A 57671-nucleotide genomic window follows, 5' to 3' on the forward strand; every position below is an offset into this window, starting at 1 on the left:
CGATAGATGTAGTTACCCATCACACATTACCTAACTTTATTATGAACAGAGGCGGCGTTTCTCTGCGCCCGGGCGACGGCGTTATCCACTCCTGGTTAAACCGCATGTTATTGCCGGATACGGTAGGAACCGGCGGCGACTCCCATACCCGTTTTCCTATCGGTATTTCATTTCCGGCAGGCTCCGGACTGGTAGCTTTTGCCGCCGCTACCGGCGTTATGCCGCTGGATATGCCGGAGTCCGTATTGGTCCGCTTTACGGGCAATATGCAGCCGGGTATTACCTTGCGCGATTTAGTTCATGCCATTCCTTATTATGCGATTCAGCAAGGCCTATTAACCGTTGAGAAAAAAGGTAAGAAAAATATTTTCTCCGGCCGTATTTTAGAAATCGAAGGTCTGGAAAATCTGAAAATCGAACAGGCATTTGAGCTTTCCGACGCTTCAGCCGAACGTTCGGCCGCCGCGTGCAGCATAAAATTAAATAAAGAACCGATTATCGAATATCTCAATTCAAATATCGCGTTATTGAAATGGATGATTGCCGAAGGTTACGGCGACGCCCGCACTCTTGAGCGTCGCATAAAAGCAATGCAGGCATGGCTTGACGACCCGCAATTGCTGGAAGCGGATAAAGACGCGGAATATGCCGCCGTGATCGAAATCAATTTAGATGAAATCAAAGAACCTATTGTTTGCGCCCCGAATGATCCTGATGACGCCCGCCTGTTATCAGACGTGCAAGGCGATAAAATTGACGAAGTATTTATCGGTTCCTGCATGACCAATATAGGACACTTCCGCGCCGCCGGTAAATTGCTGAACAAATTCAAAGGTATGATTCCAACCCGCTTATGGGTGGCGCCGCCAACCAAAATGGATGCCGCGCAATTAACCGAAGAAGGCTATTACAGCATTTACGGCAAAAGCGGAGCAAGAATAGAAGTGCCGGGCTGCTCGCTTTGTATGGGTAATCAGGCTCGGGTAGCGGACAATGCCACCGTAGTTTCAACATCCACCCGTAATTTCCCAAACCGTTTGGGACAAGGCGCCAATGTGTATCTTGCATCGGCTGAATTGGCCGCTGTCGCCGCATTATTAGGCAAACTGCCGACACCGGAAGAATATTTATCTTATACTGCCGACTTACAACAGGATAAAGACGACACTTACCGTTATATGAATTTTGATAAAATTGAAAATTATATGAAAAAAGCGGATAAGGTGATTTTCCGGCAGGCTGTGTAAATAAAGAGGCGCCCGTTACACATACGGCATATAAGTAGGGACGGCAAACATGACGTCCCTACTTTTTTAGCTTTATCATATTAAAAAATATGAAATTTTTGACCGCACTTTTAATATTATTCTGGTTTTAACTTATTCTTTGGTAAGGTTTTAAACATTCACCGAATAAATATCAAAGCGATGATTTTTGGTTTCTCGGCTGAATTGCGGGGCTTTCTCGGCGAGAAATTCTGCGTAATCCGGGCGTTTTACCACCACTCTTTTTTTGGCCAGTTTTAATGCGGGTTCAAGTAATAGATTTGAATCCGAATCCGCACCGACTAAATATTGGAAAACTCGCATTTCCTTCTTAACCAAGGCGGATTTTTGTTTATGCGGGTACATTGGATCAAGGTAAACCACATCGGCAAAATCTTCAAAGGGGTTGAGTTCGGTAATATGATGAACGGGCAAAAGTTGCATATTTTTTTGCATCATTTCTCCAATTTCCGGATCGGCATAAGCGCGGCGTAATCCGTCTTGCAACAGCAGATAAACTACCGGGTGGCGTTCCACCAATCTTACTCGGCAACCGATAGACGCCAGCACAAAAGCATCCCGCCCTAAACCTGCGGTTGCATCGATTACGCTAGGTAATTCGTTTCCTTTCACGCCAACGGCTTTGGCTATCGCCTCGCCTCGTCCGCCGCCGAATTTACGGCGGTGCGCCATAGTACCGGCGACAAAATCAACATAAACGGCACCGAGTTTGGGCTCGTCAAGTTTGCGCAATTCAAGTCGCACTTCACCGTCCGTTTCCGTTTGCACCAAAGCAAGAACGCTTGCTGGATCATGAGTTAATCCTTTTTCTTTGCAAAGTGCGGTAAAATTTTGCGAATTTTCGGTTTCGCAGATAAGTTGAATATTCATGCTATTTACGAATCAACCATACGCCGCTTTCCATGTGATCGGTATAAGGAAATTGATCGAATAACGCCGCTTTTTCAATGCGGTGTGTTTTTGTTAATTCCGTTAAATTATCGCACAAGGTGTTAGGATTGCAGGAAATATACAAAATACGATCGTAGTTTTGCACCAGTTTTACCGTATCGGGATCAAGCCCGGCGCGCGGCGGATCAACAAAAATAGTGTTGCATTCATAGGATTTAAGATCAATTCCTTTCAAGCGATTAAACTCACGGACGCCGTTCATCGCCTGCGTGAATTCTTCCGCCGACATTCGGATTATCTGCAAGTTATCAATGCCGTTTTCCGCAATATTAAATTGTGCCGCGGCAACCGAGGGTTTAGCTATTTCGGTAGCTAATACTTTGCGGAAATTCTGCGCAAGAGCGATAGAAAAATTACCGTTTCCGCAATAAAGTTCAAGCAAATCGCCCGAACTGTTTTTAGTGCAGTCAATGGCCCATTCCAGCATTTTACAATTAACCGCCGCATTCGGTTGGGTAAAGCTGTTTTCAATCTGGCGATAAACATAATTACGCCCGTTCACCGGCAAAACTTCATCCGCATAATCCCGCTCCAGGCAGATTTTTTGCTTGGTGGCGCGGCCGACAATCTGCACATCAAAATCCAATTTTTCCAACCGCACTTTTAAAGCCTGTGCGGCAGCCTGCCATTCTTCCGTTAACGTTTTGTGATATAGAAGACTTACAATAATTTTATTGCTCAATGTGCTGAGATAATCAATTTGAAATAACTTTTTAGTAAGAATTTCCTGTTCTTTCAGTAATGGAATTAAATTTTCCATCATACGGTTAATAAGCAGGCTTGCGATAGGAAAACAGTCCACCCGATAACGCTGTTTGGTCTGCTGATTAAACATGATGTGATACAAATCGCCTTTATCGTGCCAAACGCGAAATTCCGCCCGCATACGATAATTTTGCACAGGCGATGCAAAAACCGATAATTCCGGCGCGTTAAAAGGCGCTAAAAGTGCGGTCAGTTTTTGTTGTTTTTTTGTTAATAATTCTGAATATTTTTCAATGGGTAATTGTTGCATAAAGAGAAATTGTTGTTGCCATAATCAAATTTGCAAAATTTTAACACAGTAATGCGGAATATGAGCAACGGAATGCAAAGCTGAAACGATTTTTTGCCGAAACATCAAAATAAAGAAATGATAATTGTTATTAAATATATAATTTATAAATAAATATTTGTGAATAATTTGTTGTTCTTTTGATAATTCTCAAATTTTTTTTTCTTATTAAGCGTATTATTTTCGTAATTAACCATACAAAAAATATGTGATTTGGAGCAAATTATGCAACGAACTGACGGATTACTTTCTGCTTTAACTCATTCGGTTACCGATGTTTCACGTCGTGATTTTATGAAATTATGTACCGCGCTTGCCGCAACTATGGGGTTGACTTCAAAAGCAAGCGCGGAGGAAATAACCAACGCATTAACCAACCCTCAACGCCCGCCGGTAATTTGGATTGGCGCGCAGGAATGCACCGGTTGTACGGAATCTTTGTTACGCGCCACTCACCCGAGCATTGAAAACCTTGTACTGGATATGATTTCTCTTGAATATCATGAAGTGCTTTCCGCCGCATTTGGCGATCAGGCGGAAGAAAACAAACACCGCGCATTGGAAAAATACAAAGGAAAGTATGTTTTAGTGGTGGACGGTTCTATTCCCGTTAAAGACGGCGGCGTTTACTGTATGGTGGCGGGCAAACCCATCATAGAGCATATTAAAGAAGCGGCCAAAGGGGCGGCCGCTATTATTGCCATCGGTTCCTGCTCCGCCTGGGGTGGGGTGCCTTCCAGCGGCGGCAATCCGACCGGTGCGAAAAGTTTATCCGAAGTTCTGCCCGGTATTCCCGTTATTAATATTCCGGGTTGCCCGCCGAATCCGCATAATTTCCTGGCAACCGTAGCTTATATTCTTACCTATAAAAAATTACCGGCAACGGATAAATTAAACCGACCTTTATTTGCCTATGACCGTTTAATTCATGAAAACTGTTATCGCCGTCCGCATTTTGATGCCGGCCGTTTTGCGAAAGAATACGGTGATTACGGGCATCGTCACGGTTGGTGTTTGTATCATTTAGGCTGCAAAGGCCCAGAAACCTATGGTAACTGTTCAACACTGGATTTCTGTGATGTGGGCGGTAACAACTGGCCAGTGGGTATCGGACATCCTTGTTACGGTTGTAATGAAAAAGGCGTAGGTTTTACCAAAGGCATATTCCAATTAGCCAATGTTGAAAATCCGACCCCGAGGGTTGAAAAACCGGATGTAGCCAATCAGGAAGGGGAAACCGCTTCTATGACCGCCATTGCATTACTGGGTGCCGCCACAGCCGTTCTTGCCGGAGTTGCGGTCGAAACATTGAAAGAACTTTCCGTCCAACGTAAAAATCAGTTGGAAAAAGAAAAAACAAAGCAAGAAAACAGCAACAATACAGGTAAATAAGCATGGATAGACGTAAATTTATAAAAGCTGGCATGCTTGGCGGCGTCGCATCTGCGCTACCTTTAAATGCCGCTCATGCGGAAGTCAAAAATCAAGAGCCGATTCCCGGTGCCTTAGGCATGTTGTATGACTCTACGTTATGTGTGGGCTGTCAGGCTTGTGTGGCGGAATGTCAGAAAATCAACGGAACGCCGGTTAACCCGAAAGGCGAGCAAACCTGGTCCAATAACGATAAATTATCGCCTTTTACCCGTAATGTCATTCAGGTTTGGTCTGAAGGTGAAGGTACCAATAAAGATCAGCCGCAAAATGGTTATGCTTACATAAAAAAACAATGTATGCATTGCGTTGATCCGAACTGTGTGAGCGTTTGTCCGGTTCAAGCCCTGACGAAAAACCCGAAAACAGGTATTGTGGGCTACGATCCGGATATTTGCACCGGTTGCCGTTATTGTATGGTGGCTTGTCCTTTTGACGTGCCTAAATATGATTATGATAATCCTCTGGGTCAAATCAGCAAATGCGAACTTTGTAACCAAAAAGGCGTTGAGCGCATTGATCAAGGCAAATTACCCGGCTGTTGCCATGTTTGCCCGACCGGCGCCATTATTTTTGGTTCCCGCGAAGAATTAATGGCGGAGGCTAAACGCCGTTTAAGTATGACTCAGGGAACGGATTATGAATTTCCCCGCCAACATGTAAACAGCAAAGATAAATATCAGGCGAAAATTCCCGCTTACGAACAGCATATTTACGGTGAAATTGAAGGCGGCGGTACTCAGGTATTGGTTTTAAGCGGTGTACCTTTTGAAAACCTCGGTTTGCCTCAATTAGACGAAATAGCAACCGGCGCCCGTGCCGCTCATTTACAACATACTTTATACAGAGGCATGATTCTTCCTTTAGTCGGGCTTGCGGGGTTAACCTTTATAACTTACCGCAATATGCACGGTAAAAAACCAGAACATCACCAAGAGGAGGATAATAATGAGTAATCCGCGTCCTGTCGGCGGTCGATTAATTTCCGCATCGATTTTATTCTTCGCACCTCTTGCCGTGATTTGTTTGGCTTTAATCGTTAAACGTTTATTTTTCGGCATCGGTTCCGTAACCGCATTAAACGGCGGTTATCCCTGGGGGTTATGGATTGCCTTCGATTTATTAGTGGGAACCGGCTTTGCCTGCGGCGGTTGGGCTTTAGCCTGGACGGTTTATATTTTTAACAAAGGGAAATATCACCCGTTGGTTCGCCCCGCCTTATTAGCAAGCCTGTTTGGTTATAGTCTGGGCGGCTTATCCATTACTATTGATATGGGACGATACTGGCATTTGCCTTACTTCTTTTTGCCCGGTCAGTTTAATACGAATTCCGTGTTGTTTGAAACCGCGGTTTGTATGACTATTTACATCTGCGTGGTAACGCTGGAATTTGCGCCCGTATGGTTAGGTTTTTTCGGTTTGAAAAAACTGTTTAAAAAACTAAATAAAATTATGTTCTTCATTATTGCATTGGGCGCCTTGTTACCTATGATGCACCAATCTTCAATGGGATCATTAATGATTGTTGCCGGACATAAAGTCCACCCAGCCTGGCAAAGCTATGAAATGCTGCCGGTATTTTCCTTATTAACGGCGTTTATCATGGGATTTTCTATTGTTATTTTTGAAGGTTCGGTGGTAAAGGCAAGCCTTGCCGGTCAAGCGCCGGACGAGCGCCATTTATTCAGTCAGTTAACGAAAACCGCAGCGGTACTAATCGCATTATTCTTGATGTTCCGTTTCGGCGAATTAATTTATAACAATAAGCTGCATTATGTTTTAGGTTTATTTAAATTTGAAGCCTGGATGTTCTGGGCGGAAGTATGGTTAATGACATTACCTCTATTGGCATTGTTCCTTGGAGAACGGCGTAATGACGGTCGTTGGTTGTTCGTTTCCGCTTTAAGCATGCTATTAGGCGCGGCGCTATGGCGTTTAGACTACTCAATGATTATGTATAACCCGGGTAACGGCTATAAATATTTTCCTTCCGGTCAGGAATTATTAATTTCTATCGGTTTCGTGTCTATTGAAGTATGCGCCTATATTTTAATTATTCGCTTATTCCCGGTACTACCGGTATTAAAAGAAGCAAATAAAGAAACATCAGAATATATTATCGCTGAAAAAGCGGCGTTAAGTGAAAACTTAGCACAAAAAAATAGTTAGTGGAGAAAAAGCATGACAGATAAAAAACGTATCACAATCGACCCGATCACCCGTATCGAAGGGCATTTACGTATCGATTGTGAAATTGAAAACGGTGTGGTGACTAACGCCTGGTCAACAGGAACAATGTGGCGCGGCATGGAAAATATAGTTAAAGGCGCCGACCCTCGTGATGCTTGGATGATTATGCAGCGTATTTGCGGCGTATGTACCACTGTACACGCTATTCTCAGCGTACGTGCGGTGGAAGACGCCGTCGGCGCAAAAGTGCCGTTAAATGCGCAATATATCCGCAATATGATTTTAGCCGCTCACAGTATTCACGACCATATTGTGCACTTTTATCAGCTTTCTGCAATGGACTGGGTAGATATTACCGCCGTATTAAAAGCAGATCCGGAAAAAGCGGCAAATATGCTGAAAGGCGTTTCCAGCTGGGGTTTAAACAGTGCTAATGAATTTCGTAATGTACAGACTAAAGTGAAAAAATTAGCCGACAGCGGGCAACTCGGTATTTTTGCAAACGGCTACTTCGGGCATCCTGCAATGAAATTAAGTCCGGAAGTCAATTTAATTGCCGTCGCCCATTATTTGCAAGCCCTTGAATGCCAACGCGATGCCAACCGGGTCGTAGCGTTACTGGGCGGAAAAACACCGCACATTCAAAATCTAGCCATTGGCGGTGTAGCTAACCCGATTAATTTAGATTCTCAAGCCGTACTCAATCTTGAACGATTAATGTATGTAAAATCCTGTATTGACCGTTTAAATGATTTTATCAATCAGGTTTATAAAGTTGATACCGCTATTTTTGCCGCTTATTATCCAGAATGGTTAAATTTAGGTAAAACCTCGGGTAATTATTTGGCGGTTCCCGAATATCCTGTTAATGCCGAAAATTCGGAATTTGCTTTAACCGGCGGTTATTTACAAAACTTTGATTTGAACACTTTCCGCCCGATCACTCAACAAAAAGATAATTTTGTCGTTCAGGGCATTAAAGAAAGCGGTAAACACGCCTGGTATGAAGATGACGAAGCGCTGGCTCCATGGGCAGGTTTAACCCGTCCGAAATATACCCAATGGGATGAAAACGGCAAATATTCTTGGGTAAAAGCGCCGTCATTCTATGATGATGTGGTGGAAGTAGGTCCGTTAGCTTATTTGTTAACTAACCTTGCGGCAAAAAATGAAGTAACAACCAAACACTTCAATGAATTGAAATCAATTTATGATCAATTGGCAGGTCGCAATTTGGAAATTAATGATTTGCATTCAACCTTAGGGCGTATTATCGGCCGTACGGTTCACTGCTGCGCATTAAACGAAATATTAACCCAACAATGGCAATTATTAGTGAATAATATAGGTAAAGGCGACACCATCGCCTACTTAAAAGCCAATATTCCGGAAAACGGCGAATTCCGCGGTGTTGGTTTTGGGGAAGTACCGCGCGGTATGTTATCTCACTGGGTGGTGATTAAAGACGGTAAAATCGAAAATTATCAGGCGGTTGTACCTTCAACCTGGAACTCAGGCCCACGTAACCAACATGATGCCTTAGGGCCATACGAACAATCTTTAATAGGTACACCGGTGTCGGATCCGGCTAAACCGTTGGAAGTGGTACGAACCATTCATTCCTTCGACCCTTGTATGTCCTGCGCCGTTCACGTCGTGAATACGGAAACGGGCGAAACCACGAAAGTGAAGGTCTTATAATGAAGCCGTTAATTCTGGGTGTGGGTAATATTTTACTCAGCGACGAAGGCGTAGGCGTAAGAGCCGTACAACATTTAGAAAAAAATGCGAATTTTACACCGCACTTTGATCTTGTTGACGGCGGTACTTGCGGTATGGAATTACTTGACGTGATGGCAAATCGCGATTATTTAATTATTATTGATGCGGTGATTGCCGGCAAGCGGCCCGGTGAAATAGTCGTTCTGAAAGACGAACAGGTACCGGCGCTTTTTTCGCGTAAAATATCGCCGCACCAATTAGGTATTTGTGATGTATTATCGGCCTTAAAACTAACCGACGAATATCCCAAACATCTTTGTCTTATCGGGATTCAGCCCGAATCCCTTGAGTCTCACATAGGTTTAACAAAAACCGTTGAAAATGCAATGCCGGCTGTTTTTCAGTGTTTGGCGCAACAATTAACCGACCTTGGTCTACCTTCTCCCGTAATTAATTAGGAATATCATGTATAATCATAACGAAAATAAGGAAAATTCCACCGCACTTTTAGAACTGATTGACGGATTTGAACAAAATCCGGCTGAACTATTTCAAACAGAAATGGAAAAAGTTGCGAAAAATATGAAAGACTTACCTTTTTATCGTGAGGATATTCCCTGTTTCTGTCCGAAATTCGTGCAATTCGAAAATCAATGGATTGGCATGGTGCTTACTCCCTGGATGTTAAGCGTTTTAGTGCTTCCCGGTCCGAATCAGCAATGGAAAGCGCGCACGGTAGGTGACAAAATTGCTCTTGCGTTTCCTTATAAAACCCTGAATTTTACGGTAAGCAGTCTGGATAATGTTCCGCAATATTTAAGCTGTTCGTTACATTCGCCTTTAGAAGCGAATTTGAGTAAAGAGCATGCCGTTCAGTTAACCAAAGACTGTCTGACTATGCTGCTATCCCTGCCAATAAAACAAAAGGCGCCGGCGGATCTAAACCGTCGTAATATGTTCGGCGCAATGTTAAAATAACCGCAATATAATAAAAATAAGTAGGTGTGATATGTGTTTAGGCGTTCCCGGACAAATTATTGATGTCGGCGAAGACGGCTTTCAACCCGCTGTCGTCGATGTTTGCGGTGTACAGCGCGAAGTAAATATTTCGCTGATTTGTGAAAATAATACAACGGACTTGCTGGGTAAATGGGTTTTGGTTCACGTAGGCTTTGCCATGAGCGTTATTGACGAAGAAGAGGCAAAACAAACTTTAAGTGCGTTAATGACTATGAGCCAATTAGATCATGAAGTCGGTGATTTTGCCGGTTTAAATAAAAATTAACAAAAAACAGACCGCACTTTTAATTAAATTAAGGATAAAAGTGCGGTCAAAAAATCATAAATTTCAGTAATAAATAAGGCGTTGAATTCAACGCCTTATTCGCTTTTATTAAAGATTAAACGGTTTGACGTAAGGCAGCATACCCTTATCTAACATATCGACGATACCGCTATGTTGTTCGTTACCTAAACCGCGCAATTCAAAAGTAATACCGAAACTATTATCATAAATAGTGTCTTTATTGGCGCTATAAGTATAATTCGATTTACTGACCAAATGACGTCTTGCGCCTACTCCGACAGACCAACAACAGGTGTTATATTTAATACCCGCATATTCTTCCACCAGTTTGTTTAGCGCAATATCATGATAATAACGCCCTACTAAAACCCAATTATCGGAAACTTCCCAGGCAATAGTCGTACCTATTTGTTTAATATCCTGGTTATAACGATTCGCTCCCGAAGTGAGATTTTGGTCAATATAAGCCTGACTTGCATAACGATAGTTTAATTGAATCAGATTATTTTTTTCAGGATTATATTCCAATGTCGTATTTGCCAATGAGGTTTCGTTTAAACGTGTATCATATTGATAGCTACCGCGCCAGTTCCATTGATCGCTTAATTTCCAGTTGCTTTCCAAAGCCCATGAAGAAGCACGGCCTGAAGTACTATGATCCGAATTATTGTCAATGCGGGAATCGTTCAGATAAAGAATTTGTCCTAAAGATAAATTAAAACGTTCGTTTGCCTGCTCATCATAAAAACGGGTCGTACCGCCCAAAGTGAATTGATTTGCCGAAGCAATTCTGTCTAAACCGCTATACCGGCGATCACGAAATAAGGAAAAATAATCCTGTTGTAACAAAGCGGAATCATAACCGTAACCTAAATATTCGGTGTTACGTTTTGAACCTATATTACTTTGATCACGATACGGACGATATAAATATTGCAAATGAGGCTCGAGAGTTTGGGTAAATCCGTCAACAAAGGTTTTATCGCTTGCCAACACGGTTTGTAAATCCACCTTAATTTGCGGAATCATACGATTTACCGAACGATCTATATCCTCCGCTCGAGCGCTACTGCCTTTACGTTGTTCATAATGCGTGGCGTAAAGTTTGGTCTCCACATTCAAACTTCCGTATTGATTAGACATAGGTAAATTTAAACTCGGTTCCGCATGATAACGCCATGCAGTCGGCATCAATGTACTATCATTTTCAAATCGTACCGCCTGGGCGAAAAGTTTGAAATCAAGCAATCCTTGTGCCAAATCGTTTTGGTAATAATTGAAATCTATTTGCGGTAAAGCTTTATAAGGACCGACGGAAACTTCATCAAAAACCTGATATTGTTTAGCGGAAATAGCAAAATTATAGTTTGGTTGGAAATAAGCTAAACGAGCTGTTTGTGTTGCATATCCGTCGGTACTGCTACCGTAATCGGAATCAAAATCGCTGAAATAACGTTTATCGCTTACTTTTGTATAATTAACGTTTAGGCGCCAGTTATCAAATAACTTGGCATTGTGAGCCCAATAAAATAAATGCCGGGATTTGTTGTCGCCGATATAATCCTTATAACGATCATCACCAAGATATTCCCCGGCTATTTTACCTTCGCCTATTTCATTCAAATAACGGAATTCGCCGTTCATTTGCCAACCGCGGTGAGTCATATATTTAGGAATAAAAGTAGCATCATAATTTGGTGCAATATTCCAATAAATCGGTTGCGAATACCAGTATCCGTCACGGCTGGAACTTCCCGCATCGGGAATTAACAAACCGGAACGACGGCGATCGCCGATAGGCAGTTGCAAATAAGGCGTATAAAAAACCGGTACGCCGGCAACTTTAAAACGCGCATGCCACATTTCGGCATACTCTTCCTTAATATACTGCTTCATTTCTTTCGCTTCGATTTGCCATGAATTATCATTCGGCAGACAAGAAGTAAAGGTTGCATTATTCAATAAACGATAGTCTTCCCTTACTTCCGCAGATTGTGCGCTACCGCGTCCCTGGCGACCTACAAATTGATAATCGGCATTTTTAACGTCCGTATCCTTGGTATTTAAATGCACTTTTGCATCGTCGCCGGTCAAATTGATTATATTATCTTTATAATCAAATCCGCCTTTTGCATAGGCATAACGTTGAACATTTTCATCTTGTCCGGACTGGATAACCTCGGCAGTCTCGGTAATCAAATGACGATTCCCCTGTTTTATATCCACATTGCCTTGATAAACACCTTTTGTAGGATGATTAAGTTCGGCTTTATCCGCTTCAATATAAACGGGCATTTCATTCGCATTACCCTTAACCACTTCACCGGAAAACTGCGGCACGCCGGCTAAACATTGTTGCTGTAAATCAGCAAAACCTGCCGTACTATAAAGTGCGGTAAAAATAGAGAAAGAAATTAAGCTGTAATAATTTTTCTTCATTAGTAAACCATATTTTAGCTAAAATTGTTGAGATTATACTCTAAAAAAGATCTTTTATATAGAGAATTAAATTTAACCGGCTTAGCTTATTTATGCTTACAAAAACAATCATTTATATGATCATCCACTAATCCCATGGATTGCATAAAGGCATAACAAGTGGTTTCTCCCACAAAAACAAAGCCTCGTTTTTTCAATGCTTTTGACAACGCTTTCGAACATTCGGTTTTTGCCGGAACGGCAGTTAAATCAGGGCAATCATTAATTTGAGGTTGATTATTCACGAAACTCCATACAAAATTACTGAAATTTTCACCGCACTTTTCCATCGATAAATAAGCCTTGGCATTTTTTACTATAGCCATTAACTTCGCACGGTGTCGGATTAATCCTTTATCCAGCATTAATTTATCAATATCCTGATCGGTCATCCGAACAATCTTTTCCGGACAAAATTGATGAAACGCCCGACGATAATTTTCCCGTTTTTTTAATACCGTAATCCAGGAAAGCCCCGCTTGTTGTCCTTCCAGACAAATTTTTTCGAATAACTTACGGCTGTCAAATTCCGCTTTTCCCCATTCGTTATCATGATAATCTCTATAAAGTTGAGATCCTTCCGCCCATGGACAACGTTTTTTCATTTATATCTCCGTAATGCTTACATTTGTGATCTAAATCACTGAACTAAATATCAATACGACCTATCATAATTAATTCAAGATATGATCTATTAATATTAAAGAAAAAATTCATACTTCATGCTAGAGAATATGTGATATTGTATTGAAAAAGAATTAATTCACAACGAAATAGAGGAAAATTATGACTACACAACTTGATGCATTACGCAATATGACTGTGGTGGTTGCCGATACGGGTGATATCGAAGCAATCAAAAAATATCAACCGCAAGACGCAACAACAAACCCGTCTCTTATTCTTAGTGCTTCAGCATTACCCCAATATGCCTCGTTAATTGATGACGCAATTAATTATGCGAAAGCAAAAAGTACCGACAAAGCGCAACAACTCATTGATGCGGAAGATAAATTAGCGGTTAATATCGGTCTGGAAATTTTAAAAATCGTGCCGGGACGTATTTCTACCGAAGTAGATGCACGTCTTTCCTATGACACGGCGGCAACCGTTGAAAAAGCCCGTAAGTTAATCAAACTTTATAATGAAGCCGGTATTAATAATGATCGTATTTTGATCAAAGTCGCTTCTACATGGCAAGGTATCCGTGCGGCGGAAATTTTAGAAAAAGAAGGCATTAATTGTAACTTGACCCTTTTATTCTCTCAAGCTCAAGCACGCGCCTGTGCCGAAGCCGGTGTTTATCTGATTTCACCTTTTGTGGGCCGTATTCTTGACTGGTACAAAGCAAATACGGATAAAAAAGAATATGTTCCAAACGAAGACCCGGGCGTTATTTCCGTAACAAGTATTTATAACTATTACAAACAATACGGGTATCAAACCGTTGTAATGGGTGCGAGTTTCCGCAATATCGGCGAAATTACCGAATTAGCGGGTTGCGATCGCTTAACCATTGCACCTGCTTTATTAAAAGAATTACAAGAAAGCAATGCAGACTTACCGCGTAAACTCGATTATAAAGGTGAGGTCAAACCAAAACCGGCACCATTAACAGAAAGTCAATTCTACTGGGAACATAACAACGATCCGATGGCGGTTGATAAATTAGCCGAAGGTATCCGTAAATTTGCTGCGGATATTGAAAAACTGGAAGCAATGCTTAGTACAAAACTTTAATCTAAAGTTTATAAAAATTTAATCAGGCACGATGTAAAAATCGTGCTTTTTTTATTTTAGATTGTGGATAACTTACTAAGAAAATTGTAAAAAACTTGTATTTAATCTATTAATAAGTTTAACTCTTAATTAATCTGTGGATAACCAGATGTGTTATACACAGGTTATTTTACATCTAAGATCGAGATCTTCACATCTTGTAAAATGATCTAACTTATTTATTTTATTATAAAAAAGGATCTTATAAACAGGATCTGTTCCCCCTAATAATATTAATAATAAGATCTTTATATATAAATAAAATCTTTATTTATTAGCAATGATCTTTTATCTCCGGTTTTAAAAGGATCTTTACAAATTTTCTTTAAAGCACTTGTAAATTTCAGTAGAATAGCTCGTTATTTTCAAAAAAGATCAAATTTTGCTAATCCTCATTTATTAGCATTTTAAAAGTTAAGGTTATTATGTTTTATTCTGAGAATTATGACGTTATTGTTATTGGTGGCGGACATGCGGGAACAGAAGCCGCACTTGCTCCCGCCCGTATGGGATTGAAAACCCTTTTGCTGACTCACAATATAGATACTTTAGGTCAAATGTCTTGTAATCCAGCTATAGGTGGGATTGGTAAAGGACATTTAGTAAAAGAAATTGATGCTATGGGCGGTTTAATGGCAACCGCAGCTGATCAGGCGGGAATTCAATTTAGAACCTTAAACAGCAGTAAAGGCCCAGCAGTGAGAGCAACCCGCGCGCAAGCGGATCGCGTTTTATACCGCCAAGCGGTAAAAGTAGCTCTGGAAAATCAACCTAATTTGGATATTTTCCAGCAGGAAGCCACAGATATTTTAATTGAGCAGGATCGAGTTACCGGCGTAGCTACGAGAATGGGATTAAAATTTAAAACAAAATCGGTTATTCTAACGGCAGGTACCTTCCTGGGCGGAAAGATCCACATAGGTTTGGATAATTATACCGGAGGCCGGGCGGGTGATCCCGCCTCTATCGCTCTGGCGGATCGTTTACGCGATCTTAATTTGCGTGTAGCCCGTTTAAAAACAGGAACTCCACCGCGTTTGGATGCAAGAACTATTAATTTTGATATTCTGGCAAAACAACATGGTGATGCGCAATTACCGGTATTTTCTTTTATGGGATCTGTGGATCAGCATCCCCGTCAAATACCTTGCTTTATTACTCATACCAATGAACAAACTCATGAAGTGATCCGTAATAATTTGGATCGTAGCCCGATGTACACCGGTGTGATAGAAGGTATAGGTCCTCGTTATTGTCCTTCTATCGAAGATAAAGTTATGCGATTTGCGGATCGTAATTCCCATCAGATTTATTTGGAACCGGAAGGTTTAACTTCACAGGAAATTTATCCGAACGGGATATCTACCAGCTTGCCTTTTGATGTGCAAATGAAGATTGTTAATTCAATGGTTGGTTTGGAAAAAACCCGAATTGTCAAACCGGGTTATGCCATTGAATATGATTTCTTTGATCCGCGTGATTTAAAGCCGACATTGGAAACGAAAGCCATTAAAGGTTTATTCTTTGCCGGGCAAATTAACGGAACGACAGGTTATGAAGAAGCGGCTTCCCAAGGTTTGTTAGCGGGCATTAATGCCGGTTTATTCGTACAGGAAAAAGAAAGTTGGTTCCCGCGCCGTGACCAGGCTTACATGGGCGTATTGGTGGATGACCTTTGTACCTTAGGTACTAAAGAACCCTATCGTGTGTTTACATCCCGCGCGGAATATCGTTTATTATTACGTGAAGACAATGCGGATAGCCGTTTAACGCCGATAGCTCATGAATTAGGATTAATAGACGAAAATCGCTGGGCGCGTTTTAATCAAAAAATGGAAAATATTGAACGGGAACGTCAGCGTCTACGCAATATTTGGATTCACCCTCGTTCAGAACATTTGGATGTGATAAACGAAGTGTTAAGCAGTCCGTTGGTTCGTGAGGCTAGCGGCGAAGATTTGTTGCGTCGTCCGGAAATAAATTACCAAATTTTGACCGCACTTGATTTATTCAAACCGGCAATGGATGATAAAGAAGCTGTTGAACAAGTGGAAATAGCCGTAAAATATCAAGGTTATATCGAACATCAGCAAGAAGAAATTGAAAAACAAAAACGCCATGAAAATACGGCAATTCCGGACAATTTCGATTATACATTGGTTGCAGGTTTATCTAATGAAGTGCGTGCAAAGTTAGAACAACATCGCCCTGTTTCTATCGGACAAGCTAGTCGTATTTCCGGCGTAACACCTGCCGCTATTTCTATTTTATTGGTTAATCTTAAAAAACAAGGAATGCTTAAGCGTGGTGAATAAGCTTGAACAAGAGCTTACTCAAAAGCTCGAAATTTTGCTAAAACAGACTGCACTTTCTATATCCGATCAGCAAAAAAATAAGCTTGTTCAACTGGTGTTGTTACTTAATAAATGGAATAAAGCTTATAACCTTACTTCCGTACGGGATCCGATGGAAATGCTGATTAAGCATATTTTAGATAGTGTGGTAGTAAGTCCTTATTTACAAGGTGATCTGTTTATTGATGTGGGAACAGGCCCCGGTTTGCCCGGTTTACCTTTAGCTATTATTAACCCGGATAAAAATTTTGTATTGCTCGACAGTCTCGGAAAACGCATCAGTTTTATCCGTAATGCGGTGCGCGAGTTAGAATTATCTAATGTTGTTCCGGTATTAAGTAGGGTGGAAGAATATATTCCCGATCATAAATTTGACGGTATATTGAGCCGAGCTTTTGCCAGTTTAAAGGATATGACGGATTGGTGTCATCATTTACCGAATGAAAAAGGCTTGTTTTATGCGCTGAAAGGCGTTTATCAACAAGAAGAAGTGATGGATATGGGCAATAATTTTCAGGTTATTGATGTTATAAAATTGCATGTACCTGAACTAATTGGTGAACGTCATTTAGTTAAAGTTAAAAAAATGTAAAATTTATGATTTATTTGCGTTTTTTTCACCTTGTTTGAGTTGGAATAAAACGGAAATATGCGTATAATCAATACGCTTTTATATGTAAAAAGGGTTATGTCGAGAATAATTGGGCAAGCAAAACGGAAATATAAAAAAACATTTGTTAGCGAATTCGGACTATTCATGTTTTTTTGTTTAATTCTGTTACCGTGGCAATGGCAAAGTGCGGTTAGTTTCGGTCTTGGTTTTTTATCTGCCTTTTTACCTTTTGTTGTATTTGTTTTGATAGTTTTTTTCAGAAAACAAATCTACTCAAATCAAATGACTACGTTTTATCGTGGTGAAGCGATCAAATTCGCATTGACGATAATATTCGTTATTTTATGTTTTAAATTATTTATATTAATGAATTTTATCGTTTTTTTTATAGGCTATTTTGTAGCCCTTATACTTAACAATGTTTTACCCCTTATTTGGGAAAATAAAATTAAACCGTAATCGTCAGAGGATTTATTATGTCTGGACAAACGACTTCTGAGTATATTGGTCACCATTTGCAATTTTTGAAAACAGGGGATTCCTTTTGGAATGTGCATATTGATACTCTGTTTTTTTCTGTCTTAGCGGCAATTATTTTTCTGGCGGTATTTCGTTCCGTAGCAAAAAAAGCTACTTCGGGTGTTCCGGGTAAATTGCAATGTATGGTCGAAATTTTAGTGGAATGGATTAACGGTATTGTAAAAGAAAACTTCCATGGTCCGCGTAATGTTGTAGCTCCTTTAGCGTTAACCATTTTTTGTTGGGTATTCATTATGAATGCCATTGACTTAATTCCCGTTGATTTTCTTCCACAACTAGCCGGTTTATTCGGTATTCATTATCTCAGAGCCGTGCCTACCGCCGATATAAGCGCAACATTAGGCATGTCTCTATGCGTATTTGCTTTAATCCTTTTCTATACGGTGAAATCAAAAGGCTTTGGCGGATTGGTGAAAGAATATACTCTTCATCCTTTTAATCACTGGTCTTTAATTCCTGTAAATTTCGTGCTTGAATCCGTTACTTTACTGGCTAAACCTATTTCATTGGCATTCCGTTTATTCGGTAATATGTATGCGGGGGAATTAATATTTATTCTTATCGCCGTTATGTATTCCGCCAATGCTGCTATTGCGGCATTAGGTATTCCTTTACATCTTGCCTGGGCTATTTTCCATATTTTAATTGTCACCTTGCAGGCCTTCATCTTTATGATGTTGACCGTGGTGTATTTAAGTATTGCTTATAACAAGGCGGAACATTAATTTTTAACTAACCCCGGCCTTCGGGCTAATTCCTTAACTTAATGGAGAACATTATGGAATCTGTAATTACAGCAACAATCATCGGTGCGTCAATTCTTCTTGCATTCGCTGCACTGGGTACCGCAATCGGTTTTGCTATCTTAGGCGGTAAATTTTTAGAATCTTCAGCTCGTCAACCTGAGCTTGCATCAAGCTTACAAACTAAAATGTTTATCGTTGCGGGTCTTTTGGATGCTATCGCAATGATCGCTGTAGGTATTTCATTATTATTCATTTTTGCAAACCCATTCATCGGTTTATTACAATAATTGTCGATAGGTTTTTAGCTGAATTTGCTCTTTTGAGTAACCGACAATATTAACAGAGGAGGGTGTTGTGAATTTAAATGCAACATTAATTGGTCAACTTATTGCTTTCGCATTATTTACATGGTTTTGCGTAAAATTTGTTTGGCCGCCGATTATTAAGGCTATTGAAGAACGTCAAAGTTCTATTGCTAACGCTTTGGCATCGGCTGAAAAAGCAAAACAAGATCAGGCAGATTATCAAGCCGCAGTTGAGCAGGAAATTCTGGCGGCAAAAGAAGAAGCGCAAAAAATTATTGATTTAGCAAATAAACGTCGTAATGACATTCTTGAAGAAGTAAAAACGGAAGCGGAAAATCTGAAAGCGACCATTATTGCTCAAGGTCATGCGGAAGTGGAAGCGGAACGTAAACGCGTTCAGGAAGAGTTACGCGTGAAAGTTGCGTCACTGGCTATTGCCGGGGCGGAAAAAATTGTTGGTCGTACTGTGGATGAAGCGGCAAACAACGACATTATTGATAAATTAGTTGCAGAACTATAAGAAGGTTGAGCTTATGTCAGAATTAACTACGATAGCTCGCCCTTATGCCAAGGCAGCGTTTGATTTTGCCGTGGAACAATCGGCTACTGATAAAAGTGCGGTAGAAAAATGGACGGAAATGTTGGGTTTTGCGGCACAAGTAGCCGACAATGAGCAAATCCGGGATTTTTTTGCCAATACTTTTTCAGTTCAAAAAGCCGCTGACGCGATGGTTTCAATTTGTGGCGAACAACTTGATCAATACGGGCAAAATCTGATTAGGTTAATGGCTGAAAATAAGCGTTTAACGGTGCTTCCCGCAGTATTTGACGAATTTCAACGTTATGTGGAAGAACATAATGCAACAGCGGAAGTTCAAGTCATCTCGGCGCAACCATTAAATGCAACACAAGAACAAAAAATTGCAGCCGCAATGGAAAAAAGACTTGCTCGTAAAGTTAAATTAAATTGCAGCGTAGATAATTCTCTGCTTGCAGGGGTTATTATTCGTACCGACGATTTTGTGATTGACGGCTCAAGCCGCGGACAACTCAATCGTTTGGCAAACGAGTTGCAATGATAAGAGGAATTCAAAATGCAACTAAATTCAACAGAAATTAGTGAATTGATTAAAAAACGCATTGCCCAGTTTGATGTAGTGAGCGAAGCTCGCAATACCGGGACAATCGTTTCAGTGAGTGACGGAATTATCCGTATTCACGGTTTAAGTGAAGTGATGCAGGGGGAAATGATTGCACTTCCTACCGGTCGTTTTGCGATGGCATTAAACTTAGAGCGTGATTCTGTCGGCGCGGTGGTAATGGGTCCTTATACGGATCTTGCCGAAGGTATGGAAGTACAATGTACGGGCCGTATTCTGGAAGTGCCGGTAGGTCGCGGTTTATTAGGTCGTGTGGTCAATACTCTTGGTCAACCGATTGACGGTAAAGGTGAAATTAAAAATGACGGATTTTCTCCGGTAGAAGTGATTGCGCCCGGTGTTATCGATCGTAAATCGGTAGATCAACCGGTACAAACCGGTTATAAAGCCGTTGACTCTATGGTGCCTATTGGTCGCGGACAACGCGAATTAATTATCGGTGACCGTCAAACCGGTAAAACCGCTCTTGCTATTGATGCAATTATCAACCAACGGGATTCCGGCGTTAAATGTATCTATGTGGCGGTTGGTCAAAAAGCTTCAACTATTGCTAACGTGGTACGTAAATTGGAAGAAAACGGTGCGTTAGCGAACACTATCGTGGTAGCCGCATCGGCATCCGAATCCGCCGCATTACAATATTTAGCGCCGTATGCGGGTTGTGCTATGGGTGAATATTTCCGTGATCGCGGTGAAGACGCTTTAATCGTTTATGACGATTTATCCAAACAAGCGGTTGCTTATCGCCAAATTTCATTATTATTACGTCGTCCGCCGGGTCGTGAAGCTTATCCGGGTGATGTATTCTATTTACACTCGCGTTTACTTGAACGAGCTGCACGGGTTAATGAAGAATATGTTGAAAACTTCACTAAAGGTGAAGTGAAAGGTAAAACCGGTTCTTTAACGGCGTTACCTATCATTGAAACTCAAGCGGGTGACGTTTCGGCATTCGTTCCTACTAACGTGATTTCTATTACCGACGGTCAGATTTTCTTAGAATCCAACCTGTTCAACGCCGGTGTTCGTCCTGCGGTAAACCCGGGTATTTCGGTATCTCGTGTAGGTGGTGCGGCGCAAACTAAAGCGGTGAAAAAATTAGCCGGCGGTATTCGTACTGCGCTTGCTCAATATCGTGAACTGGCTGCCTTTGCTCAATTTGCTTCGGATTTAGATGATGCGACACGCAAACAGTTATCTCACGGTGAAAAAGTGACCGAATTGTTGAAACAGAAACAATATGCGCCGTTATCGGTTGCTGAACAGGCGGTAATTTTATTTGCCGTTGAATTCGGTTATTTAGATGATGTGGAATTGAATAAAATTGCCGATTTTGAGACCGCACTTTTAGATTACGCAAATCGTACTAATACCGAGTTTATGCAAGAGTTAACGAAATCGGGCGATTATAACGATGAAATTAAAAATACGTTAAAAGGTATTTTGGATAATTTCAAAGCGAATAATACCTGGTAATAGTTCGGAGAAAGACAATGGCTAGCGGAAAAGAGATAAAAACCAAAATTGCCAGCGTACAGAGTACGCAGAAAATTACCAAGGCAATGGAAATGGTGGCTACGTCGAAAATGCGTAAAACTCAGGATCGCATGGCAGCCTCTCGGCCTTATTCTGAAACCATCAGAAATGTAATCAGCCACGTGTCTAAAGCGAGTATCGGTTATAAACACCCATTTTTAGTTGAACGCGAAGTGAAAAAAGTGGGTATGCTTGTGATTTCAACGGATCGCGGTATGTGCGGCGGTTTGAATATTAATTTATTTAAAACCGTGTTGAATGAAATCAAAAAATGGAAGGAACAAGGTATTACGGTTGAAGTCGGTGTGATCGGTTCAAAAGGTATTGCTTTCTTCCGTTCTTTAGGTTTAAAAATCAGAGCTCAACATTCGGGAATGGGTGATAATCCATCTGTGGAAGAATTACTTGGTATTGCAAATGATATGTTTGATGCCTATAAAGACGGCAAAATTGACGCCTTGTATTTAGCGCATAATCAGTTTATCAACACAATGTCGCAAAAACCAAGTTTTGCACAGCTTGTACCTTTACCCGAATTGGATACCGATAATCTAGGCGAAAGACAACAGGCTTGGGATTATATTTACGAGCCGGATCCAAAAATGCTGTTAGACAGCTTACTGACTCGTTATTTGGAATCTCAGGTGTATCAATCGGTGGTTGATAATTTAGCTTCGGAACAGGCGGCTCGAATGGTGGCAATGAAAGCGGCAACGGATAATGCGGGTAATTTAATTAATGACCTGCAGTTGGTGTATAACAAAGCCCGTCAAGCAAGTATCACAAATGAATTAAATGAAATTGTTGCGGGCGCCGCAGCAATTTAATGGAGAAAAGCGGTAATGTCAGCAGGAAAAATTGTACAGATTATCGGTGCGGTAATCGACGTTGAATTCCCAGAAAATGCAGTACCAAAAGTTTACGACGCATTAAAAGTTGCGGAAGGCGGTTTAACCCTTGAAGTGCAACAACAATTAGGTGGCGGTATCGTTCGTTGTATCGCAATGGGTTCTTCCGACGGTTTAAAACGCGGTTTAAGTGTCAGTAATACGGGGAAACCTATTTCCGTACCCGTAGGAACTAAAACTTTGGGCCGTATTATGAATGTACTTGGAGAACCGGTAGACGAACAAGGTCCAATCGGCGCAGAAGAAGAATGGGCTATCCATCGTGAAGCGCCAAGTTACGAAGAACAATCAAACAGTACTGAACTTTTGGAAACGGGTATTAAAGTTATCGACTTGATCTGTCCGTTCGCTAAGGGTGGTAAAGTAGGTCTGTTCGGTGGTGCGGGTGTTGGTAAAACAGTTAACATGATGGAATTAATTCGTAACATCGCAATCGAACACTCGGGTTTCTCCGTATTTGCTGGTGTAGGCGAACGTACTCGTGAAGGTAACGACTTCTACCATGAAATGACGGATTCTAACGTATTGGATAAAGTATCACTGGTGTACGGTCAGATGAATGAGCCGCCGGGTAACCGTTTACGCGTGGCTTTAACAGGTTTAACTATGGCGGAAAAATTTCGTGATGAAGGCCGTGACGTATTGTTCTTTGTGGATAATATTTATCGTTATACTCTTGCCGGTACAGAAGTATCCGCATTGTTGGGCCGTATGCCTTCTGCGGTAGGTTATCAGCCGACGTTAGCGGAAGAAATGGGGGTATTACAAGAACGTATTACATCCACCAAAACCGGTTCCATTACTTCTGTGCAGGCGGTTTACGTGCCGGCGGACGACTTAACTGACCCGTCTCCTGCAACAACTTTTGCTCACTTGGACTCAACCGTAGTATTAAGCCGTAATATCGCATCTTTAGGTATTTATCCGGCTGTTGACCCGTTAGATTCCACTTCACGTCAGCTTGATCCGCAAGTAGTTGGTCAAGAACATTACGATGTGGCGCGCGGTGTACAGGGTATTCTACAGCGTTACAAAGAATTGAAAGATATTATTGCGATTCTTGGTATGGACGAGCTTTCGGAAGACGATAAATTAGTGGTAGCGCGTGCGCGTAAAATTGAACGTTTCTTATCACAACCGTTCTTCGTTGCTGAAGTATTTACCGGTTCACCGGGTAAATACGTATCATTGAAAGATACCATTCGCGGTTTTAAAGGTATTCTTGAAGGCGAATACGACCATATTCCGGAACAGGCGTTCTATATGGTAGGTTCAATCGAAGAAGTTGTTGAAAAAGCGAAAAATATGTAATCACTTCAACTGATTACCAGATTGAAGGAGAACACATATGACGACATTTAATTTAACTATCGTAAGTGCGGAGAATAAAATCTTCGAAGGTGCTGTCAAAAGTGTACAGGCAACGGGGATCGAAGGCGAACTAGGTATTTTAGCCGGGCATACTCCATTGCTTACGGCAATCAAACCGGGTATCGTTAAATTTACTTATAACGACGGTATTGAAGAAGTTATTTACGTTTCCGGCGGGTTTTTAGAAATACAGCCGAACGTAGTAACCGTACTTGCCGATGTGGCGATCCGTGGTTCCGATCTCGATCAAGATCGTATTCTTGCAGCGAAGAAAAAAGCGGAAGACAATATCGTGGCGAAATCAGGCGATCTCAACCACGAAATGCTCACTGCAAAACTTTCGAAAGAACTTGCGAAACTGCGTGCTTACGAACTGACCGAAAAATTAGTGAAAAACAAACGCTAATTTTAACCGCACTTAAAGCCGTTCCCAAAAATAGGAACGGCTTTATTTTTAGGCGTTTGTTTTCTATTTTTAACAGGAAATTAATATGCAATACAAAGCCATTTTCAGCGATATAGACGGGACTTTACTGAACAGCCGGCATCAGATTAGTTCAAAAACCGAATCCGCCATTAAATTAGCCGTTAGCAAAGGTATTCCCTTTATCCCTGTTTCCGCTCGTCCGCCTTATGCTATAACCCCTTATACCGAACAGTTACAAACTAACCAAGGAATTATTTGTTACAGCGGCGCGTTGATTTTAGATAAAAATCTGCGGGAACTCTATAGCGTTCAAATAGATCAGGCTGATTTAGCGGTGCTTAATCAAATTCTTGCGGATTATCCGCATCTATCTATAAACCATTACGCCGCTTTAGACTGGTTCTCTAATGATTTGGATAATTATTGGACAAAGCAGGAGGCTGATATTACGGGTTTATTTCCAAAACAAACACCTTCCAACCTCACCAAAGTACATAAAATTTTAGTAATGGGCGAGGCGGATAAAATTAAACCCCTTGAGCAAAAACTTAAACAAAAATTACCGCACTTGAGCATTCATCTTTCTAAACCCGAATATATTGAAATCATGAACAAAGCGGCAACCAAAGCGAAGGCTATCGGTTTTATGGAACGGCATTTACATGTTAGTGCCGATGAAGTAATTGCTTTCGGCGATAACTTCAACGATTTGGATATGCTTGAATACGCGGGTTTAAGTGTTGCTATGGGCAATGCGCCAGACGAAATCAAACAAGTTGCCAAAAAAGTGACGGCAAGTAATGATGAAGACGGAATCGCATTAGTACTAAATGAAATATTTAACCTTTAACTTCTTTTTAAAAAAGAATCTTTATATGTTTTCGAAAATTATCAATACTTTTATTATTTGTTTCACGCTATGCAGTTGTTCTTTGATTAATAATGCGCTGGAAGAAATGCAGAAAAATATTGATAGCAATCAGCAACAAATAAACAGCATGAAAAAAGTGGCGATTATTTATAATGCAAAAGAAATTGAAGCTATTGTTGTAACGCCAGCAAAATATGCGAATAAATCTCCTTTGATCGAATCAATAAAGAAAAATTATGAAATAAAAACGCAAAACTATACGTTACAATTTAATGAAAAAGTAAAAGCCGAACAGGAAAAATCTTCTATCAATCAATATTTTGCTCATGAATTGTCAAAAAAAATAGAACAAGCTGGCTATCAGGTGACTTTAGTTGATAAGGCGGATATGACTAATTTGAATGCATATTTAGCCAAAACGCCAAAAATTGACGGTGTAATTAAGTTAAATATCATGCTTGGTTATACAAGTCCGGATAATTCATTTTTATTTGAACCTTCCACACTTATTAATTATGAAGTCTATAACAAAACCGCTCAACGCTTGAGTCATGGTAAAGTCGGCGCTATCGGCGGCTGGATTAGTGATAAATACATGACTTTTAACGGATTATATGAAGATGCGGACAATGCGCGGGCTAAATTGAAAAAATATTTAATGGACAATTTAGATTCAACCGCTCAAGAAATACTAAAAGTGACAGTATCTAATCTTAATTGATAGTTGATTATGTGATAGTAAAATCACTAAAAGTGCGGTAAATTTTACCGCACTTTTTTATGGTAAGAAATTTATTATGAATCTTAATAACCCAATAAAATCAGGATTTAAATCCGATTTAAAAAAATCTACAGGTAAATCCGCCTTTTATAACAAAAAAAGAAAAAGTGCGGTGAGTTTTAATCAAAATTCTGTAACCAAAAGACAGAAATCTAAACAGCTCGCTTTTTCCGAAACGCAGGTCATTCTGTTTAATAAACCTTTTGATGTATTAACGCAATTTACCGATGAAAACGGGCGAGCCACCTTAAAAGACTTTATTCATATTCCTGATGTTTATGCGGCGGGACGGCTGGATCGCGATAGCGAGGGGTTACTTATTTTAACGAATAACGGTGAAATCCAGCACCGTTTGGCGGATCCTAAATTTAAAATGGAGAAGACTTATTTTGTTCAGGTTGAAGGCGAACCGACGGAAACGGATTTGGCAAAATTACGTCAAGGCGTTGAGCTTAAAGACGGTATGACCCGTCCGGCAAAAGTGCGGTTGATTGCACAACCCGATTTTATTTGGCAACGCACACCGCCTATTCGAGAAAGAAAATCCATTCCTACCAGTTGGCTTGAAATAAAAATTAGTGAGGGCAAAAACCGCCAGGTTCGTCGTATGACTGCCAATATCGGCTTTCCTACACTGCGTTTGATTCGCTATGCCGTAAGTTCATTCACATTGGATAATTTAGCAAACGGAAGTTATCGGCTACTGACCGACAATGAGTTAGAAGGTTTATATAAAACATTAAAATTAACTAAGGAATAATTATGCTGAAACCTCATGTAACAATGGCTTGTATTGTGCATTGCAAAGGTAAGTTTTTGTTTGTGGAAGAAATTGAATATGGCAAACGCACCTTAAATCAACCGGCCGGGCATCTGGAAGAAAACGAAACCATTCTTGAAGGTGCAAGCCGGGAGCTTTATGAAGAAACGGGTATTCGGGCAAAAATGCAGCATTTAGTGAAAATTTATCAATGGCACGCACCGCGCAGCCAAAAGGATTATTTACGTTTTGTTTTTGCGCTAGAATTGGATGATTGGGCTGAAATTACTCCGCATGATTCCGATATTACACAGGGGTTTTGGCTGACTTTAGAAGAATTTAATTATTATATTCGGCAAGAAAACCAATGTGCCCGCAACCCGTTGGTGACAGAGGCCCTTGAAGATTATTTAGCCGGTTCCCGTTATCCTTTGGATATACTGACTTTATTTAATAATTAATAATAAAAAAATAAAAACCCGGCATAAACCGGGTTTTTATTGAATGTTAAATCAGCTTTGTTTCTAATTAACGATAAGGTTGATCTAAAGGCACTTCCGCATCAGGTTCGTGCGTGATACGGTTACGTAAATCGCGACGAATAACCTCAATTGACCAGAACCAGAATACGTGACCGACGATTTCCGACACGTGTTCGAACCATGGCCATTCGGCTACCGGCGGAGTTAAGCCCATTGCCGGGAACACAATGTAGTGAACAACAACACAAGCGATTAAACCTGCACCGATACCTTGCCAGAATTTAATTTTAGGAAATACTTCGGCAACTAAGCAATAACCGATAGCAAATACTAAAGAGAAAGTGATGTGAGTTACGCCAATCCAGTTAAACGCTTGGTCTGCAAACATAAATGCAGGTGCGGTAGGATCGATACCGAAAACATCGCGTAAGAAAACGTGCGGTGGGTTTAAGAATGCACGGGAACATTGTTGTAACGCTTGATCCATTACGATTGCACCGGAATTTAGCGCATCTAAAACAGGTTGCGGACAAGCTGCCGTAAATAAATCAATTGGACTACGTGGTGGGAATGGGTGTTCTGCACCCCATTTTACGAATGCCGAAATTAAACCGCCGATAATACCGGCAAAAATAGCTACGCCATAACGACGACGACCGGGTTGAGTGAATAAGCCTGCCATATTAAGCTCCGAGATTAAGAATTAAATTATTTTCAGCATTGAACTGAAAAATAGGTTTTTATTTATTATACCCGCACAAAAACTGAGTTAATAAATTGTTGTTAATTTTAAGAGTTGACACGTTTTAGTCAAGTTATTTTAGCAGTATTTTAACCTTAAAGTAGTATTTATAAGTCAAAAGCTTCAGTATCTCGCAAAATGTGTATATTACCTTTACGGCGCAAATATCCGCTACGATCAAAATATTCCATCAATTGTACGGCTAATTTGCGTCCTATCTGTAATTCGTCACGTAATTGATTAACGGATACGGCTCCATTTTGTTCGATCATTTGTTTTATTAAACGGGCATAACCGTAAATATGTTCCGTTAAGAAAAAACGATCTTTTACTACCGCCGTTAAAAAACCTAACTTTCCTGCTTTATAAAGGAAATTACGAATAAGAGTTTCATCAAATCCAAGATTTTGAGCAAGGTCACGTACCCAAAGCGGTTGACCTTTTTGTTTTTCAAACTCATCCAGTACTAGTTGCCATAATCCGCGTTCTTCCGTTGAAAATTGGATTTTATGTTCCGCCAAATGCAGCCAACCGCGGGTTTGTTGTAATTTTCCCTGTTCAAGTAATTCATCAATAAAATGATAAATTAATTTTTCCGGTTGGTTCAGAGCCGCAATGCGGTATAACCGGGCTTTTCCCAAACCTAACTGATCTTCGTGTTGATCATGATAAAACGAAAGTGCGGTCAAAATTTTATGATTTTGCCGGTGTTGATAATTTTGATTAAAACACCAATGCTGGAATCTAATATCATTATTTTTATTAATAATTTCATTAAGTTGTAATTCAGTAAGTTGTTCTATCCAGGTAATTGCCCGGGCTTCTACCGCTTTATCCTGCAAATACAGACCAATGCGCTCATCAGCCGAATGAGCCTGGTGTAATTGTGCCAGCCACTGCAGACGTTGTTCCGAACGTTTATGCCGCTTAGGCGAATTAATTTCCAATACTTTACCGCCGCCCACAAGCTGTTTGGCATCTCCGCTACGTAATATTATTCGATCTCCATAAGCTAAAAATAAGGGGTTATCTAAAATTAATTCGGCGAAAGTTTGTTGTCCCGGATAAAGTGCTTTTTCTGTTAATAGGGCTAGTTTGCCTGTTGTACGAGACGCGGCGTGATAAACGTGTACCGGCTGATTTTCCGTTAAGTATGTTTCAGCAGTAAGTTGAATTGTAAAGCGTTCCATCGGCTCAAAGGGGGCTTGCGAAAAAAACCAATCACCCCGTTCAATCTGGGTTCGGTCTAAATCCGCATTAATATTCAATGCTAAACGCTGGCCGGCAAGTCCTTCGGTATTTTGCCGGTTTTGCGCATGAATATTTTTCACCCGTACTTTCCCGCCGTTAGACAGATAAAGCTCGTCATCAATTTTCACTTTACCGCTAAATGCCGTGCCCGTGACCACAGTTCCCGCTCCTTTCACGGTGAAAATACGGTCAATGGCATAACGAAAGGGTTTATCTTTATCCGCAGGATTTGGAAGTGCGGTTAAAAATTCCCGTAATTCCGCTATGCCCCGCCCGTTGACGGCGGAGGTGACAAAAAAGGGGCTTTCTGCTAAAAAAGGGTAATCTGTCAGAATTTTAGCTTTAAGTTCGTCAATTTTAGCTGAACTTGCACGATCGGCTTTGCTGATTACCACTATTATTTTATCAATTTGTAACAAGCGCAAAATGGCTAAATGTTCTTTCGTTTGCGCCTGAATGCCTTCATCCGCCGCCACAATCAACATGGCATAATGGATACCGCCTAACCCAGCCAGCATATTTGCTAAAAACTTTTCATGGCCGGGCACATCAATAAATCCGAGGATTTTATCTCCCACCGGCAAATAGGCATAACCTAAATCGATGGTCATCCCACGTTTTTTTTCCTCGGGCAAATGAGCTGTGTTCGTACCGGTTAAGGCTTGTAAAAGAGCGGTTTTTCCGTGGTCAACATGACCGGATGTGACAATAATCATCTTATTGGTCCTGATTTAGTTCTTCTAGGGTTATAAGCAAGGTTTCAATAGCCGTAACAGAACGCAAATCCAGCCGGATTTTGTTGTTTTCTACCCGTGCTATAATCGGGGTTGAAAGTTTTTTGAAACGGGCTAAAAGTGCGGTCAATTTTTCCGAATTTTTTTCGGCAATAGTCACTGCAATAGAGGGAATTTTTGCCATAGGTTGCGAACCGCTACCTATTTGCGCCGAACTTGATTCGATTTGCAGTAAAAAATCATCTTTCAGTAAATTTTCCAGTTTTGCTTTTAATTGTTCCGCTTGCTGCCTTAATTGTTCGAGCGGTTGCGTAAGTAAACGCAAACTTGTGAGTTTTTCCGTTAATTTTTCCGGTTGCAGATATAAACGCAAAGTGGCTTCCAGAGCAGCCAGAATCACTTTATCGCAACGTAAAACCCGTTTTAACGGATGAGATTGTAACTGTTGAATCAGTTCTTTTTTTCCAACAATAATTCCCGCCTGCGGGCCGCCCAGCAGTTTATCGCCGGAAAAGGAGATTAAATCCGCTCCTTGTACTAATTTTTCCTGCACCGTAGGTTCTTTTGGCAAATCGTAGCGGGATAAATCCGTCAGTGCGCCGCTGCCAAGATCGGTAACCACGGGAATATTGAATTCTTTACCTAATTCCACTAATTCCTGTTCGCTTACTTCGCAGGTAAAACCGCAAATCTGATAGTTACTGCTGTGAACTTTCATTAACAATGCGGTATTTTCATTGATTGCCCGGCGATAATCGTTTAAATGAGTACGGTTTGTAGTGCCGACTTCCACCAGTTTGCAACCCGCCTGCGCCATAATATCGGGAATGCGGAAAGCCCCGCCGATTTCAATTAATTCTCCGCGGGAAATAATCACTTCCTTGCCTTGGGCAAAAGTTGCCAGCATTAACAGCACCGCCGCGGCATTATTATTCACCACACAGGCTGCCTGTGCGCCGGTGAGTTCATGTAATAATTCGCTGACATAATTATCTCGATGGCTGCGTTTGCCCGCCTCTAAATCGTATTCTAACGCCACATTTTGGCGCATAGCGGTCAGCGCCGCCTGTTGTGCGGATTGCGCCCACAAGGCGCGCCCTAAATTAGTATGCAGCACCGTACCCGTCAGGTTATGAACGGATTTTATTTTAACTTGCTGTTGGTTGGCTAAATAGCGGTTAACTTCGGCGATTGTATGGTTAAAGTCCGTGAAAAAGTGCGGTAATTTTTTTTCAATTTTTATTTTTTCACGGGCTTGAGCGAGTAGATGACGGCAACAATTCACTACCGCGCTATGTCCAAATTCAGTTACAAGCTGTTCGCCTTGAGGAGTTTTGAGAATTTTATCCACAGAGGGCAACTGTTGAAAAAGTGCGGTCATTTTTTTTCCTTTTTTGTTTCAGAAACGAATGTTTGTATTTTAAGTTGTATTTTACAATTAAGCTATCCCGGATTTTATTCCTTGAATAATAGAATAATTTAAGCTAAAGTTTTCAACGCAATCCGGAAGGTCGTCGTGTCCGGTGATGCGGCAGGACTTCAAATCCTGTTAGGGCTGCCAGCAGTCCTGGGTGGGTTCGACTCCCATGACCTTCCGCCAATTCTTATTTCTTGTCATTAAATTTTTTTCAAAAAATCAGAATAATTATCATTTTAAATAACTTGTTGATTTTACAGGGTTTCTATATTTTGATATGTATCAAAGCACCGATACTTATTAGGGATTAGACTAAAAAAGATTCTAGTCTGTGTGGGGTGTTATATGGGAAATTCTAATCCTGATTTAAATCGTCGTCGTTTTTTAAAAAACACATCGGCAGTAAGCGTAGGTGTTGCCGCCTCAAGTCTGTCACTTCCTTTTTCTTCAAAAGCCGATACGATTCCTGTTAAAAATATGCAGGATGATAAAGTGGTTTGGTCTTTGTGTTCGGTAAACTGCGGTAGCCGTTGCGCTTTACGTTTGCATATAAGAAATGATGAGGTGTATTGGGTTGAAACGGATAATACGGGGAATGACGAATACGGCGATCATCAGGTGCGGGCTTGTTTGCGGGGGCGTTCAATACGTCATCGCATGAATCATCCTGATCGTTTGAAATATCCGATGAAACGCGTAGGTAAACGTGGGGAAGGAAAATTCCAACGGATTAGTTGGGAAGAAGCGCTGGATACTATCGCCGATAATCTTAAACGAATAGTAAAAGATTACGGTAATGAAGCGGTTTATAACAATTACGCTACAGGTATTGTGGGCGGTAATATGACTCGTTCTTCACCCGTTGCTTCATTATTTACCCGTCTGATGAATTGTTATGGCGGTTCTTTAAGTTTTTACGGTTCATACAGTACAGCTCAAATTTCACGTGCGATGCCCTTTACTTACGGTTCAAATGCGGGCAATAGTACATCGGATATTGCTAATTCCAAGTTAGTTGTGTTTTTTGGTAATAACCCGATGGAAACCCGTATGAGCGGTGCCGGGATTACTTATCATCTGGAACAGGCGCGCGAGCGTTCTAATGCGAAACTGATTGTAATAGATCCTCGTTATACGGATACCGCAGCAGGTCGCGAAGATGAATGGGTACCGATTCGCCCCGGCACGGATGCGGCGTTAGTGGCGGGTATGGCGCATGTGATGATTACGGAAAATCTGGTTGATCAGGCATTTTTAGATAAATATTGCGTAGGTTACGATGAAAAAACTTTACCGGCTTCCGCGCCCGCTAACGGTCATTACAAAGCCTATATTTTAGGGCAAGGCGATGACGGCGTTGAGAAAACACCGGAATGGGCGGCCAAAGTCACAGGTATTCCGGCGGCTAAAATTATTCGTTTAGCCCGGGAAATCGGCACAACCAAACCTTGTTATATTGCTCAAGGTTGGGGTGTTCAGCGTCAATCTAATGGCGAACTGGCTTGCCGCGCAGTGGCAATGTTAGCGATTTTAACCGGCAATGTTGGAATTAGCGGCGGTAATTCCGGTGCCCGTGAAGGTTCTTTCTATCCGCCGATTCAACGTTTGCCGGTATTGGAAAATCCGGTAAAAGCAAAAATTTCCGTTTTTTCCTGGACGGATGCTATTGATCACGGCGCAGAGATGACGGCCTTAAAAGACGGCGTGCAAGGAAAAGATAAGCTGGATGTACCGATTAAATTTATGTGGAATTATGCGGGTAACTGTATCACTAATCAACATAGCGATATTAATCGTACCCATGAAATTCTGCAAGATGACAAAAAATGCGAAATGATCGTAGTGGTTGAAAATTTCATGACGGATTCAGCCAAATATGCGGATATTTTGTTGCCCGATTTAATGACTACGGAGCAGGAAGATATTGTGCCGAATGACTATGCCGGAAATATGGGCTATTTGATTTTTGGTCAGCCGGCCACTTCCGCTAAATTTGAACGTCGCGGTATTTATGACATTTGCTGTGAAATCGCTAAACGTTTAGGGCAAGAGGTTTACGATAAATTCACGGAAGGCGGCAGAACGCAGGAACAATGGTTACAGTTCTTGTATAGCCAAATGCAGGCAAAAGACGCTGACCTGCCAAGCTATGATCAGCTTAAACAAATGGGCGTGTATAAACGTAAAGATCCCGACGGCCATTTTGTAGCTTATAAAGAATTCCGTGAAAATCCGGAAGCTAACCCACTAAAAACACCTTCGGGTAAAATTGAAATTTATTCCGAACGACTTGCGAAAATTGCCTCAACTTGGGAATTAAAAGAAGATGAGGTGATTCATCCGTTACCCATTTATCACAGCGGTTTCAATGGATGGGATGATCCGAAACGGGAAAAATATCCATTCCAATTGGTGAGTTTCCACTATAAGTCCCGTACTCATTCCACTTACGGCAATATTGATATTTTGGAAGCCTCCTGCCCGCAGGAAATGTGGATAAATCCTGTTGATGCACAACGGTTAATGTTAACGGACGGGGAAACGGTTCGTGTATTTAATGAATTAGGCGAAACCCGCATTCCGGTAAAAATCACCCCTCGCATTATGCCGGGCGTATTGGGAATGGGACAGGGCGCATGGCATAAAGCCAATATGCTTGGCGATAAAGTGGATCATAACGGTTGCGTTAATGTTCTCACGACTTTACGCCCGTCCCCGCTGGCAAAAGGGAACCCGCAACATTCTAACCTGGTTCAAGTGGAAAAATTATAGGAGTGAGCTATGAAACAATATGGTTTTTATTTTGATTCGGAACGCTGCACCGGTTGTAAAACTTGCGAATTAGCCTGTAAGGATTATAAAGATTTGGGTACGGAGGTGAATTTCCGCCGTATTTACGAATATGCGGGCGGTAATTGGGTACAAGATAACGAAGGCTGTTTCCGGCAGGATGTGTTTGCTTATTATATGTCTATCTCCTGTAATCATTGTGAGGATCCCGCCTGTACCAAGGTTTGTCCGACAGGCGCTATGCATAAAAACGCTGACGGTTTTGTGGTAGTAAATGAAGAAACCTGTATCGGTTGCCGTTATTGCCACATGGCCTGTCCTTATGACGCACCGCAATATGATGCGCAAAAAGGGCATATGACCAAATGCGACGGCTGTTATTCCCGGGTCAAAGAAGGACAAAAACCGATTTGCGTAGAGGCCTGTCCGCTGCGGGCGTTGGATTTTGCCCCTATCGAAGAATTACGGGCGAAATACGGCGAACAGGCTTCCATTGCGCCATTACCGCCGGCAGAGTTCACTAAACCGAATTTGGTGGTAAAACCGAATAAACATGCCCGCCCAAGCGGCGATACAACGGGTTTCTTAGCAAATCCAAGAGAGGTGTAAAATGAACGGATTACATGAATGGCCTTTAGTGATTTTTACGGTATTGGCGCAAAGTGCGGTGGGGGCATGGCTGATTTTTACCGTTATCTTATGCCGTCAAGGTGATGAACCCCGTGCTTATTGGAATAAAGTTCTGTTTGTACCATTGTTGTTGCTCGGCGCAGGTTTTATTGCTTCCGCTTTACACTTAGGTACTCCGCTGCGAGCATTAAATTCTTTGAATCGCGTGGGTTCCTCCATGCTGAGTAATGAAATTGCCACCGGCGCATTATTCTTTGGCTTGGCCGGTGTTTACTGGTTGTGGGGCTTATTCGGCAAAATGTCTCGCGGTTTAGGAAAAATCTGGTTAATTTTGACCGCACTTGTGGGGTTGGCGTTTATGTATATGATGAATCAGGTTTACCATATCGCTACCGTGCCTACCTGGAATACCCCACTCATCTCCTGGCAGTTTTATTTAACCGTTGTGATTGGCGGCAGTGCCTTGGCTTGTGGGCTATTAGCGAATTTCGGCGATTACCAACCCCGTTATACAGCGGTTCTTTATGTACTTGGTACTTTTTTGGCGGCAATTATTGTGATTTACCAAGGTTTCGGATTAAGTCAAATTCATAGCTCGGCACAACAGGCGGTCGCCCTTGTACCGGATTTTGCCGTAAACCAGGTGATTCGTCTTTGTCTTTTAGCGGCTGCCGGTATGGTACTGCTCAAAAGCAAACAGCCTTTATTGTTAAGCATTGCGGTTATTCTGGCGTTATTTGCGGAAATGATTGGGCGTGAATTATTTTATTCGTTACATATGACGGTAGGCATGGCATAGCAAGTTAAAAACGTGGTAAAAAACACCGCACTTTTATCTTTAAAACAGCAGAAAAGTGCGATGAATTTTAAGGAAATTTTGATGGATAACGCATTACTTCAATGGATATCAACCGGCGGTCGTTTACTTGGCGCGGTTTTTTATTATGAGCCTAAGGATAAGCGGGTTCAGCCCGTTTTAGACTTTTTCCGACAGCCGGATTGGACAAAAGATTGGGCAACATTAGCCAATCCCGCGTTAATTAACGCCTTAATAGAAAAAAGTGCGCAGCAGGATTTATCTCAGGCGTACCAATATTTATTTATCGGCCCGAACGAATTGCCGGCACCGCCTTGGGGATCGGTTTATTTGGATAAAGAATCGGTGATTTTCGGCGACTCTTTATTGGCATTACGTGATTTTTTAACCGTCCATCAAATTGAATTTATCCAGACCCAAAAAGAACCTGAAGATCATCTTGGTTTAATGTTAATGCTCGCCGCTTATTTGGCGGAAAACAAACCCGAATTGTTAGAAGAATTTTTGACCAAGCATCTATTTAGCTGGGTTTATCGTTGCCTGGATTTGATTTTTGCACAAACCGATTATCCTTTTTATCAGGCAATGGCGTTGCTTGCCCGGCAAACCCTAAAAGGTTGGCAACAACAGCTTGATCTTCGGGTTGATCAACCGCAACTTTATCGGTGACCGCCATGCAAGGAAAAAATGAGCAATATTATAAGGCTTATTTAACTTACAACCGTATTTCCCGTCGGGCATTATTGCGGGGCGTTTTTCATCCTGCAAAACAGGCGACACAAATTCGTGAATTCCGTTTAGCACCGCGTCCGCCTTTTGCCGCCGCGGAAGATTTATTCCTTGCCGCCTGTAACGGTTGCGGTGCTTGTGTGGCGGCCTGCCCTTATAATTTAATTCGGATTTCAGGGCAAAAAGCGATGCTGGAACTTGAATATGCCGCTTGCGATTTATGCGGGAAATGTGCGGAAAGTTGTTCGACGCACGCCCTGCATCCCGCCTTTAAAAAAGATACGCAACTCCGACCTCACTTTTCGGAACATTGCTTGCTGAAGCAAAATCAATTTTGCGCTGTGTGTCAGGAAATTTGCCCGCAACAAGCCATTTCCGCCGACTTACAACTGAATCATGAGGTCTGTAACGGCTGCGGAGAATGCAAGTTGGCTTGCTTTGTTTCCGCCATTCAATTAATCTAGCGCCACTGACAGAATTCCGGCGGAGTCTTTTTGTCATATATAGGGCACAGAGAAAATCCTAAAATTTTCACCGCACTTTTATTTAATATTTTCAGAATTTAACGTTTTTTAGAGGAAAACATGGCTGCAGAAGAACAAGCGAAAGAAGTCGCACAGCAGGTTGACGTTGTGGCGGAAACAAGCAAAGTTATTGATAAAGTAAGCAATATGGATTTGAATGCCGTATTGCATGATTGGGTTATTCCTTACGGTACAAAAATTTTATTAGCCATTGTTATTTTCGTTATCGGTAAAATGCTTGCGCGCGGTATCAGTAAGTTATTAGGCAAAGCGGCACTGGCTTCCACCAAAGATGAAATGTTGCAAAGTTTTGTTACCTCAATCAGTTATTTCTTATTCCTATTGATCGTGGTGATTGCTTCCCTTTCTCAATTAGGCATTAATACTAGCTCTTTGGTTGCGTTAATAGGTGCGGCCGGTTTAGCCATCGGTTTGTCATTACAAAATTCATTGCAAAATTTCGCCTCCGGCGTGATGTTATTAATTTTCAAACCGTTCCGCAAAGGCGATTTAATTGAAACCGGCGGTATGACCGGCGTAGTGGAAGAAATGGGCTTATTGGTATTGGAACTTCGCACCGGCGACAATAAAACCGTGTTGATTCCGAACGGTAAAGTTTTCTCCGACAGTATTGTAAATTATTCCGATAATAAGACCCGCCGCATTGATTTTACTTTTGATGTGTCTTATGAATCGAATTTAAAAGAAGCGAAAGACGTTTTGGCGCGCATTCTTGCGGATAATGAGTTAGTGTTGAAACATCCGGCGCCGATTGTCGCGGTTGGTGCATTGGCGGCAAACAGCGTGCAATTGGTGGTTCGTCCCTGGGTGAAGACGGCGGATTACTGGACGGCTTATTGGGGAATTACCGAAAGCGTGAAACTTGAGTTTGATAAAGCGGGAATTGTCATTCCATATAATCAAATGGATATTCATATCAGCGGCAATACCGCGTCTGAATTGAATAAATAGTATAAAAAAGCTGAATATCAATGATATTCAGCTTTCAGGTTATTGACAAAGTCTTTCCTAGGGCGGAATTTATTTCCGCCCTTTATAATAACAGTGATAATTCAATATGTTATGGACAGACACAAAGTCTGTCCATACAAATTTTTAATAAATCTTCAGGTTTGTCAGCAGTCTGCTTTTTAACTTTAACTGTGTTTATTTCGCCGCCACAAAACCTACCGCATTATAAACTTTCTCTAAGGTTTCTTTGGCGCGTGCGCGGGCTTTTTTTGCCCCTTCGGCGGCAATTTTATTCAGTAATTCTTCATTATTGCGGTAATGGGCAAAGCGATCTTGTAATTGCGTTAACATGGCAACGACCTCATCGGCAACCGTCGTTTTTAAATGACCGTACATTTTTCCTTCGAATTCTTTTTCTAACTGCGGAATAGGTTTATCCGTAATGACCGATAAAATTTCAAGCAGGTTAGACACGCCGGCTTTATTTTGCACGTCATATTTAACCAAAGGCGGTTCATCGCCGTCTGTCATCGCGCGTTTAATTTTTTTAGCTACGGATTTCGGATCTTCCAATAAGGTAATAACGTTGTTGCGGTTATCATCGGATTTCGACATTTTTTTAGTCGGTTCCTGCAGCGCCATTACTTTTGCGCCGGCTTTCGGAATAAAAGCCTGAGGCACGGTAAATTGGTTTTCGCCATAAATAGCATTGAATCGTTGCGCGATATCGCGGGTAATTTCCAAATGCTGACGTTGGTCTTCGCCGACCGGTACTTGAGCCGCTTGGTATAACAGAATATCCGCCGCCATTAATACCGGGTAAGTAAATAAACCGACGTTAATGTTTTCCGCATAACGTGCGGATTTATCTTTAAACTGAGTCATGCGGTTCATTTCGCCGAAATAAGTATAACAGTTTAGAACCCAGGCTAGTTGAGTATGTTCCGGTACATGAGATTGAATAAAAATGGTGCTTTTTTCCGGGTCAATACCGCAAGCCAGATAAAGCGCCAGCACATCCAGCGTTGCTTTACGCAATTGTTCCGGATCCTGACGGACGGTGATTGCATGGAGATCCACAATGCAGAATAGGCATTCGTAATCATCTTGCATTTTGACCCATTGACGTAACGCGCCGAGATAGTTACCGATGGTTAATTCACCCGATGGCTGCACGCCGCTTAATACAACTGGTTTAGTCATGTTTTGTTCCTTATAAAACTTTAAAATTTTTTACCGCACTTTTGGCGAATTAGACAATTTTTAATAAATCGGCGAAGTCTTCAAATACCCAGTCCGGGTGGCTGTCTGCAATCGGCATATTATAGTTATAACCGTAAGTTAAACCGACAGCCGTACAACCCGCACTGTGGGCCGCTAAAATATCGTTTCTTGAATCGCCGACAAAAAGAATTTGATGAGGATATAAACCGAATTTGCCGCATAAATAATATAGCGGCGCCGGATGAGGTTTAATTGCGGGTAGAGACTGACCGCCTAAGGTTTCGCTAAAAAGATGATCAATTGCAAAAGCTTTTAAAACAGGTTGCACATGACGGGTGGGTTTATTGGTTACCACCGCCAGAATAAAGCCCTGTTCTTTTAAGGTTTCTAAAGTCTCTTTAACATTTGGATAAAGACGGCTTACATTGCATAAATTTTCGGCGTAATAGAAACTAAAACGCTCTTTAAGTTGCGCCGTTTGTTCGTCGGTCAGGCTTTTGCCGGATTGCTCTTTTGCCCAATCAAGCGCCCGGCCGATTAAAATATCCGCACCGTTACCAATCCAGGTTAATACTAATTCTTCCGGTGCTTGCGGCAATTCAAATTCGGCTAAGGCGGAGTTCACCGATAATGCCAAATCCGGCAAACTGTTAACTAATGTGCCGTCTAAATCGAAACCAATTAATTTAAATTGTGAATTCATTATTTTTCCTATTATTTTTGTACTTTTGTCAGTTCTTGGCGCATTTCATTAATCACTTTTCGGTAATCGGGCTGATCAAAAATTGCCGAGCCGGCAACAAACATATCCGCACCGGCGGCGGCAATTTCCGCAATATTATTGATCTTAACTCCACCGTCTACTTCAAGGCGAATATCGAAACCGCTTTCATCAATACGACGACGCGCTTCCTGGAGCTTTTGCATGGTTGCCGGGATAAAGGATTGACCGCCGAAGCCCGGATTTACCGACATCAATAAGATAACGTCGATTTTATCCATCACATAATCCAAATAGCTTAATGAGGTAGCGGGATTAAATACTAAACCGGCTTTACAACCGCTATTGCGGATTAGCTGCAAGCTGCGGTCTATATGCTCGCTCGCTTCCGGGTGAAAAGTAATATAATCGGCGCCCGCTTTAGCAAAATCCGGGATAAGTCTGTCCACCGGTTTCACCATTAAATGTACGTCAATCGGCGCAGTTATACCGTAATCCCGCAATGCTTTGCATACCGCCGGACCAAAGGTGAGATTCGGCACATAATGATTATCCATTACATCAAAATGAATTACATCCGCGCCTGCTTTGAGCACATTTTCCACGTCTTCGCCAAGGCGTGCTAAATCGGCAGAAAGGATAGAAGGAGCAATTAAATAAGATTTCATGTATTCACCTTTCTTTTAAGTTTGTAAGTGTTGCTTAGGGCTGATTTATTGGAAAAAATTTGTAAGCCTTAGTGTACTACGTAATAACCGTATCAAGGAACAATTTCTTTTTTCTATTTTGTGATTTAGCTCACATTCACTTTTGTTGTACTGCCAAGTTTTCAGAAAAGTGGCAATTAGGTTAATGTTTAACCTGTTTTGAGTCTTTACACTGTTGTTAATTTTAAATAACAGGGTAAAAAAATATGACCATTCTAAATATTGCAGCGGTAGATTTAGGCGCATCAAGTGGTCGAGTGATGTTGGCATCCTATTCTACGGAAAACCATAAAATTTCACTGGAAGAAATCCATCGTTTTAAAAATCAATTTGTCTCGCAAAACGGACATGACTGTTGGGATTTGGCCTATCTGGAAAATGAAATTGTCAACGGATTGCGCAAAATTTCGAATAGCGGCAGAACGCTTCACAGTATCGGAATTGATACCTGGGGAGTGGATTATGTTTTGCTTGATCAAAACGGTGAGGTTGTCGGCCCTACCTATGCCTATCGTGATCACCGTACCGACGGGGTGATGCAAAAGGTTCAGGCGGAATTAGGTAAAGAAGTCATTTACCGTAAAACCGGGATTCAGTTTTTAACCTTCAATACGCTTTATCAGCTTAAAGCCATGACGGACGAAAATCCCGCTTGGCTTTCGCAGGTGAAAGATTTTGTGATGATTCCCGACTATCTGAATTATCGCTTGACCGGCGTGATTAACCGCGAATATACCAATGCCACCACCACCCAGTTAGTTAATGTGAATATTGACAGTTGGGATACCGCACTTTTGGATTATCTCGGCTTGCCGGCAAGCTGGTTTGGTCGCATTCGTCATCCCGGCCATCAAGTGGGATTATGGGAAAACCGGGTTCCCGTTATGTCCGTAGCAAGTCACGACACCGCAAGTGCGGTCATTTCTGCGCCGCTTTCCGATGAAAACGCCGCATATCTTTGTTCCGGTACCTGGTCGTTAATGGGGTTAGACACCACCACGCCATGTACCGATGAGCACGCAATGAATGCCAATATTACCAACGAAGGCGGTATTGACGGGCATTATCGGGTGTTAAAAAACATTATGGGATTATGGTTGTTTAACCGCCTTTGCACGGAACGCGATGTAACCGATATTCCGGCGCTGGTAAAACAAGCTGAGGCAGAACTTCCGTTTCAAAGTCTGATTAATCCTAATGCCGAATGTTTCTTAAATCCGTCGTCTATGGTTGAGGCAATTCAGCAATATTGTCGCGAACACAATCAAGTGATACCGAAAACCACAGCTCAACTTGCTCGTTGCATTTTTGACAGCCTCGCCATGCTATACCGCAAAGTGGCGTTAGAACTTGCCGGATTACAAGGCAAACCAATCAGTGCATTACATATTGTAGGTGGTGGCAGCCAGAATGCATTTTTAAACCAGCTATGCGCCGATCTTTGCGGTATTGATGTGTTTGCGGGACCGGTGGAGGCGTCGGTGCTGGGAAATGTGGGTTGCCAGCTAATGGCGTTAGATCAAATCCATAATGCCGCAGAGTTTCGTCAGTTAGTGGTGAAAAATTTTCCGTTAAAACAGTTCAAAAAACGACCGCACTTTATGCCGGCTTCAGACTTTGAAGAAAAATGGCGTGAGTTTTGCGCGTTAAATTAATTGAAATCAATAAGAGGATTTTATTATGAGTACAGTACAACAAGCTTATGAATTAGCTAAAAAACAATTTGCCGATATTGGGGTGGATACCGAGCAAGCATTGGCGCTACTTGATCAATTGCCTATTTCCATGCACTGCTGGCAAGGGGACGACGTGTCGGGTTTCGAGCAAGGTGCGGGAGCATTAAGCGGCGGTATTCAGACCACTGGGAACTATCCGGGCAAGGCCCGTACGCCGCAAGAATTGCGGGCGGATTTGGATAAAGCCGTTTCTTTAATTCCCGGTAAAAAACGGTTGAATTTACACGCTTCTTATTTGGAAGCGGATCATCGGGTGGATCGCAACGAAGTAAAACCCGAGCATTTTGCTAACTGGGTGGCATGGGCGAAAGCTAATAATATGGGATTGGATTTCAACCCTACCTATTTCAGCCATCCTTTAAGTGCGGAGGCGACATTAAGCCATCAAAATAAAGAAATCCGCGACTTCTGGATCGAACACGGGAAAGCCTGTCGCAAAATTTCCGAATATTTCGGTAAAGAACTCGGTACGGCTTCCGTCATGAATATCTGGATTCCGGACGGTAGCAAAGATTTGGTGGTGGATAAATTTGCACCCCGTCAACGCTTGGTTGAAGCTTTAGATGAAATCATTGCAGAGAAAATCGATGCGAAATATCACTTGGATGCGGTGGAAAGCAAACTATTCGGTATCGGGGTGGAATCTTATACCGTCGGATCCAATGAATTTTATGCAGCTTATGCGGTGTCGCGCGGCACGGCGCTTTGCCTGGATGCAGGGCATTTTCACCCGACAGAGGTGATTTCCGACAAAATTTCCGCGGTTATGCCTTTTGTGCAACATTTGCTTTTACACGTCAGCCGCCCGGTACGTTGGGACAGTGACCACGTGGTGCTGCTTGACGACGAAACACAAGCCATTGCCGGAGAAATTATCCGTAATCAATTATTTGACCGCGTGCATATCGGTTTAGATTTCTTCGATGCCTCAATTAACCGTATCGCTGCCTGGGTAATCGGAATGCGCAATATGCAAAAAGCTTTATTAAGAGCATTACTGGAACCTACCGACGAATTACGTGCGCTGGAAAACGCTCGTGATTTCGGCAGCCGTTTAGCTTTACTGGAAGAACAAAAATCCCTTCCGTGGCAGGCTGTGTGGGATATGTATTGCGAACGTCACAACGTGCCGGTCGGTCGTCGTTGGTTAGACGAAGTCCGCGCTTATGAAAAAACCGTATTAAGTCAACGTGTGTAAGGAGTAAGCATGCAAAATATTATTAATTCCTGGTTTGTGCAAGGCATGATTAAAGCCACTCACGATATGTGGCTGAAAGGTTGGGATGAACGCAACGGAGGTAACGTCAGCCTGCGTTTATTGGATGATGATGTGGTTTCATATAAAGACGAGTTTTATCAAAATCCCCGTCATGTGGAAATTACCCAAAATATTACCGCACTTGCCAATCAATATTTTATCGTCACGGGGTCGGGAAAATTTTTTCGCAATGTGATTATTGACCCGGCGGATACGCTGGCGGTAATTAAAGTGGACGAACAAGGTAAAGGTTATTACATCATGTGGGGGCTGGTAAACGGCGGCGTACCCACTTCGGAATTACCCGCACACCTGCAATCGCATATTGTGCGAATGAAAGTGAGTGGCGGCAAAGATCGCGTGATTATGCACTGCCATGCCACTAATCTGATTGCCTTAACTTATGTACTTGAGCTTGACCCGAAAGTGATCACCCGCGAGCTATGGGAAATGAGTACCGAATGTCTTGTGGTATTCCCTGACGGTGTAGGGGTATTGCCTTGGATGACGCCGGGAAAAGATGAAATCGGCTATGCCACCGCGCAGGAAATGGCGCAACATCCGCTGGTGTTGTGGGCCTTTCATGGCGTATTCGGTACCGGTCCGACATTGGATGACGCCTTCGGTTTAATCGATACGGCGGAAAAATCCGCTGAGATTTTAGTGAAAGTGCTATCCATGGGGGGTAAACGGCAAACCATTCAAACCGATGAATTCAAATTATTAGCGGAACGTTTCGGCGTTACACCGATGGACGGCGTTTTATAAATAAACGGCTCGGCCGGATGCCGAGCCGCTTTTTAAAGTGCGGTCAAAAATTTAAAAGTTTTTTAAAGAGATTCAAAACAGGAGTCATATTATGGGCGGTTCAATTTTACTGGGCATTTTTTGGCATTTCGTCGGTGCGACTTCGGCGGCTTGTTTCTACGCACCAATGAAAAAGGTGACTAACTGGTCTTGGGAAACCATGTGGGCAATTGCGGGAATTTTCTCCTGGATTTTATTACCATGGGGGATCAGTTATTGGTTATTGCCCGATTTCGGTAGTTATTATTCATTCTTTGGCAGTGATATTTTATTACCGGTTTTCCTTTTCGGCGCAATGTGGGGGATTGGTAATATCGGTTACGGCTTGACTATGCGCTATCTCGGTATGTCAATGGGGATTGGGATTGCCATCGGCATTACATTGATCGTGGGTACCTTAATGACTCCGATTATTCAGGGGCGTTTCGGCGAGTTATTGGCAAGTACAGGCGGACAAATGACCTTAATCGGCGTGGATCCGCTGTATGTCGCCTTGCCTAGCTATGTCGTGATTATGGGTGGCGGCGCTATTATCAATTTAGGTTTTTGTATTATCCGTTTAATCACCCGTCCGGAATTATCCTTCAAAGCGGATATGAGTGTGGTAAAAGGTTTATTAATCAGTAATATTTTGTTCTCCGCACTCGGCGGTATCATGTGGTATTTCCAATTTTTCTTCTATGCCTGGGGCCATGCCAATATTCCGGCAAATTACGGCTTTATGAGCTGGATGTTACACATGAGTTTCTACGTTCTTTGCGGCGGTATTGTGGGTTTACTCCTGCATGAATGGAAGGATACGGGTAAGAAACCGACAAGAGTGTTGTGTATCGGTTGCTTAATTATCGTGTTGGCTGCCAATATTGTCGGTTTAGGTATGGCGAATTAGCGGAACGAATTCAGAAAAAAGGAGTTATTTATGTCAAACAGATTTATTTTAAACGAAACCGCTTATTTCGGCGCCGGGTCAATTCAACATATTGTCACCGAAGTACAAAAACGCGGTTTTACGAAAGGGTTAATTGTTACCGATAAATCATTGATTCAATTTAAAGTGGTGGAAAAAGTGACCGCACTTTTAGAGGGTGCCAATCTGGCTTATGAGATTTTTGACGAAGTATTGCCGAATCCGACCATGAATGTGGTAAAAGCGGGACTTGCTAAATTTAAAGCGAGCGGTGCGGATTATATGATTGCGATCGGCGGAGGTTCGCCGCAGGATACCGCGAAAGCTATCGGCATTATCGTCAATAATCCGGAGTTTGCGGATATTCGCAGTCTGGAAGGGACTGCGCCGACGAAAAAACCGGCGGTACCTACCATTGCGGTGCCGACTACGGCGGGAACGGCCGCGGAAGTTACCATTAATTATGTGATTACCGATGAAGAGAACAAACGTAAATTCGTTTGTGTGGATCCTCATTCCATTCCGGTCGTGGCTGTGATTGACAGCGAGATGATGGCCAGTATGCCGCCGACCTTAAAAGCGGCAACCGGGGTGGATGCACTGACTCACGCTATTGAAGGTTTCATCACCTTGGGCGCCTGGGAACTTTCCGATATGTTCCATCTGAAGGCTATTGAAATTATTGCCCGCGCTTTGCGTTCCTCGGTTAAAGGCGAGCAACAGGGAGTGGAAGATATGGCATTAGGGCAATACGTCGCGGGTATGGGCTTCTCAAATGTGGGCTTAGGATTAGTACATGGTATGGCACATCCGTTAGGCGCGTTTTACGGCACACCGCACGGTGTCGCTAATGCCGTATTGCTGCCTCATATTATGGCGTATAACGCAGATTTCACCGGAGACAAGTTCCGTGCAATTGCTAAAGCCATGGGGGTACGGAATACGGAAAACCTCTCTATTGAACAAGCAAGAGTTGCAGCCGTTGAAGCGGTAAAAACCTTAAATAAAGATGTGGGTATTCCGGCTACATTACGTGAAGTGGGTGTGAAAGAAGAGGATATTCCCGAACTCGCCAAAGCGGCTTTTGCCGATGTTTGTACCGGAGGAAATCCGAGACCAACTTCGGTAAATGAGATTGAACGGTTATATCGGGCTATTTATTAAGGAGAGTACGATGATTCGAAAAGGTTTTGTTATGCAGGTTAATCCCGATTGTCATGCGGAATATAAAAAACGCCACGATGAAATTTTTCCCGAATTAGTGGAAGAACTGAAATCCCATGGCGCTCATCATTATTCTATTTTTCTGGATAAACAACGGAACCTGTTATTCGGGTATGTGGAGATTGAAAACGAGCAACGCTGGAACGATGTGGCAAAAACCGCCGCTTGCCGGAAATGGTGGGCGTTTATGCGGGATGTTATGCCTTCAAATCCTGATAACAGCCCGGTTTCACAGGAATTAGAGCAGGTATTTTATTTGGATTAAAGAAAATGCATTACAAGTAAAATGAGCTGAAATTCAGCTCATTTTTTTATGAAACGGGATCGGTATTCGGTTGGCGTACAGGAAAAAGTTTTGCCAAAAACAGAGGAAAAATAATTACTATCGCTGTAACCGCAGCGTATAGCAATATTGGCGACACTTTCTGATGTATTACGTAAAAGCGTAGCAGCCCGACACAAACGCAGTTTTTGTAAATATTGCGCAATAGTCATGTTGGTTTGTTGTTTGAATATCCGACGAACAGAACTGACTGCCAACTGGTTTTGTCGGCAAAAATCAGCTAAATAAAATTCTTGGCTAATACTTTGATTTAAGGCGGAAAACAGGCTTTCTAATTTGGATATATCGGAATACTCTTTATTTTCCTGCTGCTGAGTTCGACAAATTAAAATAAGGATTTGTAAAAAAATCGCTTCTGATAAGTGCATGGAAGATTTATTGGTTTTTTTGCTTTCAATTTCCAATTGAGAAATTAGGCTTTGTAGCTGCACCAGCGTTTCCTGATTAATACGCAAAGACTTCTTTTCATTATTATGAGGAATATAATCTTTCATTATGGGGAAAAGCGACAGTTTCTCCGGGCGGTACAATATGTTATCAAGTTTAAGCTTATCCACCTCGCCGTACTTGTGTTTATCACCGCTTTCTATATAAAGCACATTTCCGGTGGTAATAGGATGTATTTCATCATTCCAAAAATGAATTCCATTGCCGGCAGAGATAATCACAATTTCATTAAAATCATGTCGATGTAAAGGAAAGGGTGGTTGGTAATGCCTTCTTTCTACGGTAATAGGCGATTCTTCGGAAATAAAATAGCTATGATGAGAAAGTTGCAATATGTCTGTCATGTCAAATTCTTAATTCTCTTGGCGCAATAGAATATTCATTTTTAAAACAAGTTGAAAAGTAACTGCTATCATTAAATCCGCAATCATAAGCGATGTTAATAATATTTTTCTCAGTATATTTTAATTGATAATAAGCCTGTGCCAGTCTTAATTTATGTTACATAATTCTGCGGAGTATGGCCGGTTTGAGATTTAATATAACGATGTAACGTTCTGATTGGTAATGCAAATTTTTCAGCAAGTTCTTCCCAGTCTATTTCTTTCTCAAAATTATTTTCTAACCAACGTATCATTTGCCGCCCCTTTTCTTCCGTGTTTCCATAACCCGAATCATTAAATTGATGAGCCTGGATTGATGATAATACTTGAAAGAATAGGCATTCGTTCTGCAAATTATACGACTCGTCAATAGCATTAATTTTTTCTAATAACGAGTCGATATATTCCGCCGTTTTTTTATTTATTAATTGGTATGAAGAATTTTCCGGTTTTAAACCGTTAAGCAATATATCAATATTATTCAAATACTTAAAGTTATTATTTGATTGGATAAGTATGTTGGTTAAACATAAGTCTTGCAGGTTTTCATAGGAATGGTGATCTTGGGCTTGAATATATAAAACGACACCGGGATAAAGATCGTGCGGATATCCGTTTAAAATATGCCACCCGGATCCATGCTTTACTATAACCAATTCATCAAAATCATGAGTATGCTCCGGGAATATTTCCTGTGGGGCGCGAGGCTCTAAAATTATCGGTTGTTCTTTATTATTAAAGAAATCTCTCGCTAATAATTTTTGAATCATACAGACCCCCTTAGTAGTAAGGGTTCTATTCTATCTGTATCCGTTTTTTATTTTCCTTAAGAAAATGGACCTTAAACTCAGAAATTTGGTCATATTTTCAAGAAATAAGCACTTTTTTTTAAAATTGTGATTAATATCACATAACCTTTATTATAGGGAGAATGCGTTTTTTGGTGAGCTTAAAAACAAAACGCCTTTCTGAAAAGAAAGGCGTTAATTATCAATTTATGGAAACTTCAGATTATAAGTAGCGTTTGCTTACTACTTTTAAGTTGTCGTCTAAAGTATAAACTAAAGGTTGACCGGTAGGGATTTCCAAGTCCATGATGTCCGCATCGGAAATACCTTCAATGTGTTTTGCAAGTGCGCGTAATGAGTTACCGTGTGCCGCAACTAAAACACGTTTGCCCGCTTTAATTGCCGGCGCGATTTGATCTTCCCAGAATGGTAAAACGCGTTCTAAAGTTACTTTTAAGTTTTCACAATCAGGCACAACATCCGCCGGTAAATGTGCGTAACGACGGTCGTTATGTGCGGAGTTAGGGTCTTTCGGATCTAAAACCGGCGGTAACACATCGTATGAACGGCGCCAAATACGAACTTGTTCGTCACCGTGTTCAGCCGCTGCTTCCGCTTTGTTTAAACCTTGTAAACCGCCGTAGTGACGCTCGTTCAAACGCCATGTTTTGATTTGCGGAACCCATAATTGGTTAGATTCTTCTAACACTAAGTTACAGGTTTTGATCGCACGGGTTAATACTGAAGTGAACGCGATATCAAATTCGAAGCCTGCGGCTTTTAATTTACGACCCGCTTCTTTTGCTTCTTCCACGCCTTTTTCACTTAAGTTTACGTCTCTCCAGCCGGTGAAAAGGTTTAATGCATTCCATTCACTTAAACCGTGACGAATAAATACTAATTCCATAAAAATCTCCCAGAGTTAGTGGATTAATAAAATAACTGCGCACTTTATAGCAAAAAATAGGTAGTTTTAAAAGCGTAAAACCAATGTTTTCTGATCTTTCGCAAAAATAATGATATTATTTAACATCCGAATTAAATGTTATAGAAGAGAGTTTTGATCATGTGGTTTTTAGTGAGCAATAAAATTCCCCGAAAACTGACCGCACTTTTTGGTTTGGGGCTGTTTTTTGCGTTTCCACTACAAGCGGCAGATTTATCTAAAATCCAACAACAAATCAAGCAGCAAGAGCAAAAAATTGCCGAGCAAAAACGTACGCAGAATCAATTGCAGTCCACCTTAAAAGCGCAGGAAATAAAAATGAGCGGTATGATTGGCGAGCTTCGCCAAACCGAAACCGATCTCAAAGAAACGCGTAAAATTATTAGCGAAACCAATAAGCAAATCAGAACATTAGAGCAGCAGGAAAGAGCGCAAAAAGAGAAACTTGCGAAGCAATTGGATGCGGTTTATCGTTCCGGTAATCCTTCTTCGGTGGTGGAACATTTATTATCCGATGATGCGAAAAAAGCGGATCGTATGAAAGTATATTACGAGCATATGAACCAGGCACGTATGGATGCTATTGCGGAAATTCGTAATACCCGGGCGCAATTGGATGAACAGAAGAATGTGTTGAACACTCAATTGCAGGAACAGCAAACCCAGCTTTCGACGCAAAAGAAACAGCAGCAAGAACTGCAAAAAATGAAAAACGAGCGTCAATCTACCTTAAATAAACTAAGTAAATCCTTAAAACAGGATCAAAATAGATTACAGACCTTAAAAGAAAATGAAATTGCCTTGCGCAATGAAATTCAACGCGCCGCACAGGCTGCACAACAACAGGAAAAGCGTGAGCGCGAAGCTTATACGGCAAAAAAAGAAAGCGAAGAAAAACGCAGTAATAAACCTTATCAGCCGACTTCACAGGAACAGCAGCTTATCAGAAGTAATTCGGGTTTATCGGGACGTTACGCTTACCCGGTCGTCGGCAGAATTTTACATGCTTTCGGTTCTCAACAGGCGGGCGAAGTAAAATGGAAAGGTATCGTGATTAGCGCGAGAGCCGGAACCGCAGTGAAATCCATTGCCAACGGGCGGGTGATTCTTGCCAACTGGTTGCAAGGTTACGGATTAGTTGTTGTGGTCGATCATGGCAAAGGCGATATGTCTTTGTACGGTTATAACCAGTCGGTGTCGGTGAAAGTCGGTTCGTTGGTTCGTGCCGGTCAGCAAATTGCTGAGGTCGGTAATTCCGGCGGTCAAGGGTCGTCCGGATTGTATTTTGAAATTCGTCGCCAAGGCAATGCGGTGAATCCGATGGGCTGGTTAAGATGATTCGGCATCAATTAAAAAGTGCGGTAAAAAATACCGCACTTTTATGTTTGTTATTCCTGATCTCGCTACCGGCATTTTCGGCGAAATTAGCCATTGTGATTGATGATTTAGGTTATCATCCGAGGGAAGATGCGGCAATTTTGGCGATGCCTAAAGAAATCAGTGTAGCGATTATTCCTTCCGCGCCTTATGCCCGTCAGCGTAATCAGCTGGCTTATGAACAAGGACGGGATATTCTTATTCACATGCCGATGCAACCTATCAGCCAAATGAACATTGAGGCCGGCGGTTTATCGATCGGTATGGATGCGCAACAAGTGGCGCATAACGTGCAACAGGCGAAAAATATCGTTTCTCATGCAATCGGTATGAATAACCATATGGGCAGCGCTGCAACGGCGGATAGGCCGTTGATGACCGAATTAATGGCGGAATTGCGCAAACAGCATTTGTTCTTTTTGGACAGTCGTACTATCGGGCGTTCGGTGGCGGAAAAAATTGCCAAAGAAAGCGGTGTTCGCGCCTTGCAACGGCATATTTTTCTGGATGACAGCGATGTCTATGGGGACGTACAACGGCAGTTTCAGCAGGCAATTCATTATGCCCGCAAGCATGGCACGGCGATTGTTATCGGGCATCCGCGAAAAAATACGGTCGCCGTGTTGCGGCAAGGTCTTGCTAATTTACCGCCGGATATTCAATTGGTGAGCATGGGCAGCTTATGGCGTGACGAAAAAGTCGTGCCGCCGGCGCCGTTTATTTTAATTTTCAGTGATAAGCCCGCCCCGACATCCGTCGCACCTTTTGAGCCGATTCCTTTGTTGCGCGGTGTGCCGAGATAGGTTTAAACTAAAGATCTCGTTGTTTTGCAAAGAGGTCTTTTTTGTTTTGTAAGGAAATATCAGAGTTTAAAAAGACTTTGATTATAAGGAGAATATTATGTCAGAAGTATTTCATCTAGGCTTGACCAAAGCCATGCTAAAAGGCGCTAAGGTCGCTATTGTTCCGGGCGATCCGGCTCGTAGCGAACGTATCGCTAAAGAAATGGAAAATGCCGAATATCTGAATTCAACCCGCGAATTTACCTCATGGCTTGGCTATATGGACGGCGAGCCTATTGTGGTTTGTTCGACCGGTATTGGCGGACCGTCAGTTTCAATCTGTGTGGAAGAGTTAGCGCAATTGGGCGTGAGAACTTTCCTACGCATTGGCACGACGGGCGCAATTCAGCCGCATATTAATGTGGGCGATATTTTAATTACAACCGGCGCCGTGCGCTTGGACGGGGCCAGCCAGCATTTTGCGCCGTTAGAATATCCCGCAGTGGCTGATTTTGCCTGCACTAACGCATTATATAACGCCGCCCTTTCGCAAGGCATTCGGCCTTATGTGGGTATTACCGCTTCTTCCGATACGTTTTATCCCGGTCAGGAACGTTACGATACTTTCAGTGGCAAAATTTATCCGAAATTCCAGGGTACATTAAAACAATGGCAGGATTTGAACGTGATGAATTATGAAATGGAATCCGCCACCTTGTTTACCATGTGTGCGGCATTGGGATTAAAAGCGGGTATGGTTGCCGGCGTGATTGTGAATCGTACCCAACAGGAAATTCCAAATGAAGCGACCATAAAAAGCACCGAGCAAAAAGCGGTTGCGGTGGTGGTGGAAGCCGCAGGAAAAATGGCGAAAGCCTAGTTCGGCTAAATTCAGAAAGTACGTCTATTTTGCGGCGTACTTTTATTTTATCCGCTGTAAAGTGCGGTCAATTTTTTTGATTTTTTTGAGAGGAACATAGTGGCAGATCCGCATATTCGCTCCCCAATGGACGCTTGGGATTATCTCACGGTTTGTATTTACCGTTCGGGATTTGTGTTAGCCGCAATTTTTACCGCACTTTTGCCTTATTATCCCGATATCGCACAAACGGGCTTATTAGTTGCCGCGGTTTTTTGCGCCTCAAGTTTGCATTTATACTTGAAAAACTTTCGTTTAATCTTGCAGTTTGCAACCTGGATTGCTTTATTATGCCGGCTTTTTTCTCAATCCGAACTGGCGTTTGGCGGCGCATTACTGACGTTAGGCGGGCTATGTTTTAAAGAATATTTTTGCTTCCGCATTTTGGGGTTAAATCTGCAACCGGTTTTTGTCGCTTTGTTATGGGGCTCGGTAGTTTTCGAATTTTCTTTAGCAATCAATATATTATCAGCTATAAGTGCGGTGCTCTTTTTATTACTTTCGATTCAAAAATGGCGCATGCCGTTGCATTTCGATATCGGCGATAAGACAAAATATCAGGTTTAATTTGTGAATTAAAAGTCATTAGGGGCTATTTATCTTTTATAATGAAAGGCAATATTTTTTTTGTGAAAGGATTCACGGTTTTGTGAATTGCGATCCGGTTAAAATAATAAAACGAAATATGGTTTGTCATGCGGGAGAAAAAAGTGAAACCAAGAGAAAGACAATCGGCAATCGTCGAATTTTTACAAATAAATGGTAAAACCGCAGTAGAACAGCTGGCACAAATTTTTAAAACCACCGGTACCACAATTCGTAAAGATTTAACCGCACTTGAAGCGGAAAAAAAAGTGTTGCGGGCTTATGGCAGTGTGGTATTGGTTAACAAAGATGAAATTGATTTGCCGGAAGCCAATAAAACCAACACTAATTTAGAAGTGAAGCGCCGCATCGGGCAAAAGGCGACGGAATTTATTGGTGACGGCGATTCGTTACTTATGGATTCCGGTACGACGGTGTTGCAAATGGTGCCTTATTTGGCTAAATATCGTGATCTTACCATTATGACAAACAGCCTGCATATTATGAATGCGCTAACCGGCTTGGAACGGGATTACGAATTATTGATAACCGGCGGCACTTATCGACAAAAATCCGCTTCTTTCCACGGTATTTTAGCGGAATCTACGGTGGAAAAATTTACCTTTGATAAGCTTTTTATCGGAACCAACAGTTTTGATTTGGATTACGGACTGACAACTTTTAACGAAGTGCACGGGGTGAGCAAATCCATGTGTAAGGCGGCTCGGGAAATAATTGTGCTGGCGGACTCATCAAAATTCCAGCGCCGCAGCCCGAATGTGGTTTGCCCGCTGGAAAAAATTAACACCATTGTGACGGATAAAAAACTTGATCCCGCTATCCACCAGGCGTTAATCGAGAAAAATATTAATGTGATTTTAGTGTAGAAATAAAAAGGTAATAACGGGCTTTTTACTTCAAGGAAATCAACTGTTCGCGCGGGCGAATGACGCGGCTTCAGCGATTAATTCATCGCTCGGACGTTGTCCGGTATAAAGTTCAAACTGCTCCACCGCTTGCAATACCGCCACCTCCGCACCGGAAATAACCGTTTTACCCTGTTGTCGGGCATATTTGATTAACGGCGTTTCCGCCGGCATTGCAACTACGTCAAAAGCAACCGAGGCTTGGTCAATCATCGCTTCGGGGAAAGAAAGAATATACTCTTCTTTACCGCCGCCTTTCATCCCGATCGGCGTCGCATTCACCAAAATATCCGCATTTTGTCCATAAAGAGAGTCGATATATTGATAGCCGTAGAGTTTTGCCAAATAGCCGCCGGTAACCGCATTGCGCGCATAGATTTTAAGATTGTCGAAGCCGGCATTTTTAAACGCCGCCGCCACCGCTTTCGCCATTCCGCCGCTACCCTGTATGATCACACAAGCGGTCGGTTTGAGCTGGTATTTCGCAATTAATTTGGAGATTGCAATATAGTCGGTGTTATAGGCTTTTAGATAACCGTCGGTATTTACAATGGTATTCACCGATTCGATTGCTTTGGCGGATGGCGATATTTCATCTAAAAACGGCATACAGCTCTCTTTAAACGGCATCGATACGGCACAACCGCGAATTCCTAAAGCCCGTACGCCTTTTACTGCATGTTCAATATCGTTGGTGGTGAACGCCTTATATACGAAGTTTAAGCCGAGTTTTTCATACATATAGTTATGAAAACGGGTGCCGAAATTACTCGGTCTGCCCGAAAGCGATATACAAAGTTGTGTGTCTTTATTAATCATACCCTACGCCTCTCGTTAGATTACCTTATTTTTAATGATCGTTTTTTCATTACCGTAAAAATCAGCCCGTGAATCGTTAAACTGATAAAAAAGCTGTTGATAATACGTAACACTATACTGGCAATTTCATTCCAAACCAAGGGATATAGAGGATTGCTCAGATAAAAGATGATCACAGTCAAACTCACTACGCTTAACCAGAAAAACCATTTTTGCTTTGCGCTACGGGAAGAACGGTAAGGGTATTTGCCAGCCATACGACGTTGATAAAGTATTATACTAATCAAGCCTACGGCACCGATGCCGTATTGCAGCCAGTCATAAATATGAAAAATAATTTTGGTCTGTAGTATCGGGAAAAGTTGTACGAAATAGCCGCCGTCGTGAGTTAGCTCGTCAAGGGCGATATGAGTCGCCATGCCTATCCAAGCGGAATATAAAAAAACAATTAACCACGCCAGCGGGTTTTTAAACGTTGCTTGTGGCACATTCGAACCGCAAAAAGCGGGTAAATGCTGCTTAATCGGCGTTGCTAAGATCAGTCGATACACCGCATAAAACAGTAAACAAAGCGGTAAATTAACCCATTCGCTGCCAAACAACGTGTGCCCGCCGACATCCGTTTTCCAATGCAGCATATACATAAAGTCGGGCGACATCGTCCCCAATACCAGTGCGGGAAAATGAAAATAGCGGCTATTACGGGGAAAGTACAATACGGTAACCGGATGTGCAAAGGTAAACGGCATTAATACTCCTTATACAAAACAAGCGATAAGATAGTAGCGGCAAGATAAACAGTTCCTAATAAAAAATCTGCAAAAAAATATAGACAACAGTTTTTGTAAATTTATCGCTAAATCCGATTGATTGTGAAATATTGCGTTTATTTTTGTTCAAATATATGGTTATCGGATAAACATATCAAAAAAATATATTTAAAATTTCAATGATTTTAAATATATAGATATAATATTTACTGGAAAAACAAAAATCCGAAAATTTTTACCGCACTTTTAATCTAATAATCTATTGCCCTACAAAGCGAGGCAGAATTTCAGCTTTTTTAGTTTTAACCGCTATTGTTCGTCGCCGGGTGAGTTCATCTCTAATACCTTGTTTTTCAAAGCCGTCTTCAATTACTTGTTGAACATTGACCTGTAACGCGGTTTGGTAAAGCTGCCGAAGGTAGTCTTTTTGCGGATAAGCGGTTTGTTCGAATCCTGTTCTTCCTCTGGTATCCGCTACACAAACCAACATCAGTTCTTCAAATCTTTGCGGTTTTCGCCATACATCTAATTTATTGAATAGTTTTATGACAGTTTCGGGTTTTAGTTCAAAGGCTTTATGAATGTACGAATGATATTCGCAGGTAAATTCGGCTAATTCTTTATAATATGTCGGCACTTTCAAGCGGTTGGATAATGTGCGTATAGGCTGAATTCCGGCTTTTTCATGCCCGTAATGATGGGGCAGAATATCTTTAGGTGTAAGCGCTTTGCCGAGATCATGACAAATTGCTGAAAAACGTACCGCACTTTTATTAAACTCAGTGTTTTCCGTAAGCCGAACGGCTTGTTGTAAGACCAGCATTGTATGTAAAAAGGAATCGATTTCGGGATGATATTGCGCTGGATTCGGCACACCATACAGGGCATAGAGTTCGGGGAACAATATTTTTAATGCGCCGACTTGCAATAATACCTGAAAATAGATTTCAGGATTTTTTTCCTTTAATGCTTTTTCCGTTTCCTGCCAAACACGCTCTATCGTCAGCTGTTGAAGTTCCCCTTTTTCGGTAATTTCAGCCATCAGTGCGATTGTTTCGGGTGCAATGCTAAAATCTAACTGATGGTAACGAGCTGCGAAACGGGCTACTCGTAAAACCCGTAACGGATCTTCTGCGAAAGCGGGAGAAATATGGCGTAGAGTACGATTTTTTAAGTCGGAAATTCCTTCGTAAGGATCGATAAACTTGCCTTGATTATCCTGCGCGATAGCATTGATGGTAAGATCCCGGCGAATTAAATCTTGCTCTAAGCTGATATGGGGCGAAAAATCACAGATAAACCCAGTATAACCGGCGCCGGATTTTCGTTCTGTCCGCGCCAGCGCATATTCTTCTTTTGTTTTGGGATGAAGAAAAACGGGAAAGTCTCTACCTACTTGTTGATAACCCAGAGAGAGTAATTGTTCCGGAGTAGCGCCCACAACCACCCAATCCCGATCTTTTACCGGCAAATTTAATAGCTGATCACGGACGGCTCCGCCCACAAGATAAGTTTGCATTGTTTATCGAATAGCAATTGAATATTTCTTCAGGAATCAATGATCCGCTCGATTAAGCCCAACCGTCACGACGGCGACGTTTTGGTAAGATTAATGGAATAATCAATCCGATGAGTAAACCGACGCCTAATACGGAACCTCCATAAATAAACCATTGGATTGCAATTTCACGTTTTCCCGCATCAAGCATGGCTTCCAGATCACGATTTTTATTTTTAGTGATTTCTAATTCTCGCTTAAGTTGTGAATTTTCTTCTAATAATTGACTGCTTTTTTGATCTGCATCTTTGGTGCGACGTTGCATTTCTGTAGTACGTTGCTGCCAATCGGCGTCCAGACGATTTAATTTTGAGGTGAGTTCCTGAACTTGCGCTTTTAAGCGCGGATTTTCTTCTTTACTGCTTGGCGTATCGGTTAATTCGGCGGTTAAAATCCAGGCTTCCCGATTTTTGCTATCTCGAATTAAACTGTATTTTTCTTTACGATCTAAAACAGAAACCGCTTCACCCGCTTGAATTGCGCCTGCAATTTTAAAATTATCGCCGGCACCTTTGCGTAAATAGGTGTTGAGATTTTCAGTGACATATTGTGTTTCAGCCTGAGCGGCTTGAACGGATAAAGTTAATAGAATGCCGGAAAAAAATAATTTGATCAATTTTTGCATAATAATGCCTTGTTAATACTAAAGTTAAATATGTGAATTTGATAGTAATTTTAAGCCTAACTTCTCAATGAAAAACTATGCTTAAAATCACAGGTTTGGAACAACATAAGTGCGGTAAATCTTTGGCAAAATTTACCGCACTTTTTGGGGTTACTTTATATC

At 41.8% G+C, this 57671-nt stretch carries 59 protein-coding genes and 1 tRNA gene (1 of these 60 only partly in view); 42 read left to right on the top strand and 18 right to left on the bottom strand.

The genetic code is table 11. From position 1 onward, the window contains the following. A protein-coding gene (acnB, locus tag A4G13_RS08565) for a bifunctional aconitate hydratase 2/2-methylisocitrate dehydratase (protein ID WP_090656108.1) crosses the window boundary here: on the top strand, positions 1-1247 show its final stretch. It extends 1360 nt beyond the left edge of the window; only the last 1247 of its 2607 coding nucleotides appear in the window; its start codon lies beyond the left edge, outside the window; it ends in the stop codon at positions 1245-1247. 150 nt (positions 1248-1397) lie between these two features. Here acnB and A4G13_RS08570 read toward each other — a convergent pair whose 3' ends face one another. Together A4G13_RS08570 and trmA are read right to left on the bottom strand one after the other, a co-directional pair. Beyond that, positions 1398-2156 (bottom strand): class I SAM-dependent methyltransferase, encoded by a 759-nt coding sequence (locus A4G13_RS08570; RefSeq protein ID WP_011201513.1) that lies wholly within the window; start codon positions 2154-2156, stop codon positions 1398-1400. Position 2157: 1 nt separating this feature from the next. Next, a complete protein-coding gene (gene trmA, locus A4G13_RS08575) occupies positions 2158-3252 on the bottom strand; it encodes a tRNA (uridine(54)-C5)-methyltransferase TrmA (protein ID WP_090656105.1) in 1095 nt (364 codons plus the stop codon). A 264-nt stretch (positions 3253-3516) separates the two neighbouring features. Between trmA and hybO the strand changes: the two genes are divergently transcribed. Genes hybO through hybG form a run of 7 tightly spaced genes read left to right on the top strand, consistent with a single transcriptional unit; the run spans position 3517 to position 9919 of the window. After that, positions 3517-4683, top strand: coding sequence for a hydrogenase 2 small subunit (hybO, locus tag A4G13_RS08580; RefSeq protein ID WP_090656103.1), 1167 nt, complete (start codon positions 3517-3519; stop codon positions 4681-4683). A gap of 2 nt (positions 4684-4685) precedes the next feature. Next, a complete protein-coding gene (gene hybA, locus A4G13_RS08585) occupies positions 4686-5678 on the top strand; it encodes a hydrogenase 2 operon protein HybA (RefSeq protein ID WP_090656099.1) in 993 nt (330 codons plus the stop codon). Continuing rightward, the gene (gene hybB / locus A4G13_RS08590) at positions 5671-6891 is read left to right on the top strand and encodes a Ni/Fe-hydrogenase cytochrome b subunit (protein ID WP_090656095.1); all 1221 of its coding nucleotides are present in this window, start codon (positions 5671-5673) and stop codon (positions 6889-6891) included. The genes hybA and hybB overlap by 8 nt, the downstream gene beginning before the upstream one ends. Positions 6892-6903: 12 nt before the next feature. After that, on the top strand, positions 6904-8613 hold the full coding sequence (hybC, locus tag A4G13_RS08595; protein ID WP_090656092.1) for a hydrogenase 2 large subunit: 1710 nt from the start codon (positions 6904-6906) through the stop codon (positions 8611-8613). Then, complete coding sequence (locus A4G13_RS08600; RefSeq protein ID WP_090656089.1) at positions 8613-9092, top strand: HyaD/HybD family hydrogenase maturation endopeptidase; 480 nt, start codon at positions 8613-8615, stop codon at positions 9090-9092. The genes hybC and A4G13_RS08600 overlap by 1 nt, the downstream gene beginning before the upstream one ends. Positions 9093-9099: 7 nt before the next feature. Further along, positions 9100-9612 carry a hydrogenase-2 assembly chaperone gene (gene hybE / locus A4G13_RS08605; protein WP_090656086.1) on the top strand — a complete coding sequence of 171 codons (513 nt, stop codon included), beginning with the start codon at positions 9100-9102 and terminating at the stop codon, positions 9610-9612. A 31-nt stretch (positions 9613-9643) separates the two neighbouring features. After that, a complete protein-coding gene (hybG, locus tag A4G13_RS08610) occupies positions 9644-9919 on the top strand; it encodes a hydrogenase maturation factor HybG (RefSeq protein WP_011201503.1) in 276 nt (91 codons plus the stop codon). A 108-nt stretch (positions 9920-10027) separates the two neighbouring features. On the opposite strand, the gene lptD is transcribed toward hybG, so the two are convergent. Then, positions 10028-12379: an LPS assembly protein LptD gene (gene lptD / locus A4G13_RS08615; RefSeq protein ID WP_090656085.1), complete on the bottom strand. Its 2352-nt coding sequence runs from the start codon at positions 12377-12379 to the stop codon at positions 10028-10030. 86 nt (positions 12380-12465) lie between these two features. Next, complete coding sequence (locus tag A4G13_RS08620) at positions 12466-13023, bottom strand: DNA-3-methyladenine glycosylase I (protein WP_090656082.1); 558 nt, start codon at positions 13021-13023, stop codon at positions 12466-12468. Between the two features lie 181 nt (positions 13024-13204). On the opposite strand from A4G13_RS08620, the gene tal reads away from it, so the two are divergent. From tal to A4G13_RS08700, 16 genes are all read left to right on the top strand, one after another. Further along, positions 13205-14158 carry a transaldolase gene (tal, locus tag A4G13_RS08625; protein WP_011201500.1) on the top strand — a complete coding sequence of 318 codons (954 nt, stop codon included), beginning with the start codon at positions 13205-13207 and terminating at the stop codon, positions 14156-14158. Positions 14159-14622: 464 nt separating this feature from the next. Continuing rightward, the gene (mnmG, locus tag A4G13_RS08630; RefSeq protein ID WP_011201499.1) at positions 14623-16512 is read left to right on the top strand and encodes a tRNA uridine-5-carboxymethylaminomethyl(34) synthesis enzyme MnmG; all 1890 of its coding nucleotides are present in this window, start codon (positions 14623-14625) and stop codon (positions 16510-16512) included. Further along, entirely contained in the window at positions 16505-17143 is a 639-nt protein-coding gene (gene rsmG, locus A4G13_RS08635) for a 16S rRNA (guanine(527)-N(7))-methyltransferase RsmG (protein ID WP_090656145.1), read from the top strand. Before mnmG ends, rsmG begins: the two co-directional genes overlap by 8 nt. A 96-nt stretch (positions 17144-17239) precedes the next feature. Further along, entirely contained in the window at positions 17240-17623 is a 384-nt protein-coding gene (locus A4G13_RS08640) for an ATP synthase subunit I (RefSeq protein ID WP_041640290.1), read from the top strand. A 17-nt stretch (positions 17624-17640) separates the two neighbouring features. Next, positions 17641-18429, top strand: a complete 789-nt coding sequence (gene atpB, locus A4G13_RS08645) for a F0F1 ATP synthase subunit A (RefSeq protein ID WP_011201497.1) — start codon at positions 17641-17643, stop codon at positions 18427-18429. A 53-nt stretch (positions 18430-18482) separates the two neighbouring features. Further along, positions 18483-18737, top strand: a complete 255-nt coding sequence (gene atpE / locus A4G13_RS08650) for a F0F1 ATP synthase subunit C (RefSeq protein WP_011201496.1) — start codon at positions 18483-18485, stop codon at positions 18735-18737. Between the two features lie 67 nt (positions 18738-18804). After that, a complete protein-coding gene (atpF, locus tag A4G13_RS08655; RefSeq protein WP_090656081.1) occupies positions 18805-19275 on the top strand; it encodes a F0F1 ATP synthase subunit B in 471 nt (156 codons plus the stop codon). 13 nt (positions 19276-19288) lie between these two features. Then, positions 19289-19834 (top strand): F0F1 ATP synthase subunit delta, encoded by a 546-nt coding sequence (gene atpH / locus A4G13_RS08660; RefSeq protein ID WP_011201494.1) that lies wholly within the window; start codon positions 19289-19291, stop codon positions 19832-19834. A 15-nt stretch (positions 19835-19849) separates the two neighbouring features. Beyond that, entirely contained in the window at positions 19850-21391 is a 1542-nt protein-coding gene (gene atpA, locus A4G13_RS08665) for a F0F1 ATP synthase subunit alpha (RefSeq protein WP_011201493.1), read from the top strand. Positions 21392-21408: 17 nt separating this feature from the next. Further along, a complete protein-coding gene (atpG, locus tag A4G13_RS08670) occupies positions 21409-22278 on the top strand; it encodes a F0F1 ATP synthase subunit gamma (protein ID WP_011201492.1) in 870 nt (289 codons plus the stop codon). Positions 22279-22293: 15 nt separating this feature from the next. Beyond that, positions 22294-23670, top strand: coding sequence for a F0F1 ATP synthase subunit beta (gene atpD, locus A4G13_RS08675; RefSeq protein ID WP_011201491.1), 1377 nt, complete (start codon positions 22294-22296; stop codon positions 23668-23670). A 37-nt stretch (positions 23671-23707) separates the two neighbouring features. After that, a complete protein-coding gene (locus A4G13_RS08680; protein WP_090656077.1) occupies positions 23708-24136 on the top strand; it encodes a F0F1 ATP synthase subunit epsilon in 429 nt (142 codons plus the stop codon). 85 nt (positions 24137-24221) lie between these two features. After that, positions 24222-25007, top strand: a complete 786-nt coding sequence (locus tag A4G13_RS08685; RefSeq protein WP_090656074.1) for a Cof-type HAD-IIB family hydrolase — start codon at positions 24222-24224, stop codon at positions 25005-25007. Between the two features lie 25 nt (positions 25008-25032). Continuing rightward, on the top strand, positions 25033-25749 hold the full coding sequence (locus A4G13_RS08690; RefSeq protein WP_165898032.1) for a hypothetical protein: 717 nt from the start codon (positions 25033-25035) through the stop codon (positions 25747-25749). Between the two features lie 76 nt (positions 25750-25825). Continuing rightward, the gene (locus A4G13_RS08695) at positions 25826-26569 is read left to right on the top strand and encodes an rRNA large subunit pseudouridine synthase E (RefSeq protein WP_090656068.1); all 744 of its coding nucleotides are present in this window, start codon (positions 25826-25828) and stop codon (positions 26567-26569) included. A 2-nt stretch (positions 26570-26571) separates the two neighbouring features. Continuing rightward, positions 26572-27030 (top strand): NUDIX hydrolase, encoded by a 459-nt coding sequence (locus tag A4G13_RS08700; protein WP_011201486.1) that lies wholly within the window; start codon positions 26572-26574, stop codon positions 27028-27030. Between the two features lie 67 nt (positions 27031-27097). Here the strand turns inward: A4G13_RS08700 and A4G13_RS08705 are convergent, their stop codons facing one another. The 3 genes from A4G13_RS08705 to selA form a co-directional block, all read right to left on the bottom strand. Further along, positions 27098-27733: a YagU family protein gene (locus tag A4G13_RS08705; RefSeq protein ID WP_011201485.1), complete on the bottom strand. Its 636-nt coding sequence runs from the start codon at positions 27731-27733 to the stop codon at positions 27098-27100. Between the two features lie 167 nt (positions 27734-27900). Continuing rightward, complete coding sequence (selB, locus tag A4G13_RS08710) at positions 27901-29760, bottom strand: selenocysteine-specific translation elongation factor (protein ID WP_090656066.1); 1860 nt, start codon at positions 29758-29760, stop codon at positions 27901-27903. A 1-nt stretch (position 29761) separates the two neighbouring features. Then, positions 29762-31159 (bottom strand): L-seryl-tRNA(Sec) selenium transferase, encoded by a 1398-nt coding sequence (gene selA / locus A4G13_RS08715; protein ID WP_090656063.1) that lies wholly within the window; start codon positions 31157-31159, stop codon positions 29762-29764. 124 nt (positions 31160-31283) lie between these two features. Between selA and A4G13_RS08720 the strand changes: the two genes are divergently transcribed. The 7 genes from A4G13_RS08720 (at position 31284) to A4G13_RS08750 (ending at position 37657) form a co-directional block, all read left to right on the top strand. Next, a tRNA-Sec gene (locus tag A4G13_RS08720) sits at positions 31284-31378 on the top strand. 162 nt (positions 31379-31540) lie between these two features. Next, positions 31541-33967, top strand: a complete 2427-nt coding sequence (locus A4G13_RS08725) for a DmsA/YnfE/YnfF family dimethyl sulfoxide reductase (protein WP_090656061.1) — start codon at positions 31541-31543, stop codon at positions 33965-33967. Positions 33968-33976: 9 nt separating this feature from the next. Beyond that, a complete protein-coding gene (locus tag A4G13_RS08730; RefSeq protein WP_090656058.1) occupies positions 33977-34594 on the top strand; it encodes a DMSO/selenate family reductase complex B subunit in 618 nt (205 codons plus the stop codon). Position 34595: 1 nt separating this feature from the next. Continuing rightward, positions 34596-35414, top strand: coding sequence for a DmsC/YnfH family molybdoenzyme membrane anchor subunit (locus A4G13_RS08735; RefSeq protein WP_090656056.1), 819 nt, complete (start codon positions 34596-34598; stop codon positions 35412-35414). A gap of 81 nt (positions 35415-35495) precedes the next feature. Then, complete coding sequence (gene dmsD / locus A4G13_RS08740) at positions 35496-36101, top strand: Tat proofreading chaperone DmsD (RefSeq protein WP_090656141.1); 606 nt, start codon at positions 35496-35498, stop codon at positions 36099-36101. 5 nt (positions 36102-36106) lie between these two features. After that, a complete protein-coding gene (napF, locus tag A4G13_RS08745) occupies positions 36107-36625 on the top strand; it encodes a ferredoxin-type protein NapF (RefSeq protein WP_090656053.1) in 519 nt (172 codons plus the stop codon). A gap of 120 nt (positions 36626-36745) precedes the next feature. Continuing rightward, complete coding sequence (locus tag A4G13_RS08750; RefSeq protein WP_090656050.1) at positions 36746-37657, top strand: mechanosensitive ion channel family protein; 912 nt, start codon at positions 36746-36748, stop codon at positions 37655-37657. A gap of 195 nt (positions 37658-37852) precedes the next feature. On the opposite strand, the gene trpS is transcribed toward A4G13_RS08750, so the two are convergent. From trpS to rpe, 3 genes are read right to left on the bottom strand one after another with little or no spacing between them, the layout of a single operon-like run. Beyond that, entirely contained in the window at positions 37853-38860 is a 1008-nt protein-coding gene (trpS, locus tag A4G13_RS08755) for a tryptophan--tRNA ligase (protein WP_090656047.1), read from the bottom strand. 49 nt (positions 38861-38909) lie between these two features. Further along, positions 38910-39584 carry a phosphoglycolate phosphatase gene (locus A4G13_RS08760; protein WP_090656044.1) on the bottom strand — a complete coding sequence of 225 codons (675 nt, stop codon included), beginning with the start codon at positions 39582-39584 and terminating at the stop codon, positions 38910-38912. A gap of 11 nt (positions 39585-39595) precedes the next feature. Then, entirely contained in the window at positions 39596-40270 is a 675-nt protein-coding gene (gene rpe / locus A4G13_RS08765; RefSeq protein ID WP_090656041.1) for a ribulose-phosphate 3-epimerase, read from the bottom strand. Between the two features lie 245 nt (positions 40271-40515). On the opposite strand from rpe, the gene rhaB reads away from it, so the two are divergent. From rhaB to rhaM, 6 genes are all read left to right on the top strand, one after another. Continuing rightward, the gene (rhaB, locus tag A4G13_RS08770) at positions 40516-41964 is read left to right on the top strand and encodes a rhamnulokinase (RefSeq protein WP_090656038.1); all 1449 of its coding nucleotides are present in this window, start codon (positions 40516-40518) and stop codon (positions 41962-41964) included. A gap of 25 nt (positions 41965-41989) precedes the next feature. After that, the gene (locus A4G13_RS08775; RefSeq protein WP_090656037.1) at positions 41990-43243 is read left to right on the top strand and encodes an L-rhamnose isomerase; all 1254 of its coding nucleotides are present in this window, start codon (positions 41990-41992) and stop codon (positions 43241-43243) included. Positions 43244-43252: 9 nt separating this feature from the next. Next, on the top strand, positions 43253-44071 hold the full coding sequence (gene rhaD, locus A4G13_RS08780; RefSeq protein WP_090656035.1) for a rhamnulose-1-phosphate aldolase: 819 nt from the start codon (positions 43253-43255) through the stop codon (positions 44069-44071). Positions 44072-44162: 91 nt separating this feature from the next. Further along, on the top strand, positions 44163-44999 hold the full coding sequence (locus A4G13_RS08785; protein ID WP_090656033.1) for an L-rhamnose/proton symporter RhaT: 837 nt from the start codon (positions 44163-44165) through the stop codon (positions 44997-44999). Positions 45000-45029: 30 nt separating this feature from the next. After that, a complete protein-coding gene (gene fucO / locus A4G13_RS08790) occupies positions 45030-46181 on the top strand; it encodes a lactaldehyde reductase (RefSeq protein WP_090656032.1) in 1152 nt (383 codons plus the stop codon). A 10-nt stretch (positions 46182-46191) separates the two neighbouring features. After that, a complete protein-coding gene (gene rhaM, locus A4G13_RS08795) occupies positions 46192-46506 on the top strand; it encodes an L-rhamnose mutarotase (protein WP_041640105.1) in 315 nt (104 codons plus the stop codon). Positions 46507-46544: 38 nt separating this feature from the next. Here the strand turns inward: rhaM and A4G13_RS08800 are convergent, their stop codons facing one another. The 4 genes from A4G13_RS08800 to A4G13_RS08815 form a co-directional block, all read right to left on the bottom strand. Then, positions 46545-47375, bottom strand: a complete 831-nt coding sequence (locus tag A4G13_RS08800) for a helix-turn-helix domain-containing protein (protein ID WP_090656029.1) — start codon at positions 47373-47375, stop codon at positions 46545-46547. Position 47376: 1 nt separating this feature from the next. After that, a complete protein-coding gene (locus A4G13_RS10600; RefSeq protein ID WP_090656138.1) occupies positions 47377-47520 on the bottom strand; it encodes an AraC family transcriptional regulator in 144 nt (47 codons plus the stop codon). 7 nt (positions 47521-47527) lie between these two features. Beyond that, entirely contained in the window at positions 47528-48184 is a 657-nt protein-coding gene (locus A4G13_RS08810) for an AraC family ligand binding domain-containing protein (RefSeq protein WP_090656026.1), read from the bottom strand. A gap of 241 nt (positions 48185-48425) precedes the next feature. Beyond that, on the bottom strand, positions 48426-49109 hold the full coding sequence (locus A4G13_RS08815; RefSeq protein WP_011201466.1) for a 2,3-diphosphoglycerate-dependent phosphoglycerate mutase: 684 nt from the start codon (positions 49107-49109) through the stop codon (positions 48426-48428). A 159-nt stretch (positions 49110-49268) separates the two neighbouring features. Between A4G13_RS08815 and envC the strand changes: the two genes are divergently transcribed. From envC to srlR, 5 genes are all read left to right on the top strand, one after another. Beyond that, entirely contained in the window at positions 49269-50486 is a 1218-nt protein-coding gene (gene envC, locus A4G13_RS08820; protein ID WP_090656023.1) for a murein hydrolase activator EnvC, read from the top strand. Further along, positions 50483-51328: a divergent polysaccharide deacetylase family protein gene (locus A4G13_RS08825; protein WP_090656020.1), complete on the top strand. Its 846-nt coding sequence runs from the start codon at positions 50483-50485 to the stop codon at positions 51326-51328. Before envC ends, A4G13_RS08825 begins: the two co-directional genes overlap by 4 nt. A 97-nt stretch (positions 51329-51425) precedes the next feature. Then, entirely contained in the window at positions 51426-52187 is a 762-nt protein-coding gene (udp, locus tag A4G13_RS08830; protein ID WP_090656017.1) for a uridine phosphorylase, read from the top strand. 99 nt (positions 52188-52286) lie between these two features. After that, positions 52287-52793, top strand: a complete 507-nt coding sequence (locus tag A4G13_RS08835) for a DUF2301 domain-containing membrane protein (protein WP_090656014.1) — start codon at positions 52287-52289, stop codon at positions 52791-52793. 143 nt (positions 52794-52936) lie between these two features. Beyond that, the gene (gene srlR, locus A4G13_RS08840; RefSeq protein WP_142999801.1) at positions 52937-53698 is read left to right on the top strand and encodes a glucitol operon DNA-binding transcriptional repressor SrlR; all 762 of its coding nucleotides are present in this window, start codon (positions 52937-52939) and stop codon (positions 53696-53698) included. Positions 53699-53737: 39 nt separating this feature from the next. On the opposite strand, the gene A4G13_RS08845 is transcribed toward srlR, so the two are convergent. The 4 genes from A4G13_RS08845 to A4G13_RS08860 all read right to left on the bottom strand — a co-directional run bounded on the left by A4G13_RS08845 (position 53738) and on the right by A4G13_RS08860 (position 57509). Continuing rightward, positions 53738-54556 (bottom strand): shikimate 5-dehydrogenase, encoded by an 819-nt coding sequence (locus A4G13_RS08845; RefSeq protein WP_090656008.1) that lies wholly within the window; start codon positions 54554-54556, stop codon positions 53738-53740. 20 nt (positions 54557-54576) lie between these two features. Beyond that, entirely contained in the window at positions 54577-55305 is a 729-nt protein-coding gene (locus tag A4G13_RS08850) for a DUF4184 family protein (protein WP_090656006.1), read from the bottom strand. A gap of 280 nt (positions 55306-55585) precedes the next feature. Next, positions 55586-56845, bottom strand: coding sequence for a multifunctional CCA addition/repair protein (locus A4G13_RS08855; RefSeq protein WP_090656003.1), 1260 nt, complete (start codon positions 56843-56845; stop codon positions 55586-55588). A gap of 52 nt (positions 56846-56897) precedes the next feature. Further along, positions 56898-57509, bottom strand: a complete 612-nt coding sequence (locus A4G13_RS08860; RefSeq protein ID WP_090656001.1) for a TIGR04211 family SH3 domain-containing protein — start codon at positions 57507-57509, stop codon at positions 56898-56900. Positions 57510-57671: the final 162 nt, after the last annotated feature.

It is taken from the genome of Basfia succiniciproducens (assembly GCF_011455875.1).
Taxonomy (GTDB): domain Bacteria; phylum Pseudomonadota; class Gammaproteobacteria; order Enterobacterales; family Pasteurellaceae; genus Basfia; species Basfia succiniciproducens.

Coding starts and splice junctions, on each gene's coding strand:
- A4G13_RS08695 (WP_090656068.1), top strand. CDS start 25,826: ATGAATCTTAATAACCCAATAAAATCAGGATTTAAATCCGATTTAAAA.
- rhaB (WP_090656038.1), top strand. CDS start 40,516: ATGACCATTCTAAATATTGCAGCGGTAGATTTAGGCGCATCAAGTGGT.
- A4G13_RS08775 (WP_090656037.1), top strand. CDS start 41,990: ATGAGTACAGTACAACAAGCTTATGAATTAGCTAAAAAACAATTTGCC.
- atpA (WP_011201493.1), top strand. CDS start 19,850: ATGCAACTAAATTCAACAGAAATTAGTGAATTGATTAAAAAACGCATT.
- hybE (WP_090656086.1), top strand. CDS start 9,100: ATGTATAATCATAACGAAAATAAGGAAAATTCCACCGCACTTTTAGAA.
- A4G13_RS08725 (WP_090656061.1), top strand. CDS start 31,541: ATGGGAAATTCTAATCCTGATTTAAATCGTCGTCGTTTTTTAAAAAAC.
- dmsD (WP_090656141.1), top strand. CDS start 35,496: ATGGATAACGCATTACTTCAATGGATATCAACCGGCGGTCGTTTACTT.
- A4G13_RS08760 (WP_090656044.1), bottom strand. CDS start 39,584: ATGAATTCACAATTTAAATTAATTGGTTTCGATTTAGACGGCACATTA.
- A4G13_RS08735 (WP_090656056.1), top strand. CDS start 34,596: ATGAACGGATTACATGAATGGCCTTTAGTGATTTTTACGGTATTGGCG.
- A4G13_RS08785 (WP_090656033.1), top strand. CDS start 44,163: ATGGGCGGTTCAATTTTACTGGGCATTTTTTGGCATTTCGTCGGTGCG.
- A4G13_RS08600 (WP_090656089.1), top strand. CDS start 8,613: ATGAAGCCGTTAATTCTGGGTGTGGGTAATATTTTACTCAGCGACGAA.
- A4G13_RS08685 (WP_090656074.1), top strand. CDS start 24,222: ATGCAATACAAAGCCATTTTCAGCGATATAGACGGGACTTTACTGAAC.
- selB (WP_090656066.1), bottom strand. CDS start 29,760: ATGATTATTGTCACATCCGGTCATGTTGACCACGGAAAAACCGCTCTT.
- hybO (WP_090656103.1), top strand. CDS start 3,517: ATGCAACGAACTGACGGATTACTTTCTGCTTTAACTCATTCGGTTACC.
- A4G13_RS08680 (WP_090656077.1), top strand. CDS start 23,708: ATGACGACATTTAATTTAACTATCGTAAGTGCGGAGAATAAAATCTTC.
- trpS (WP_090656047.1), bottom strand. CDS start 38,860: ATGACTAAACCAGTTGTATTAAGCGGCGTGCAGCCATCGGGTGAATTA.
- atpD (WP_011201491.1), top strand. CDS start 22,294: ATGTCAGCAGGAAAAATTGTACAGATTATCGGTGCGGTAATCGACGTT.
- A4G13_RS08850 (WP_090656006.1), bottom strand. CDS start 55,305: ATGCCGTTTACCTTTGCACATCCGGTTACCGTATTGTACTTTCCCCGT.
- atpH (WP_011201494.1), top strand. CDS start 19,289: ATGTCAGAATTAACTACGATAGCTCGCCCTTATGCCAAGGCAGCGTTT.
- atpE (WP_011201496.1), top strand. CDS start 18,483: ATGGAATCTGTAATTACAGCAACAATCATCGGTGCGTCAATTCTTCTT.
- trmA (WP_090656105.1), bottom strand. CDS start 3,252: ATGCAACAATTACCCATTGAAAAATATTCAGAATTATTAACAAAAAAA.
- rhaD (WP_090656035.1), top strand. CDS start 43,253: ATGCAAAATATTATTAATTCCTGGTTTGTGCAAGGCATGATTAAAGCC.
- tal (WP_011201500.1), top strand. CDS start 13,205: ATGACTACACAACTTGATGCATTACGCAATATGACTGTGGTGGTTGCC.
- envC (WP_090656023.1), top strand. CDS start 49,269: ATGTGGTTTTTAGTGAGCAATAAAATTCCCCGAAAACTGACCGCACTT.
- hybA (WP_090656099.1), top strand. CDS start 4,686: ATGGATAGACGTAAATTTATAAAAGCTGGCATGCTTGGCGGCGTCGCA.
- hybB (WP_090656095.1), top strand. CDS start 5,671: ATGAGTAATCCGCGTCCTGTCGGCGGTCGATTAATTTCCGCATCGATT.
- atpG (WP_011201492.1), top strand. CDS start 21,409: ATGGCTAGCGGAAAAGAGATAAAAACCAAAATTGCCAGCGTACAGAGT.
- selA (WP_090656063.1), bottom strand. CDS start 31,159: ATGACCGCACTTTTTCAACAGTTGCCCTCTGTGGATAAAATTCTCAAA.
- hybC (WP_090656092.1), top strand. CDS start 6,904: ATGACAGATAAAAAACGTATCACAATCGACCCGATCACCCGTATCGAA.
- napF (WP_090656053.1), top strand. CDS start 36,107: ATGCAAGGAAAAAATGAGCAATATTATAAGGCTTATTTAACTTACAAC.
- A4G13_RS08730 (WP_090656058.1), top strand. CDS start 33,977: ATGAAACAATATGGTTTTTATTTTGATTCGGAACGCTGCACCGGTTGT.
- rpe (WP_090656041.1), bottom strand. CDS start 40,270: ATGAAATCTTATTTAATTGCTCCTTCTATCCTTTCTGCCGATTTAGCA.
- A4G13_RS08800 (WP_090656029.1), bottom strand. CDS start 47,375: ATGACAGACATATTGCAACTTTCTCATCATAGCTATTTTATTTCCGAA.
- A4G13_RS08620 (WP_090656082.1), bottom strand. CDS start 13,023: ATGAAAAAACGTTGTCCATGGGCGGAAGGATCTCAACTTTATAGAGAT.
- A4G13_RS08700 (WP_011201486.1), top strand. CDS start 26,572: ATGCTGAAACCTCATGTAACAATGGCTTGTATTGTGCATTGCAAAGGT.
- A4G13_RS08860 (WP_090656001.1), bottom strand. CDS start 57,509: ATGCAAAAATTGATCAAATTATTTTTTTCCGGCATTCTATTAACTTTA.
- udp (WP_090656017.1), top strand. CDS start 51,426: ATGTCAGAAGTATTTCATCTAGGCTTGACCAAAGCCATGCTAAAAGGC.
- A4G13_RS08705 (WP_011201485.1), bottom strand. CDS start 27,733: ATGGCAGGCTTATTCACTCAACCCGGTCGTCGTCGTTATGGCGTAGCT.
- A4G13_RS08640 (WP_041640290.1), top strand. CDS start 17,240: ATGTCGAGAATAATTGGGCAAGCAAAACGGAAATATAAAAAAACATTT.
- lptD (WP_090656085.1), bottom strand. CDS start 12,379: ATGAAGAAAAATTATTACAGCTTAATTTCTTTCTCTATTTTTACCGCA.
- hybG (WP_011201503.1), top strand. CDS start 9,644: ATGTGTTTAGGCGTTCCCGGACAAATTATTGATGTCGGCGAAGACGGC.
- A4G13_RS08750 (WP_090656050.1), top strand. CDS start 36,746: ATGGCTGCAGAAGAACAAGCGAAAGAAGTCGCACAGCAGGTTGACGTT.
- A4G13_RS08825 (WP_090656020.1), top strand. CDS start 50,483: ATGATTCGGCATCAATTAAAAAGTGCGGTAAAAAATACCGCACTTTTA.
- A4G13_RS08810 (WP_090656026.1), bottom strand. CDS start 48,184: ATGATTCAAAAATTATTAGCGAGAGATTTCTTTAATAATAAAGAACAA.
- A4G13_RS08815 (WP_011201466.1), bottom strand. CDS start 49,109: ATGGAATTAGTATTTATTCGTCACGGTTTAAGTGAATGGAATGCATTA.
- fucO (WP_090656032.1), top strand. CDS start 45,030: ATGTCAAACAGATTTATTTTAAACGAAACCGCTTATTTCGGCGCCGGG.
- atpB (WP_011201497.1), top strand. CDS start 17,641: ATGTCTGGACAAACGACTTCTGAGTATATTGGTCACCATTTGCAATTT.
- A4G13_RS08570 (WP_011201513.1), bottom strand. CDS start 2,156: ATGAATATTCAACTTATCTGCGAAACCGAAAATTCGCAAAATTTTACC.
- A4G13_RS08855 (WP_090656003.1), bottom strand. CDS start 56,845: ATGCAAACTTATCTTGTGGGCGGAGCCGTCCGTGATCAGCTATTAAAT.
- mnmG (WP_011201499.1), top strand. CDS start 14,623: ATGTTTTATTCTGAGAATTATGACGTTATTGTTATTGGTGGCGGACAT.
- A4G13_RS08845 (WP_090656008.1), bottom strand. CDS start 54,556: ATGATTAATAAAGACACACAACTTTGTATATCGCTTTCGGGCAGACCG.
- A4G13_RS08690 (WP_165898032.1), top strand. CDS start 25,033: ATGTTTTCGAAAATTATCAATACTTTTATTATTTGTTTCACGCTATGC.
- rhaM (WP_041640105.1), top strand. CDS start 46,192: ATGATTCGAAAAGGTTTTGTTATGCAGGTTAATCCCGATTGTCATGCG.